This is a genomic window from Nocardia xishanensis NBRC 101358, from assembly GCF_001613365.1.
GTDB classification, from domain to species: Bacteria; Actinomycetota; Actinomycetes; order Mycobacteriales; family Mycobacteriaceae; genus Nocardia; species Nocardia xishanensis.
Genome location: NZ_BDCF01000045.1, coordinates 1 through 57,671, shown reverse-complemented (window position 1 = coordinate 57,671; position 57,671 = coordinate 1). Strand labels below are relative to the sequence as shown.

General features: G+C 68.9%; 44 protein-coding genes and 1 pseudogene (1 of these 45 running past the window's edge). 24 read left to right on the top strand and 21 right to left on the bottom strand.

All coding sequences use genetic code 11. The features are described from left to right. Positions 1 to 27 carry the 5' portion of an SDR family oxidoreductase gene (locus NX1_RS27110; RefSeq protein WP_068065090.1) on the bottom strand. The gene continues 687 nt to the left of window position 1, outside the view, so 27 of the gene's 714 nt are visible here — the first part of the coding sequence; it begins with the start codon at positions 25 to 27; its stop codon lies off the left edge, out of view. A gap of 109 nt (positions 28 to 136) precedes the next feature. On the opposite strand from NX1_RS27110, the gene NX1_RS27105 reads away from it, so the two are divergent. Then, on the top strand, positions 137 to 964 hold the full coding sequence (locus NX1_RS27105) for a helix-turn-helix domain-containing protein (protein WP_068065143.1): 828 nt from the start codon (positions 137 to 139) through the stop codon (positions 962 to 964). Between the two features lie 183 nt (positions 965 to 1,147). Here the strand turns inward: NX1_RS27105 and NX1_RS27100 are convergent, their stop codons facing one another. Next, positions 1,148 to 1,750 carry a DUF6892 domain-containing protein gene (locus NX1_RS27100; RefSeq protein ID WP_068065087.1) on the bottom strand — a complete coding sequence of 201 codons (603 nt, stop codon included), beginning with the start codon at positions 1,748 to 1,750 and terminating at the stop codon, positions 1,148 to 1,150. Between the two features lie 51 nt (positions 1,751 to 1,801). Further along, positions 1,802 to 2,449, bottom strand: a complete 648-nt coding sequence (locus NX1_RS27095; protein WP_068065083.1) for a nitroreductase family protein — start codon at positions 2,447 to 2,449, stop codon at positions 1,802 to 1,804. A gap of 78 nt (positions 2,450 to 2,527) precedes the next feature. Between NX1_RS27095 and NX1_RS27090 the strand changes: the two genes are divergently transcribed. The 6 genes from NX1_RS27090 (at position 2,528) to NX1_RS27065 (ending at position 6,574) form a co-directional block, all read left to right on the top strand. Then, entirely contained in the window at positions 2,528 to 2,911 is a 384-nt protein-coding gene (locus NX1_RS27090; protein ID WP_373864918.1) for a winged helix-turn-helix transcriptional regulator, read from the top strand. Between the two features lie 259 nt (positions 2,912 to 3,170). Beyond that, positions 3,171 to 3,569: a TOBE domain-containing protein gene (locus NX1_RS27085; RefSeq protein ID WP_068065129.1), complete on the top strand. Its 399-nt coding sequence runs from the start codon at positions 3,171 to 3,173 to the stop codon at positions 3,567 to 3,569. Positions 3,570 to 3,580: 11 nt separating this feature from the next. Further along, positions 3,581 to 4,351 carry a molybdate ABC transporter substrate-binding protein gene (modA, locus tag NX1_RS27080; protein ID WP_068065080.1) on the top strand — a complete coding sequence of 257 codons (771 nt, stop codon included), beginning with the start codon at positions 3,581 to 3,583 and terminating at the stop codon, positions 4,349 to 4,351. After that, positions 4,348 to 5,160: a molybdate ABC transporter permease subunit gene (modB, locus tag NX1_RS27075; protein ID WP_169812296.1), complete on the top strand. Its 813-nt coding sequence runs from the start codon at positions 4,348 to 4,350 to the stop codon at positions 5,158 to 5,160. Before modA ends, modB begins: the two co-directional genes overlap by 4 nt. After that, positions 5,157 to 6,206: an ABC transporter ATP-binding protein gene (locus NX1_RS27070; protein ID WP_068065079.1), complete on the top strand. Its 1,050-nt coding sequence runs from the start codon at positions 5,157 to 5,159 to the stop codon at positions 6,204 to 6,206. Before modB ends, NX1_RS27070 begins: the two co-directional genes overlap by 4 nt. A gap of 158 nt (positions 6,207 to 6,364) precedes the next feature. Beyond that, positions 6,365 to 6,574: a TOBE domain-containing protein gene (locus NX1_RS27065; RefSeq protein WP_218024187.1), complete on the top strand. Its 210-nt coding sequence runs from the start codon at positions 6,365 to 6,367 to the stop codon at positions 6,572 to 6,574. Positions 6,575 to 6,714: 140 nt separating this feature from the next. Here NX1_RS27065 and NX1_RS27060 read toward each other — a convergent pair whose 3' ends face one another. Next, complete coding sequence (locus tag NX1_RS27060) at positions 6,715 to 7,704, bottom strand: EamA family transporter (protein ID WP_068065078.1); 990 nt, start codon at positions 7,702 to 7,704, stop codon at positions 6,715 to 6,717. 142 nt (positions 7,705 to 7,846) lie between these two features. On the opposite strand from NX1_RS27060, the gene NX1_RS27055 reads away from it, so the two are divergent. Beyond that, on the top strand, positions 7,847 to 8,626 hold the full coding sequence (locus tag NX1_RS27055; protein WP_068065117.1) for an enoyl-CoA hydratase-related protein: 780 nt from the start codon (positions 7,847 to 7,849) through the stop codon (positions 8,624 to 8,626). Here NX1_RS27055 and NX1_RS27050 read toward each other — a convergent pair. Together NX1_RS27050 and NX1_RS27045 are read right to left on the bottom strand one after the other, a co-directional pair. Then, positions 8,623 to 9,603, bottom strand: coding sequence for an NADPH:quinone reductase (locus NX1_RS27050; RefSeq protein WP_068065076.1), 981 nt, complete (start codon positions 9,601 to 9,603; stop codon positions 8,623 to 8,625). The two genes, NX1_RS27055 and NX1_RS27050, sit on opposite strands and share 4 nt — an antisense overlap. A 111-nt stretch (positions 9,604 to 9,714) precedes the next feature. Continuing rightward, positions 9,715 to 10,617, bottom strand: coding sequence for a LysR family transcriptional regulator (locus NX1_RS27045; RefSeq protein ID WP_068065073.1), 903 nt, complete (start codon positions 10,615 to 10,617; stop codon positions 9,715 to 9,717). 134 nt (positions 10,618 to 10,751) lie between these two features. Here NX1_RS27045 and NX1_RS27040 point away from each other — a divergent pair, with 134 nt between their 5' ends. Beyond that, complete coding sequence (locus tag NX1_RS27040; protein ID WP_084501794.1) at positions 10,752 to 12,167, top strand: MFS transporter; 1,416 nt, start codon at positions 10,752 to 10,754, stop codon at positions 12,165 to 12,167. 110 nt (positions 12,168 to 12,277) lie between these two features. Here the strand turns inward: NX1_RS27040 and NX1_RS27035 are convergent, their stop codons facing one another. Continuing rightward, complete coding sequence (locus tag NX1_RS27035) at positions 12,278 to 13,204, bottom strand: class I SAM-dependent methyltransferase (protein WP_245668696.1); 927 nt, start codon at positions 13,202 to 13,204, stop codon at positions 12,278 to 12,280. Between the two features lie 146 nt (positions 13,205 to 13,350). On the opposite strand from NX1_RS27035, the gene NX1_RS27030 reads away from it, so the two are divergent. Further along, a complete protein-coding gene (locus NX1_RS27030) occupies positions 13,351 to 14,004 on the top strand; it encodes a YcnI family copper-binding membrane protein (protein WP_068065072.1) in 654 nt (217 codons plus the stop codon). A gap of 40 nt (positions 14,005 to 14,044) precedes the next feature. Here NX1_RS27030 and NX1_RS27025 read toward each other — a convergent pair whose 3' ends face one another. The 3 genes from NX1_RS27025 to NX1_RS38170 form a co-directional block, all read right to left on the bottom strand. Further along, entirely contained in the window at positions 14,045 to 14,275 is a 231-nt protein-coding gene (locus tag NX1_RS27025; RefSeq protein ID WP_068065068.1) for a DUF3263 domain-containing protein, read from the bottom strand. A gap of 69 nt (positions 14,276 to 14,344) precedes the next feature. Beyond that, positions 14,345 to 15,382, bottom strand: coding sequence for a phosphotransferase family protein (locus tag NX1_RS27020; RefSeq protein ID WP_068065065.1), 1,038 nt, complete (start codon positions 15,380 to 15,382; stop codon positions 14,345 to 14,347). Then, the gene (locus tag NX1_RS38170) at positions 15,375 to 15,791 is read right to left on the bottom strand and encodes an AMP-binding protein (protein ID WP_068065063.1); all 417 of its coding nucleotides are present in this window, start codon (positions 15,789 to 15,791) and stop codon (positions 15,375 to 15,377) included. Before NX1_RS38170 ends, NX1_RS27020 begins: the two co-directional genes overlap by 8 nt. Positions 15,792 to 16,395: 604 nt before the next feature. Here NX1_RS38170 and NX1_RS27010 point away from each other — a divergent pair. Together NX1_RS27010 and NX1_RS27005 are read left to right on the top strand one after the other, a co-directional pair. Continuing rightward, positions 16,396 to 17,433: an amidohydrolase family protein gene (locus NX1_RS27010; RefSeq protein WP_068065058.1), complete on the top strand. Its 1,038-nt coding sequence runs from the start codon at positions 16,396 to 16,398 to the stop codon at positions 17,431 to 17,433. A 305-nt stretch (positions 17,434 to 17,738) separates the two neighbouring features. Beyond that, positions 17,739 to 18,113, top strand: a complete 375-nt coding sequence (locus tag NX1_RS27005; protein WP_068065055.1) for a hypothetical protein — start codon at positions 17,739 to 17,741, stop codon at positions 18,111 to 18,113. A gap of 389 nt (positions 18,114 to 18,502) precedes the next feature. On the opposite strand, the gene NX1_RS27000 is transcribed toward NX1_RS27005, so the two are convergent. Beyond that, positions 18,503 to 34,870, bottom strand: coding sequence for a non-ribosomal peptide synthetase (locus NX1_RS27000; protein WP_068065052.1), 16,368 nt, complete (start codon positions 34,868 to 34,870; stop codon positions 18,503 to 18,505). Positions 34,871 to 35,300: 430 nt separating this feature from the next. Beyond that, positions 35,301 to 36,038: a glutamine amidotransferase gene (locus NX1_RS26995; RefSeq protein WP_068065043.1), complete on the bottom strand. Its 738-nt coding sequence runs from the start codon at positions 36,036 to 36,038 to the stop codon at positions 35,301 to 35,303. A gap of 194 nt (positions 36,039 to 36,232) precedes the next feature. Between NX1_RS26995 and NX1_RS26990 the strand changes: the two genes are divergently transcribed. Both NX1_RS26990 and NX1_RS26980 read left to right on the top strand, forming a co-directional pair. After that, the gene (locus tag NX1_RS26990; protein ID WP_157120103.1) at positions 36,233 to 36,439 is read left to right on the top strand and encodes a hypothetical protein; all 207 of its coding nucleotides are present in this window, start codon (positions 36,233 to 36,235) and stop codon (positions 36,437 to 36,439) included. Between the two features lie 438 nt (positions 36,440 to 36,877). Next, positions 36,878 to 38,440: an ATP-binding protein gene (locus NX1_RS26980; protein ID WP_245668695.1), complete on the top strand. Its 1,563-nt coding sequence runs from the start codon at positions 36,878 to 36,880 to the stop codon at positions 38,438 to 38,440. 70 nt (positions 38,441 to 38,510) lie between these two features. On the opposite strand, the gene NX1_RS36570 is transcribed toward NX1_RS26980, so the two are convergent. Then, positions 38,511 to 38,672, bottom strand: a complete 162-nt coding sequence (locus NX1_RS36570; protein WP_157120101.1) for a hypothetical protein — start codon at positions 38,670 to 38,672, stop codon at positions 38,511 to 38,513. A 95-nt stretch (positions 38,673 to 38,767) separates the two neighbouring features. Here NX1_RS36570 and NX1_RS26975 point away from each other — a divergent pair, with 95 nt between their 5' ends. Together NX1_RS26975 and NX1_RS26970 are read left to right on the top strand one after the other, a co-directional pair. After that, positions 38,768 to 40,813, top strand: a complete 2,046-nt coding sequence (locus NX1_RS26975; protein WP_068065030.1) for a M3 family metallopeptidase — start codon at positions 38,768 to 38,770, stop codon at positions 40,811 to 40,813. 223 nt (positions 40,814 to 41,036) lie between these two features. Next, the gene (locus NX1_RS26970; protein WP_157120099.1) at positions 41,037 to 41,804 is read left to right on the top strand and encodes a GNAT family N-acetyltransferase; all 768 of its coding nucleotides are present in this window, start codon (positions 41,037 to 41,039) and stop codon (positions 41,802 to 41,804) included. 15 nt (positions 41,805 to 41,819) lie between these two features. Here the strand turns inward: NX1_RS26970 and NX1_RS26965 are convergent, their stop codons facing one another. The 3 genes from NX1_RS26965 to NX1_RS37495 all read right to left on the bottom strand — a co-directional run bounded on the left by NX1_RS26965 (position 41,820) and on the right by NX1_RS37495 (position 43,440). Next, a complete protein-coding gene (locus NX1_RS26965) occupies positions 41,820 to 42,023 on the bottom strand; it encodes a hypothetical protein (protein WP_157120097.1) in 204 nt (67 codons plus the stop codon). 139 nt (positions 42,024 to 42,162) lie between these two features. Next, positions 42,163 to 42,651, bottom strand: a complete 489-nt coding sequence (locus NX1_RS37040; protein WP_169812295.1) for a hypothetical protein — start codon at positions 42,649 to 42,651, stop codon at positions 42,163 to 42,165. Between the two features lie 138 nt (positions 42,652 to 42,789). Continuing rightward, complete coding sequence (locus NX1_RS37495; protein WP_068065018.1) at positions 42,790 to 43,440, bottom strand: MCE family protein; 651 nt, start codon at positions 43,438 to 43,440, stop codon at positions 42,790 to 42,792. A gap of 603 nt (positions 43,441 to 44,043) precedes the next feature. Between NX1_RS37495 and NX1_RS26950 the strand changes: the two genes are divergently transcribed. From NX1_RS26950 to NX1_RS26940, 3 genes are all read left to right on the top strand, one after another. Beyond that, positions 44,044 to 44,475, top strand: a complete 432-nt coding sequence (locus tag NX1_RS26950) for a GAF domain-containing protein (RefSeq protein WP_084501792.1) — start codon at positions 44,044 to 44,046, stop codon at positions 44,473 to 44,475. A 195-nt stretch (positions 44,476 to 44,670) separates the two neighbouring features. After that, positions 44,671 to 47,484 carry a LuxR C-terminal-related transcriptional regulator gene (locus NX1_RS26945; protein WP_084501791.1) on the top strand — a complete coding sequence of 938 codons (2,814 nt, stop codon included), beginning with the start codon at positions 44,671 to 44,673 and terminating at the stop codon, positions 47,482 to 47,484. A 103-nt stretch (positions 47,485 to 47,587) separates the two neighbouring features. Then, positions 47,588 to 47,800 carry a DUF8691 family protein gene (locus tag NX1_RS26940; RefSeq protein WP_068065007.1) on the top strand — a complete coding sequence of 71 codons (213 nt, stop codon included), beginning with the start codon at positions 47,588 to 47,590 and terminating at the stop codon, positions 47,798 to 47,800. A 6-nt stretch (positions 47,801 to 47,806) separates the two neighbouring features. On the opposite strand, the gene NX1_RS26935 is transcribed toward NX1_RS26940, so the two are convergent. Further along, a complete protein-coding gene (locus NX1_RS26935) occupies positions 47,807 to 48,850 on the bottom strand; it encodes a crotonase/enoyl-CoA hydratase family protein (RefSeq protein WP_068065004.1) in 1,044 nt (347 codons plus the stop codon). A gap of 35 nt (positions 48,851 to 48,885) precedes the next feature. After that, a complete protein-coding gene (locus tag NX1_RS26930; RefSeq protein ID WP_068065000.1) occupies positions 48,886 to 50,514 on the bottom strand; it encodes an acyl-CoA dehydrogenase family protein in 1,629 nt (542 codons plus the stop codon). A gap of 159 nt (positions 50,515 to 50,673) precedes the next feature. Here NX1_RS26930 and NX1_RS26925 point away from each other — a divergent pair, with 159 nt between their 5' ends. After that, the gene (locus NX1_RS26925) at positions 50,674 to 51,429 is read left to right on the top strand and encodes a PaaX family transcriptional regulator C-terminal domain-containing protein (protein ID WP_068064994.1); all 756 of its coding nucleotides are present in this window, start codon (positions 50,674 to 50,676) and stop codon (positions 51,427 to 51,429) included. Between the two features lie 166 nt (positions 51,430 to 51,595). After that, a complete protein-coding gene (locus tag NX1_RS26920) occupies positions 51,596 to 52,318 on the top strand; it encodes a Mut7-C RNAse domain-containing protein (RefSeq protein WP_068064991.1) in 723 nt (240 codons plus the stop codon). 7 nt (positions 52,319 to 52,325) lie between these two features. Here the strand turns inward: NX1_RS26920 and NX1_RS26915 are convergent, their stop codons facing one another. After that, a complete protein-coding gene (locus tag NX1_RS26915; protein WP_068064984.1) occupies positions 52,326 to 53,039 on the bottom strand; it encodes a TetR/AcrR family transcriptional regulator in 714 nt (237 codons plus the stop codon). A gap of 131 nt (positions 53,040 to 53,170) precedes the next feature. Here NX1_RS26915 and NX1_RS26910 point away from each other — a divergent pair, with 131 nt between their 5' ends. After that, positions 53,171 to 54,316 carry an acyl-CoA dehydrogenase family protein gene (locus tag NX1_RS26910; protein WP_068064982.1) on the top strand — a complete coding sequence of 382 codons (1,146 nt, stop codon included), beginning with the start codon at positions 53,171 to 53,173 and terminating at the stop codon, positions 54,314 to 54,316. A gap of 197 nt (positions 54,317 to 54,513) precedes the next feature. Here the strand turns inward: NX1_RS26910 and NX1_RS26905 are convergent, their stop codons facing one another. Together NX1_RS26905 and NX1_RS26900 are read right to left on the bottom strand one after the other, a co-directional pair. Next, positions 54,514 to 55,146, bottom strand: a complete 633-nt coding sequence (locus NX1_RS26905) for a class I SAM-dependent methyltransferase (RefSeq protein WP_444980711.1) — start codon at positions 55,144 to 55,146, stop codon at positions 54,514 to 54,516. Positions 55,147 to 55,262: 116 nt separating this feature from the next. Next, positions 55,263 to 55,532, bottom strand: coding sequence for a DUF2277 domain-containing protein (locus NX1_RS26900; protein WP_068064976.1), 270 nt, complete (start codon positions 55,530 to 55,532; stop codon positions 55,263 to 55,265). Positions 55,533 to 55,627: 95 nt separating this feature from the next. Here NX1_RS26900 and NX1_RS26895 point away from each other — a divergent pair, with 95 nt between their 5' ends. After that, entirely contained in the window at positions 55,628 to 57,103 is a 1,476-nt protein-coding gene (locus NX1_RS26895) for a metallophosphoesterase (protein ID WP_068064970.1), read from the top strand. A gap of 115 nt (positions 57,104 to 57,218) precedes the next feature. After that, positions 57,219 to 57,671 (top strand): annotated as a pseudogene (locus tag NX1_RS26890) (RsbRD N-terminal domain-containing protein); the annotation flags it as partial.

The following is a 57,671-nucleotide window of genomic DNA, read 5'->3' as shown; positions in this document are numbered from 1 at the left end:
GCCACCGATGATCATTACCTCAGTCATGGCTCCAAACTGCGCCCTCGCCGAAGGTCGTTGAAGGCCGCGCGGTTCCTGGGTGTGACACGGCCACCCAGAGTCGCTCGGCCGCTGGCACACTCGACGAGTGAACGCGATGGCCGAGTTTCTCCGGATCCGGCGCGGGTCGATCGGCCCCGCCGAAGTGGGCCTGCCGATCGGACCGGGCATCAGACGAGCTCCAGGGCTGCGGCGCGAGGAGCTGGCCGCGTTGGCGGGCGTGAGCGTGGACTACTACACGCGCATCGAGCAGGGCCGGGAAACCGCGCCCAGTGACGCGGTGCTCGGCGCGTTGGCCAGGGCCTTGCGACTGACCGATGACGAGCACGCCCACCTGCTCGCCCTCGCCGATCGCGCCGCCGGTCGTTCGCTACGGCGGCGCCCCGCCGATCCCCAACCGATCCGCCCAGGCCTGCGATTGCTGCTGGAATCGGTCCGGCCCAGCCCGGCGTACGTGCTCGACGAGGTCAACGACGTGCTGTCGGCCAACCCGGAGGGTCTGGCGCTGATGCCTGGACTCGGCGACTGGCCTCCCGCGGCGCGCAACACGATCCGCTACACCTTCCTGCACACGGCCGCCCGGACACTGTTCGCGGACTGGGACCGGGTGGCCCGCAACTGTGTCGCCCATCTGCACTCCGCCGAACCGGCTTCTCCGGGACCCGTCGCCGAGCTGGTCGACGAATTATCCGCCGCCAGTGGTGAATTCGCGGCGTTATGGCGAAGGCACGAGGTATTGGTCAAGCGCGGCGGCGAAACGGCATTCCGGCATCCGCTGATCGGCAAGGTCACGCTCGCCAACGAAGTACTCCACCACGCAGGCGGCGGTCAGCGAATGCTGGTCTACCAAGCCGCACCCGGCACAGCCGAACACGACGCCCTGGTATTGCTGGCCATGGCCACGCAGAACGCGGGTGCGTCATAGCGAAGACCCCGATGGCCACCGGACATCCGACGCATACATCCGGGACACTCGGCCCGGCCGTCGGCCCAGAAGAGTACGCCTTGTCAGCGCGGACGTCGTCCGGTCAAGTGCGTTGCGTGCCGCCCACAGCCCCGATCATCTGGGCCCGGCGGCCCTCGCGGCCCTCCGACCGACGGTGCGAAATCACCAGCCGTGCACCGATACCCCGCGCGCCCGCAGCGCACTCATGACGTCGAGCCACTCCTCGTTGCCTTCTGCCATGGCATTGTTGACGACCACGAGCTCGGTCAGGGCGGGCAGAGTGGCGATGACATCGAGGCCGGAATGCCGCTGGGCCGCATCCACTCTCAGGTGCCGCAGCTCGGTCAGCTCGGCGAGCGGGGCAAGACTGCATGCTTCGACCATCGAGTTGAGGTCGAGATCGACGAGCCCCGTGCACTGGCCGATCCCGTCCAGACTCGCGATCGAGAAGTGCCGACCGAAGTGCCACCATCCGGGGTAGAGCGTGTAGATCTCACGATCGCCGTCCAGGCACAGGTCGGCGACCTGCGCTACGTCTTCCGAGGTCAGCGGGAGCGTGAGCAGGAACCCCTCCAGCTCGGGCAAGTGGTCGATACCGAGGCGCTGGAGCAGGTCGTCCCAGCCCGGGCCGCCGGCCGACGCCCGGTAGGCGGTGTAGTCCTCGCGCAGCGAGGACAGCCAGTAGTAGTCGTCGACGCGCTCGGTGTACACCTCATCGAGCAGCGCAAGCCGAAGGTTGCGGTCAGCCAGTTCGATACTCGCCACAGGCCAAGCGTATTGCCCTGGAGCGATCTCACGTCGGTCCCGGTCCGCGACTCACGCTCCCTGATAGCGCCCATGGAAGACGTTGTGGCCCAATGCCCGCCGCCCGGGGTGAATCCGTTCCTCGGCGGCGTAGCCGACGGACACCAGCAAGGCGATGGCGAGGTCGGCGCGATCCTCGATCCCGATCGTCTTCTTCACCTTCTCCTCGTCCCAGCCGTTCATGGCTGAGGTGGCCAGCCCGAGTTCAGTGGCGGCCAGCATGGCGTAGGTCGCGGCGATCATGGCGTCCTTCACCGCGTATTCGCGCTCCAGACCGCGTTCGGCCAGCCCCTGCTGGAATTCGACCGATGCGGCGGCGAATCCGGTGATGAACTCGTCGCTCCACGCCCCGTTGCGGCGCGCCTGTTCGTAGACATCGGACCTGTCCGTCCGCCACACGTGCGGCTCGGCGACGAACACGAGCACGACCGGCGCCTCCTGTGGCTGCGGCTGACCGCCGGTGGCCCAGGTCAGGCCCTCCAGCCCCGCCGTATCGGAGACCACGACGATGGACCGGTCCTGCAGGTTCCAGCTCGACGGCGCTTGCATCGCCAAGTCGAGGAGAGTGTCGAGATGGGCGGCGGGCACCGGATCGGGCAGGTAGTGGCGGACGGTGCGGCGGGTGCGGATCGCGTCGGCGACCGAAAGTTTTGTGATCATGTTACTAACTATCGAAGAGTGACTCTCCATTGGAAAGAAGACACTAATTAGTGCGTTACTCTCCTTGATGTGACGATCGTGGAATCCTCGGGTCTGCCCGCCGACGCGTACTCCGCCAAATGCCCCACGCGGCAGGTCCTCGACCACATCGCGGGCAAGTGGACGGTGCTGGTGATCGACTCCCTCCTCCAAGAGGGCACCATGCGCTACACCGACCTGTCGCGCCGCATCGGCGGCGTCTCCCAGAAGATGCTCACGCAAACCCTGCGCAGCCTGGAAAGCGACGGATTCCTCACCCGCACAGTGCATCCCACGATTCCCCCGCGCGTGGAATACGAACTCACCGACCTCGGCCGCAGCCTTGCCGAGCCCGTCACCGCCCTGCGCCAGTGGGCCGAGCGGCACATCAACGACATCGAACGGGCCCGCCACGCGATCGCGCAGCAGTCCGCAACGGAGTGAGATCACATCGACGCGCGACCCGGGACAGCCACCGGTCGCCCCGCCGCACCGCCCACGAACAGCCCACGTGAGCATGCCGTGACTGCTGCGCAATTACGGTGAAAGACGCTGGACATATCCGCATACAAGGATCTATCCGCCTGACGGATCAGAATTCGCGCAGATTGGACGTGATCGAACCGGCGGGTACGAGCAATGAGACGGTTTCGCGGATCGATATCGGTATCGCATCCGTGAATGCGGAAATAGGATGTTTCCTGTGTCGAATCTACGGATCAGCGAAGTGGCCGCGCTCCTGGGTGTCAGCGATGACACCGTGCGCCGATGGATCGATCAGGGCCGCCTGAACGCGATCCAGCTGGACAACGGTCGCAAAGGCGTCAGCGGTCGCGAGCTGGCCGAATTCCTCAGCACCAGCGCCGAGGCGCCCGCCCCTGGCGTGACCATCGCCGCGTCGGCCCGCAACAGGATGCGCGGAATCGTCACCCGGGTGGTGAAGGACACCGTGATGGCACAGGTGGAGATGCAGGCCGGACCGTTCCGGCTGGTGTCGCTGCTGAGCCGGGAATCGGTGGACGAGCTCGGGTTGGAAGTCGGCAGCGTCGCTGTCGCATCGGTGAAGTCCACGCACGTCGTGGTGGAGATACCGGAAAGTTGACGAGGATGAGAATGATTCGCGGATCGGCTGTCGGCGCGGTGGCCGCGGTGAGCGTCGCGGCGTGTGGTTCGGGCGTCACGGCCGAACCCACTGGAAACAAAAACATTTCGGGGACGGTGACCGTCTTCGCCGCGGCGTCACTGACGGAGACGTTCACCGAACTCGGTAAGCAGTTCGAGGCCGCCAATCCTGGTGTCAAGGTGGTCTACAGCTTCGGCGCGAGTTCCGCACTGGCCGAACAGATCAACCAAGGCGCTCCGGCCGACGTCTTCGCGTCGGCGGCGCCCAAGAACATGCAGCAGGTCCGCGACAAGGGCGAAGTCACCGTCGAACCAATCACTTTCGTGCGCAATCGGCTCGAAATCGCGGTCCCGAAAGGCAATCCGGGACATATCACCGGACTGGCCGATTTCGGCAAGACCGAACCCAAGCTCGCGTTGTGCGCCGAGCAGGTGCCGTGTGGCGCCGCGGCCAAGACGGTGTTCGAGGCCGCGGGCATCAGCCCGCAACCGGATACCCGGGAGCAGGACGTGAAGGCGGTGCTGACCAAGGTCACCCTCGGAGAGGTCGACGCCGCACTGGTGTATCGCACGGACGTCGAGGCGGCCGGGGACAAGGTCGAGGGCATCGACTTCCCCGAGTCGGCCAAGGCGGTCAACGACTACCCGGTCGCACCGCTCGCGCACGCCCCGAATGCCGCGGCCGCGGCGGCGTTCGTCGCATTCGTCACCTCCGACAAGGCCGAGCAAATCTTCGACGCGGCGGGATTCGACACCCCGTGATCGCCCCCTCGCGGCGGCGGGCGGCGCGCGGGCGGCGACCGGTCGCACTGGTGCTGCCCGCCGTCTGCGGGCTGGCGTTCCTGGTCGTTCCGCTGATCGGACTACTGGTCCGCGCACCGTGGGCGACCATGCCGAGCCGGCTCTTCAGCGCCGAAGTCGGTCAGGCGCTGCGGCTTTCGCTGGTGTGCGCGTCCGCGGCCACGGTGATCTGCCTGGTGTTCGGCATTCCGCTGGCGTGGCTGCTGGCACGCGCGGAACTGCCGGGGCGCGGGATCATCCGCGCGCTTGTCACCGTGCCATTGGTGCTGCCGCCCGTGGTCGGTGGCGTCGCGTTGCTGCTGGTGCTGGGGCGACGCGGGCTGATCGGCCGCTATCTCTACGAATGGTTCGGCGTCTCGTTGCCGTTCACCACCGCGGGAGTGATCGTCGCCGAAGCGTTCGTGGCCATGCCCTTCCTGGTGATCTCGGTCGAGGGCGCGTTGCGGGCGGCCGATCCGCGCTATGAGGAGGCTGCCGCCACTCTCGGCGCCACCGGCTGGTACACCTTCCGCCGCGTCACCCTCCCCTCGGTGCTGCCGGGAGTGGTCGCGGGCGCGGTGTTGTGCTGGGCGCGCGCACTCGGCGAATTCGGCGCGACGATCACCTTCGCGGGAAACTTCCCCGGCCGCACCACCACCATGCCGTTGGCGGTGTACCTCGCGCTCGAGACCGATCCGGATGCCGCGATCGTGCTCAGCTTGGTGCTGCTGGCGGTCTCGGTCGCCGTGCTCGTCGCGTTGCGGGAACGCTGGATCCGGGGCGCGGTATGACACTGACTGCCGAATTGAAGGTCAGCAGAGGGTCTTTCGACCTCGAGCTGCCGTTGCGCGTCGAACGAGGTGAGGTTGTCGCGCTGCTGGGGCCCAACGGGGCCGGTAAGACCACGGCGCTGCGGGCGCTGGCTGGATTGATCGCGCTCACCGACGGGAGAATCCGGCTCGACGACCGCACCTGGGACGCACCGCCGTCGGTGTTCGTGCCCGCCGAACGCCGCGAGGTCGGCGTGGTCTTCCAGGACTACCTGCTGTTCGGGCATCTCTCGGCGCTCGACAACATCGCCTTCGGACTCAGAGCCCGGGGGATGCGCCGCGCGGCCGCACGGGAGTGCGCCGAACGATGGCTCGCCCGTGTGGGTTTGACCGACTGCGGGCAGCGCAGGCCGCGCGCGCTCTCGGGCGGTCAGGCCCAGCGGGTGGCGCTGGCGAGGGCGCTGGTGACCGAACCGCAGCTGCTGCTGCTCGACGAACCGTTGGCCGCCCTCGATGCCGGCACCAGACTCCACGTGCGCTCGGACCTGGCCCATCATCTGCGCGACTACCCTGGGCACACCGTGCTCGTCACCCACGACCCGCTCGACGCCATGGTCTTGGCCGATCGGCTGGTCATCCTCGAAGACGGCGCGATCGTGCAGCACGGCCCGCCCGCGGAGGTCGCCGCCCGACCGCGCTCGGATTACGTCGCCCACTTGATGGGGCTCAACCTCTATCGCGGCGCCGCCCGCGGCACTCGCGTCGAGCTCGACGGCGGCGGAACACTCACCATCGCCGAACCCGCCGCCGGGCCCGTCTATGTGGCGTTCGCACCCCATGCGGTCGGACTGCATCCGGACCAGCCGATGGGCAGCCCGCGCAACAGCTGGCCGGTCACGATCACCGGCATCGAGCAACACGCGCACACCACCCGCGTCCGGCTCGACGGCACACCACAGGTGCTCGCCGACATCACACCCGCGACGGTCGCGCAGCTGGGTCTGCGCCCCGGACAGCAACTCTGGGCCGCGGTCAAGGCCACCGAAACGCAGTCCTATCCGGCGTGAGGACCGCCGCACCGGCCACGGCAAACGCGCCTTGTCGCGCTCGAAGACGCCAACGCGTACATCAACCGATAAACGGTACGTGCGCGACGTCTACTGAACTCGCCGCACCGTTTCGGCGCTACGGGCCAGTCGTGGCGGCCGGGCGTATCGTCGGCGCCATGCGACTGAGCACCCGAAACCAGCTCGACGGAACAGTGGTCTCGGTAACCCGGGGCGAAGCCATGGCCGTGGTCCGCGTGCGCCTCACCGGCGGCGACGAGATCACCTCCTCGATCACCCGCGACGCCGCCGACGATCTCGGCCTCGCCGAAGGGACCGACGTCAAAGTCCTGATCAAATCCACCGAGGTCACCCTCGGCGTCGGATGAACCGCACATGTCGGTTCATTCCCACTCAGGCTGTCCGGCACCACACGGCATCTCCGCGGGCAGGTCGCAACACTGCGCCGACTGCCGCCGGGTCGACCTCGCACCGCCGTTCACACGTCGAGGCCCAGTCGTGTCGAGATTCAACTGTTCCTGTTCCCACCGGAAAGCCGTGTCGGCGGCGACTTCTCCATTCGCGCCGCGGCTTCCGGCCCGGGCAATTGCACCAGCACCGCGCCGGTGAGCAGTATCGCTGCCCCGGCCAGTTGCGCTGGCCCGAGCGTCTGGCCGAGCAGCAGCCAGGCCAGCACGGCCGCGACCACCGGTTCCACCATCGCCAGCACGCTCGCCATGGCCGAGGGCAGGTCACGCAGCGCACGCAGCCCGGCCAGATAGGGCAGGACGGTGCCGAAGACTGCCAGCACCAGCAGCGCCAGCCACACCGGGACCCGTAGACCGCCGAGTACCGCGGGGGCGGTGAGCAGGCCGGAAGACAATGTCCATGGCGGAGCGACCACGATCATCACAATCGCGCCGATCGCCAACCCGGCCGCCGTCAGCCCGAACGAGTCGTGCCTGCTCGCGCCGTGCTCGCCGAGCAGGAAGTATCCGGCCGAGCAGATCGCCGAGCTCAACCCGGCGGCGATGCCGAGCGGGTCCAGGTGGCCGCCCTGCCAGATCTCCGCGACCAGAGTCGATCCGGTCACGGCCAGCCCGAGACCCAGCCACCCCAGCCCCGGCAGCCGGGTGCGCCGAATTACCCTCACCCACAAGGTGACCAGCGCGGGCGCCACGTTGACCAGCACCATCGCCACCCCGACCGGAACCCGCGACACGGCCACGAAGAAGAACAGCTGCACCCCGGCGACACCGAGCAGGCCGTAGCCGAGCAGCAACCCGATGTCGCCGCGGCCGAAGCGCAGGGCCCGAGGCCGCAGCACCGCGACCACCGGCACCAGCAGCACCGCGGCCAACGCGATCCGCACCGAGGTCACCGCTGCCGCGGACCAACCCGCCGCCATCACCGCAGCGGCCAGCGAACCGCAACTCGCGAACAGCACCCACGAAGTCAGGCTCAGACCCGTCGCCCCGGTCCGATTCGGCGAACGCGCAGACTGCTCCAGTACCGCCACGCCAGGCAGTGTGCCCGAGGGATCACCGTCGTGACCAAAGGTGTTCCGACGGCCGGGCCGGGGGAACTCGGCCGGCAGGGCTCAGCCGAGGGATCGTTCCCGAGGTGTCGTGTCGTCGCCCGCGGAGATCTACGGTGGACATATGACCGCCTTGGAATATCGGCATGTGCTGGTCGCACGGGACGGCGACACGGTGCGCATCACCATGAACCGCCCGGATCGGCGCAATGCGCTGTCGGGCGAGCACCTGGCCGAGCTGCTCGCCTCGTTCCGTGCCGCAGGCGAGACCGACGCCACCGGGGTCGTGCTCGGGGCACACGGTCCGGTGTTCTCCGCGGGACATGATTTCGCCGACGTCGCCGCGCGCGATCTGCTCGGCGTGCGGGACTTGCTCACGCTGTGCACCGAGCTGATGTCGACCATCCAGTCGGTGCCGCAGGTGGTGATCGCCCGGGTGCACGGTCTGGCCACGGCCGCGGGCTGCCAGCTGGTGGCTTCGTGCGATCTTGCCGTCGCCGCCGAATCGGCTGGTTTCGCACTTCCCGGCGGCAAGGGTGGGTGGTTCTGTCACACTCCTGCGGTGCCGGTGGCGCGCGCTGTCGGCCGAAAGCGTCTGATGGAGCTGGCCCTCACCGGCGACCCCATCGATGCCCGCACCGCGGAAGAGTGGGGCCTGATCAACCGGGCCGTGCCGGACGCCGAGCTGGACACCGCCGTGGACGAATTGCTCGCCCGCGCTACGCGAGGCAGCCGAGCCAACAAGGCGCTCGGCAAACGCACTCTCTACGCCCAGCTCGACCGACCGGAAGCAGACGCCTACACCCTCGCCTTGGAAGTCATGGCCGCCGCCGCGCAACTTCCCGGCGCCCGCGAAGGGATGGCAGCCTTCTTGGAGAAGCGCCCACCCGTCTGGCCCGATTAGGCGCCGTCTCGGATTGCCAACACGAGACGCGTGCCGTGCAGCCGCTCCGTCTCGATTCTGCGATGCGCCTCGGCAACGGCGGAGAGCGGAAGAATTTCGACCGCTCGGGGCCGCAGCGCCCGGTCCAGTAGCAGCCGATTGACCACCGCCGCGGCGTCGCGCAATTGCGCGGTGGTCGCGCGGGAGATCACGAAACCGCGAATCGAACCGTCCTTCAGATACAGCGCGCCCGTGGACAATTCGCTTCGCGAACCGGTGCCCGAGAGAATCACGATCCTGCCTCGGACCGCGAGCATCTCCACGGCGTCCACCATGTTGTTCCGGCCCGAGGTGTCGATATAGAGGTCGACGCCGTTCGCGGCAATCCCGCGTACCTCTCCGACGATGTTCTGCGTGCGATAGTCGATGGTGTGCGCGGCGCCCATGCGCCGGCAGTAATCGTGGTCGTCGGGGTGAGCGGCCGCGATGGCCGTACCCCCGGCGCGGGCGATCATGGCGACGAGAGCGGAGCCGACATTGCCCGCCGCGCCCGCGATCAGCGCCGTGTCGCCGGACCGGAGGTCCCCGTGGGTGAACGCGGCGAGATACGCGGTGGCCGCCGGATGGACGAGGGCCACCGCTTCCGTGGGCGACACCCCGTCGGGCAGATGGTAGAGGCGATCGACGGGAACGGCAGCGACTTCGGAGGCCGCTCCCTGCCGCCCGTCGTGCCCGAGGCTGTTACACCAAACCTGATCGCCCGGCGAGAATTCCGGCGAACGGGATTCGGCGACCTTTCCGACCAGGTCGCGGCCGATCACGAACGGAAACTCCATCGCGGTCGGATACCGCCCGGAGCGCACGAAGGTGTCGACAGGATCCACCGCCGTGGCCATGACCTCGACCAACACGTCGTCGGGTCCGCACACCGGCGGCGGCAACTCGCCGTAGACAATCGCGTCCGACGGCCCGAGTCGTTCGATATAGGCAGCTCGCACGCGAATCCTCCGATGTTTCCATTCGAGTGGGCGAGCGGAGCGGGTTCAGTCTGTCACGCCGTTCCCGGACCAGCAATGATCCAGCATCCTGCCGGGAATCGCGCGCGGCGGTCAGTCTTCGTTGTCGAAGTGACATACCGCCGATACGCGGTCGCGCAGCCACCGGTGCGCGGGGTCCGCGTCCAGCCGGACGTGCCACAGCAGCGAGATCGTGACTTCGGGTGCGGGGAAAGGCAACTCGAAGGAGAACAGTCCCTGGCGCAGGTTCGCCGTGTGGCGCCGCGGGACAGTGGCGACGAGATCGGTGGCTCGTGCCAGCGCCACCGCAGCACCGAAGCCGTCCACGACCGTCACGATGTCGCGGTGGTGGCCGGTCGGTTGCAGTGCCTCGTCCACCAGTCCCGCGGGCAGTCCGCGACGCGAGACGTGCACGTGCCGCGCCGCGGCGTATCGCTCGGCGCTCATCTCGCCGGTGCCGAGGGGATGTCCGTCGCGGACCACGCCGATGAAGCGGTCGGTGAACAGTGGTTTGCTGAGCACGTCCGGCGGCAGCGCGTCCTCGATGACGCCGGTTTCCAGGTCGACGACGCCCTCGCGCAGCGGACCGGTGTCCTTCTTGGTCTTCTGCAGGAACCGCAATCGCACGCCCGGCGCCGCGGCGGCGACCTCGGCGACCAGCGCCGGCCCGAATCGCTCCACGAACCCGTCGCTGCTGCGCAGCGCGAAAGTCCTTCGCAGCGTTGCCAAATCGAGTTTCTCGACCGGCCGCAACACCGCTTCGGCCTCGTGGACGAGCCCGCGCACGCGTTCGCGCAACTCGACGGCGCGTGGCGTCGGAACCAGGCCTCGTCCGGCGCGGACGAGCAACGGGTCACCGGTGGCGCGTCGCAGCCGCGCGAGCGCGCGACTCATCGCGGACGGACTGAGCGCGAGCCGTTCGCCGGCCCGCGTCACGCTGCCCTCCTCCAGCAGGACATCCAGGGTGACGAGCAAGTTCAGGTCGGGCCGCGCCATGCGGACAGGATCGCACAGCGGCCGAGCACACATGGCGTGCAGTGCACAATTACCTTTACTTGTTTGCGTCTTCCGCCAGGTCGGAACGGAATTTACGTTCGATGCACACCGTCGAGGCCAGGAGGAAGACCTTCATGTCCAGATCAGCGACGCATCCCGTCGTCGAGTACGAGTCCAGCCGTCGTTCACCGGCCTTGGTGCTCACCGCGCTCTCACTCTCCATGCTGTTGCCTTCGCTGAGCATCAGCATCGCCAACGTGGGCCTGCCGTCGATGGCGGCGGCGCTGGGCGCGTCTTTCCCCGAGGTGCAGTGGATCGTGATCGCCTACTTGCTGGCCATCACGACGCTGATCGTCGGGGTCGGCCGGCTGGGCGACCTGGTCGGCCGGCATCGCCTCCTGGTGATCGGCATCGCCGTGTTCACCGTCGCGACGCTGCTGTGCGGTCTCGCCCCGAATCTGTTCCTCCTGATCGCCGCGCGGGCGCTGCAAGGGGTCGGCGCCGCCTGCATGGTGGCGCTGACGATGGCGTCCGTAGGCTCGGTCGTGCCCGAACACCGCACGGGTAGCGCGATGGGGTTGCTGGGCACGATGTCAGCCGTCGGAACGGCGCTCGGCCCTTCGCTCGGCGGTGTACTGATCGGGATTTTCGGTTGGCGGGCAATCTTTTTGGCTGTGGTGCCGATCGGCGTGCTGGCGTTGGCGCTTACCCTCCGGATATCGGCCGACACCGCGGCCGGGTCGACGGTACGGCGTTTCGACACGCTGGGCACGGCGCTGCTGGCCGTGACACTGGGCGCTTACGCGCTCGCCATGACCGTCGGCTCCTTCGGGCGGCTCACCCTTGGTTTGCTCGGCATCGCCGGTGTGGGCTTGGCGCTGTTCGCTTTCGCCGAGAGCAAGGTCGCGTTCCCGCTGGTGACCCTCGGCATGTTGCGCGATCCGGTACTCGCCGTTGGGCTGACGACGAGCACCGTGGTCTCGGCCGTCATGATGACGACCCTCGTCGTCGGCCCGTTTCACCTGGCAGGGGCAATGGGTCTCGGGCCTGCCGCGGTGGGGCTGGTCATGTCGGCTGGCCCTGCGGTATCTGCGCTCACCGGTGTCCCGGCGGGCCGCGTCACCGATCGCTTCGGTTCGGGAACCACGGTGATCGTCGGACTCGTCGGCATCATCGGCGGCGCGCTGACCCTGTCGGTGATGCCCGTAGCGGCGGGCGTCCTCGGCTACGTCCTGCCGTTGGTCCTTTGCACGGCAAGCTACGCGACATTCCAAGCGGCCAACAACACCGCCGTCATGAAAGACGTTGCCGCGCAACAACGTGGATTGATCTCCGGGATGTTGAACCTGTCCCGGAACCTGGGTCTGATGACCGGTGCGTCGGTCATGGGCGCGGTCTTCGCACAGGCCGCCGGAACGGCGGACGTCACCACGGGCACACCGGCCGAAATAGCGCGGGGAACGCATTGGACCTTCGCGGCCGCCGCCCTGCTGGTTGGCATCGGTCTGGCATTGGTGCTGGGATTGCGGCGCGGACGCGGCGACAAGTAGGTCGACATGTCGGAATGGTCAGGTACCCGGTCGGTGCGGGCGGCAGCGTTACATCGAGCGCAGAGCCGACCCGCTGTTCCGGCGACGGCGCGGATTTCACATGTCGGTCGTCACCGGACCGCGACGACCATCGCGTCGTTGATCGACCGCCACGCCACGCCCGTCTCCAGGAAACCGGCTTCCTTCAATCGCAGGCAGTGCCATCCGATCGGATGTTCGTCGCCGCCGCCGTGCCGGTCGAAAATCGCTCGGCTGCCCGCGTGTTCCTCGGCGAAGCCGGGGTCGCCGGCTACCGTCGCCCACCACTGTTCCCAGTCCAGCGCGCCTGTGACACGGGCCCGCTCCTGGTGTGCCTTCTGGATGACCTCGTCGATGGCGTTGAGAATCGGCGTCTCCGGGTCGGGCATGTGATCGGCGTTGAGGAACACTCCGCCCGGTCGAACCAGTTTCGCCAGATCGGCGTACAGCCGCATCACCGCTTCGCTCTTCATCCAGTGCAGCGATGTCGCGGTGAGCACGGCATCGAACGGCTCGATCGGCAACGATTCCATCCATCCGGGATCGGAGAGGTCGGCCGTCACGAAGGTGATCCGCGAATCCCCCTGGAACGATCCCCGAGCGATCGCCAGCATCGTCGGATCCATGTCGACGGCGACCGACCTCGCTCGCGGCATTCGCTCGAGCAGCCGACGGCTGATGGTGCCCGTCCCGCACGCCAGATCCAGCACGTGAGGCGTCGGCCCGACCGCGGCCGCCACCACATCCATCATCACCCGGAACCGCTCCTCGCGTTCGGGGAGGTACAGCTCCTGCTGCCGGTCCCAACTGTGCTGCCACGACTCCCAGTCCACAACGCCTCCGTTTCCAGAAAAAACGTGTAGGTCTGCCGAACGAATGGAACGCACGAACGCGGACGCGGCCGCCGAATTGCGACGATCTCCCTGCCAGGGCAGCGATGCGGATCTCGGCTGGGACAGTACACAGGTTTCGGCCGGATCGAGGCCATCACAGCGACCGCCCGCGAGTCCGCGCCGCACACGCGGAAACGCCGTTGCGCGCGGAAAAGACTTGTGCCCTCGCCGGTATATGGACGCGATATTCGCAGGTAGAGCGCCACGATGGCTTATCGTCGATGCGCATCGGTTGTGTTCGTTTCCTCGTATACGAAGGAGAGGTCTGATCGATGAGCGGTTCGACGTTCACACGCAGCGCGGTGGTGGCCGCGGCGGCCGCGCTCGCCGTCGCCGGGGCGACCGGCACGGCGTTCGCCCATGTCACGGTGTCGGCGTCGGACGCCTCGAAGGGTGGATCGGCGGTCCTGGTGTTCCGGGTGCCGAACGAATCGGCCAGCGGCAGCCCGACCGTCGGGTTGGGAGTGGAGATCTCCGGTGTCACGACGGTCGACACCGAGACGGTGCCGGGATGGAAGGCCGTGGTGAACAAGGACTCCGGCAGCGGCGTCACCACCGTCACCTGGACCGCCGATCCGGGCACCGGCATCGCGGCGGGGCAGTTCGAGCAATTCTCGATCCTGGCCAACGGCCTGCCCGACAAGGACGAACTGATCATGCCCGCGACACAGACCTACGCCGACGGGCAGGTCGTGCGCTGGGATCAGAATCCAGGGGACGGCGAGCCGGAGTACCCGGCGCCGTCGGTGACGCTGCGTGACGGGCAGTCGGCAGGAGCGCACGACCACGGCGATATCCAGGCGACCGCCTCGGAGACCGAATCATCGAAGGACACGACCGCGCGCTGGCTCGGCGCGCTCGGCCTCGCGCTCGGCGCGCTGGCCGTCCTCGCGGTGATCGGTATCGGGGTGCGCGGCAGGCACTGATCGGCCGCGGCGGACGCCCGGTCGCGGGCCGTCCTGTCGATCAGGCCCGGCCCGCCGCGGGTCGGCTCAACCGATCGACGCACTGCTCGCGCAGTTTGGCGATGGTCGCATTGCCGAGTGCGCGTGCCGCGGGGGAAGCGAGCAGGTGAATCAGACGTCTGTGGAACTCTCCCGGGGTGAGACCGAATCGGAGGTAGGCCTCTTCGTCGTTGCCGCCGTAGGGAGCCCATTCGGTGGCGAATTCCAGGAGGTCGTTCTCGTAAACACTCATTGCTGTCGGCCTTCGGGGGGAGGGTGCGGGAACTGCCAGATGGCGTGCCGCGGTCGCGAAGACATTGTCCTAAATCCCTGCGGTATCGGCGATTTCACGCGCTTTGTGGACCAGGGCGTCGATCCGGTCGACGGTGGGTGTACCCGCGGCGGCCTTGTTCTGCGGCTGGTCCATCGCCCTGCGCATGACACCCTCGGCGATGATCGCCAGCTTCCACAGCCCGAGTGCGTGCCAGTACTGCAAAGCCGCCGCGTCGCGACCGGTCTCGGCCAGGTAGAGCCGCGCCATCTCGGCGCGATCGGGAAACCCGTGCAGCGTCGACGGCGCGAAATCGCCGCCTGTCGCCTCACCGGGCTCCGGCCAGTAGGTCAGCACGCTGCCCATGTCCGCGAGCGGATCGCCCAGCGTGGACAGTTCCCAATCCAATACCGCCGCAACGTCGCCCGTCTCCCGGGAGAAGATCAGGTTGCGCAGGTGGAAGTCGCCGTGCACCAGGCTGACTTCGCGTTGTTCCGGGATGGCGGCCGAGAGGCGACGGGTGAGGTCGTCCAGTTCGGGTAGCTCTCTGGTCTTGGACACGGCCCACTGCCCCGCCCACCGCCTGAGCTGGCGCTGCGCGTAGGGCTTGTGGCTCGCCAACCCGTCCAGACCCACTTTCTCGAGGTCGACGGCGTGGACCTTCGCCTGGGTGCGCGGCAGGGTCAGCGCGATCTGCCGCCGCTGCGGCGGTGTCAGCGCCGCGGCGGCGTCCATCGTGTCGACGATCGGGCCGTCGACGAACTCCATCAACACCAACGGCACGTCGGAGAACGCGGGATCCGTTGTGACGCCGAGAATTCGAGGGACGGGCACATCGGTATCCGCCAGCGCCGCGATGATACGGGCCTCGCGCACCACGTCGTGGGCCGAAGCAAGCAGATGACCCAGCGGTGGACGCCGCAGCACCCAGGCCATGTCCTCGGCGTCGGTGACGCGGTAGGTGAGGTTCGACTGTCCGAGGCCGATCCGTTGAAAACGCAGTGGCGCAGCGTATTCGATGCCGAGTTCGGCGAACCACCTTGACACGGCCTCGGCGTCGATGCCGACGACTTCCCCGGCTTCAGGCATGGGCGTTGCCGCCCGCCGCCGAGATCGCCTGCGTCGCGGCCAGACCGATGCCGCGTGAGGCGTCGGTGACGATCGCGGTCCGTGCCAGCACCGTGAACCGGAAGGCGAGCACCCAGTTCGTGCCCGCCGGATACCGCAGGGCCACGCGATTCCTGTGCTCGGCTCCGAGCGCCCGCAGTCCACCGGCCACCCGCGACGCGCGCTCCCACAGCAGCGCGTAGGTCAGCCGATCGCCGCCGATCTGGGCGACCGCCTCGGTCTCGGGTCGCGCGGCGACGTGCGCGCGCAGCATGGTCGGCAGCGTCGCGGGCAGGCCCGCGTAGTGCGTGACGCCGTTGGCGTCGCGCGTCGAACCCCATTGGTCGAAGGGATTGCGCGAGCGGGTGATTTCGAGGACGGCACCGGTCATTGGACAGCCTCCGGACGGCGGCGCGAAGTGGCTGCGAGCATCGTGATGGTCTTTCCTCTGTGAAACCTCGGTCGAGCAGCTCGACCGCACATCATCGCTGATACGCGGAATTCGGTTGGGCGCGAAGCCATCCCGGGCCACCACACAGCGTTGCGCGATAACGCGAGTTCGAATCGCGTTCGAGTTTACGAGCGCTTAGTAAGCCTGTCAACAGCTGAACCCGATCAGGCCCGCCGCAACTGCGGGCGTACGACTCGGCACAGATACGCGACATATGCGCTGGTCAGGTGACCAGAAATGGATGGTCGCCATACCTCACGCGCAGCGCACCGCCAAGTCGGCCGTCCAGCTCGACCCGCCAGGCGAGTCCTCCATCCGTCACACACCGGAGCGTGGCGCGCCACCACGAGATGCTGATTATTTCATCATCATCCTAGAATTCCATCTTTATTGATGATATCGTCACAATGAGCGGCGATGTGACCTGAACCATGTCAGCCGACCGCACCCTCGACGTTCCCGGCCGAGGGCCGGGCGCCTGTGCGTCGCGACTCGCACGTATCCCACGTCGCCCCGCTCACAGGCCGCGCAGGAAGGAACCGACGTGTCGAGCAACCGCATCGACGTGCATCAACACTTGATCCCGCCCGTCTACCTCGACGCGCTGCGAGCGCACGGCATCGACGCGCCCGGCGGCCGCGAGCTGCCCGAATGGACACCGGAGGGGGCGCTCGGGTTGATGGCGGAGGCGGGTATCGCGTCCGCGATCCTCTCGGTGTCGACTCCCGGCACCGCGTTCCTGGCCGAAAGCGCCGAGGCCGGGGAGCTCGCCCGGGCGGTCAACGACTACGCCGCCAAGCTCGCCGCCGAGCATCCCGATCGCTTCGGCTTCTTCGCCACGCTGCCGATGCCCGATGTGGCCGCGGCCGCGGCCGAAGCGCGGCGGGCCCTGGACGACCTGGCAGCCGATGGTGTCGTTCTTCTGGGCAACTCGCGGGGGACCTATCTCGGAGCCGAGGGACAGGACGACCTGTTCCGCGTTCTCGACGACCGCTCGGCGGTGGTCCTCGTCCATCCCGCCGACCTGCCCGCCGAGACGGTGCCCGGTATCCCGCCCTTCGCCGCGGACTTCCTGCTCGACACGACGCGCGCGGCATATCTGTTGGTACGCAATGGAATCCGTCGCCACTACCCCAACATTCGCTTCATCCTCGGCCACGCGGGCGGCTTCGTCCCGTACGCCGCCCACCGCATGGCGTTGAGCATCGTCAACCAGACCGGAGCCAGCCCCGTCGACGTCCTCGACGACTTCGCGAGCTTCTACTTCGACACCGCGCTGTCGGCGAGCGCCGCCGCACTGCCGAGCTTGCTCGCCTTCGCCGAACCCGGGCACGTGCTGTACGGCAGCGATTGGCCGTTCGCCCCCGAACCGGCGGTGCACTACTTCAACGCCGGGCTCCACGAATACCCGCACCTCGACGAGTCCGCCCGCCGCGGCATCGAGCGCACGAACGCCGCCGCGCTGTTTCCCCGGTTCGGGACTGCGGCGCCGTTGCCGGAAGCGCCCTTGCTCGCCAGGGCTCGGCGACGTCTGAAGCAACGCGCGTTCCGCGCCGTCGCTCGAGCCACGACCAAGCGCTGAGCCCTTCCGGTGCGTGATCTCGGCTGGTCCACGGCCGCAGCGAGAAACGCGCGAACGTCGGGGACGGCGACCGGGACGATGCTGTCGAGGTAGCTAGGCAGGCCCTCGGCGCCGAGCCCGATGTAGTCGCTCGCGACCACCGCGGAGCCGTCGGCCGGCAGATCGGCGAGATAGGCCGACTCCGGGGTGGGTCGTCCCGAGACGGTCGGCGCGCACTGGTCACCGCATTGCAAGAACTTCTTCAGCGTTTGCTCGGGGCAGACCTCTAATGTCGGTGGCGCCGAAACAATCTGGGGAGGTCCATCGTGAAGAAGCTGCTGTGCGTGCTGGCCGTGTTCACCGCTGTCATGGTCGCGGTCGCCGGTGCGGCGCAGGCGAAGACGTACCGGGTGAAAGGCAAGTGCAAGGGCGACCTCGCGGGGTACGGGTGGTTCGAGGCCGACACCGATCTCGAAGTCGAGTTCGCCGACGGCGATATCGACCGCGAGTACCGCTACTTCTACTTCTACGGATTCCTCGACGATGTGGACAGCAAGTCGCCCCGGGTCACCTGGGACGATCAGCACGTCGTCTACCGCGAGGGCCACTACGACGTCGCGGTCCCCTATATCTCGGGCGCGGGCCTGTGGTTCAAGGACAACACCAAGAAGAACCGCTGGACAAAGCTCTGCGACTACTGAGTGCGGGACTGTCAGCGCGCTGTCAGCGGCGGCGGTCATTGTCGTTCTCGTCAGCCGGAAACAACGACTCCGGCGCTAACACGAGGAGAAGAACGATGTCGCACAACACCCTCTCGGACCTGGTCGGCGCTCGCATGGAGGCCGTCGGCGCGAAGGCGGATCAGCGGATGGTCGCCGCGGAAGCGGCGCAGGCGCGGTCCGGTCTACGGATCGGGGAGGCCGAGGGTTTCGTCCGGCCGACCAAGCAGGAGATCGCGCAGGCGCTGGGCCGAGGCGCGGGCGCAAGGCAAGCAGCTGGCCGACGACGTGCGGGCGCGCGGCGCGGCGCTGAAGGCCGGGCGATAGACCGTGGGCGGCGGGATCGGCAGCCCTGCCGATCCCGCCGATCGTCACAACCAGGCGCGCAGCGCGTCCGCGATCCGTCGCAGCGCCGTGTCGGCGGTCATGCGCCAGTGGGTGGCGTCCACCGCGTGGTTGTGCACGGCGCCGGTGATCGCCGCGGTCCAGGTCGCGGCGCCGTCCGAGCCGGTCGGATCGTCCTGGGCTGCGGTGAAATACACCAAGTCGCCGTCGAACGGCCGCGGGCGGTAGGCCGCGGCGAGGACCGCCGACACACCCGCCGCGTCCACGACCCGTTCGATCCGCGCGGTTCCGAAGGAGGCGAACGGTTCGGGGAGCGCGCTCAACCGCTCGGCCAACCCGGGTAGGTCCACCGTGTCGTCCAGGTCGAGTTCCACGGCTCGATCACCGAGCAGCCCGCCGAGCAATTCCGGCAGCGGCACCGCGTCGGAGCGGTCCGATTCCGTGCGCAGGTGGCTGTCCAGCATGCCCAGCAGCGCCACCCGCTCGCCCTGGTCCCTGAGCTGGACGGCCATGGCGTGCGCCAGCACGCCGCCGAGCGACCAGCCGAGCAGGTGATACGGACCTTCCGGTTGCACGGCGCGAATCTGCTCGACGTAGAGCCGTGCCCAGTCCTCGATCGAATCCGGCAGCGGGTCAGCGGAACTCAGGGCGGGCGACTGGAGGCCGTAGAGGGGACGGTCCGCGTCGAGGTGCGCGGCGAGCCCCGCGAACGACCAGGCGATGCCGCCGATCGGATGGACGCAGAACAGCGGCTCTGCGGTCCCCGACGCTCGCAACGGCAGCAGCACATCGAAGGCAGTGCTGTCGGCGCCGCCCGCGCGCAGCTCCGCGACGATGCCCGCCGGAGTGGGTGCGGTGAACACCCACATCACCGGGACCGTCGTGCCGAGGGCCTCCCCCAGCCGGGCGGTCAGCGCGGTCGCGATCAGCGAGTTGCCGCCGAGCTCGAAGAAGTTGTCGTCCAGTCCGATTCGATCGCGGCACAGTACGGCGGCGAACGCCTCGCAGACGGTGGTCTCGAGCGCCGTCGACGGCGCGCGATAGGCGCGGGCGGCGAATTCCGGTGCGGGCAGCGCCGCGCGGTCGAGTTTGCCCACCGAGGTCAACGGCACGTCGTCGAGGACGACGATCGCCGTCGGCACCATGTGCGCGGGCAGTATTCGCGCCGCCCATTCGGTCAGCCGATCCGCATCGATGTCCCGGCCGGGGGCGGCCACCACGTACGAAACCAGAACCGTTGCTCCCGCGGGATTCTCCCGGCCGACGGTGACCGCGAAGTCCACGTCCGCGTGCTCGGTGAGCACCGCGTCGATCTCCCCGAGCTCGATGCGGAAACCGCGGATCTTCACCTGGAAATCGGTGCGGCCCCGATACTCCAACTCCCCCATCGCATTCCACGCGACGAGGTCGCCGGTGCGATACATCCGCGCACCCGGTTCGAAGGGGTTCGCGACGAATCGCTCCGCCGTCAGATCCACCCGGCCGAAGTATCCGCGGGCCAACTGCGCACCCGCCACATAGAGCTCGCCCGGCACACCGACCGGCACCGGTCGCAACCGCGAATCCAGCACGTACACCTGGCTGTTCCAGACCGGGGCGCCGATCGGCACGGCCGTCTCGTCGGCAGGCCGCACCGCGTGGCTGGTGATCGACACCGCCGCCTCGGTCGGGCCGTACACGTTGAACAGCGCGGCTTCCGGCGCGGCCGCCGCGAACCGGCGCGCCAGTGCGGCGGGCAAGGTCTCGCCGATGGCCAGCACCCGGCGCAGCGAATCCGGCAACCGGCCGGTCAGCAGGGCGTCCAGCATGGAGGGCACCGTGTGCAGCGTGGTCACGCCCTCGCGCGCCACGAGTCCGTTCAGGTGCGCCGGATCCCGATGACCATCGGGTGCGGCGATCACCAATCGACCGCCGCACGTCGCCGCCGACCAGAACTCCCACACCGAAAGGTCGAACGTCGCCGCCGTCTTCAACAGCACCGCGTCGTCGGCGGCCAAACCGAATTCGGCTGCCTTCCAACGCAACTGATTGACGATCGCACCGTGGGACACCGCGACGCCCTTCGGACGCCCAGTGGAACCAGATGTGAAGATCACATACGCCGCGTGCTCGGCGCGCAAGGGCGCGACGCGGTCCGCGTCCGTGATCGTCGAAGCGTCCATCGCCGACAGATCCACTCGATCCAGCCGCACAACCGGCGCGACGGACGTGGCGAAATCCGCGTCGGCATCGGTCAGCACGCAGATCGGGGCCGCCGTCGCCAGGATGTACTCCGACCGCCGCGCGGGCTGATCCGGGTCCACCGGCACATACGCGCCGCCCGCCTTGCTCACCGCGTACATCGCGACGACCAGGTCCATCGAACGCCGGATGGCGAGCGCCACCTGCGACTCCGGGCCGACACCCAGCGAAATCAGATGCCGGGCAAGCTGATTGACGCGTGCGTCCAGTTCCGCGTAGCTCGAACGCGCACCGTCGGCGGTGATCAGCGCCACCGCGTCCGGGGCGGCGGCGACGGCCGCGTCCAGCAGGGACGGCAATGTGGCGCTCGTGTCCACCGGATGGGTGGTGTCGTTCCAAGCCGTGAGAATCCGAGAACGCTCCGTGGCCGCGAGCAGATCGATCGCACCGACCGGCGCCGTAGCGTCCGCGACCACCGCGTCCAGCAGCCGGACGAACCGGTCGGCGAAACCCCGCACCGTCGACTCGTCGAACAGGTCCGTGGCGTAGGTGAAGAAGCCACCGATCCCGGTCGGCGCGCCCTGTTCGTCGTAGCCGTCCGCCACGATGACGTGCAGATCGAACTGCGACAGCCGCCGATCCGTTTCCCACGCGGCGACCGTCAACCCGGACAGTTCCATGCGGACCTCGGCCAGATTCTGGAACGACAGACCCACCTGGAACAGCGGATGGCGGGCGGTTGACCGCGCCGGATTCAACACCTCGACCAGCCGCTCGAACGGCACGTCGGCGTGCGCGAAGGCCTGGAGGTCGGTGTCACGCTGGCGCTCGAGCAATTCCGTGAAGCTCGCGTCCGGATCCACCCGGGTGCGAAAGACAAGCGTGTTGACGAACATGCCGATCAGATCGTCGAGCGCCGCTTCGCCGCGACCCGCCACCGGCGTGCCGATCGCGATGTCGTCGGTGCCCGACAGCCGGGCCAGCAGCACCGCCAGCGCGGTGTGCACGACCATGAACAGCGTCGCGCCCCGCGCCCGTGCCAGCTCCGCGAGCGCCGCATGGGTTTCCGGCTCGATGCGCAGCGGCACCTGTCCGCCCGCGTAGGACTGCACCGCGGGTCGCGGCCGATCCCTCGGCAGCTCCAGCTGATCCGGCAGGTCGGCGAGCGCCTGCCGCCAGTAGGCGATCTGCTCGGCCGCGGGCGACCCAGGCTCGTCCTCGCGGCCCAGCAACGCGCGCTGCCACAGCGCGTAGTCCACGTACTGCACCGCAAGCGGCGCCCACTGCGGCGCCTGCCCCAGCGCACGGGCCGCGTAGGCGGCGGCCAGATCGCGAGTCAGCGGGCCGCCCGAGTAACCGTCGCCGGAGATGTGGTGGACGACCATGGCCAAGACGAATTCGCGGTCACCGGCTTGGAAGAGCACGGCGCGCACGGGCACTTCGACGGTGACATCGAAGACCGTCGAAAGCAGCTTCGCCACAGCCGTTTCCACATCGGCCACGGGCCGTACCCGCAGTATCGGCGCATCGGGATGTTCAGGCGGCAGCACGACCTGCACCGGTCCGTCTTGCCGCTGCGGATACACCGTGCGCAGGATCTCGTGCCGGGCGACGAGATCGGTGAACGCCCATCGCAGCGCGTCGATGTCGAGTTCGCCGGTCAAGCGAATCGCGACCGGAATGTTGTAGGCGGCCGACCCGGTGTCGAACCGGTTGAGGAACCACATCCGCTGCTGCGCGGGCGACAGCGGAATGCGTTCCGGCCGTTGGCCCGCCACCAGGACCGGACGACCTCCGGCGCCGGTCAGCTTCGCCACCTCGCGCGCACAACCGGCGACGGTCGGTGCGGCGAACAGCAGGCGCACCGGAACCCTGGCGTCCACCGCGGCGCCGAGGCGCGCGGTCACCCTGGTGGCGAGCAGCGAGTTGCCGCCCTGCTGGAAGAAGTCGTCGTCCGCGCCGATCCGGTCGACGCCGAGCACCTCGGCGAAGACCGAGGCGACCGTCCGTTCCAGGACCGTGGCCGGCTCCCGGTAGGCACGGGCCGCGAACTCCGGTTCCGGAAGTGCGTTTCGGTCGAGCTTGCCGACCGCGGTCCGTGGCACCTCGTCGAGCACGACGACCGCCGCGGGCACCATGTGCGAAGGCAGCGTCCGCGCGGCCCATCCCGTCAGCCGGTCGGCATCGAGATCGCGGCCCGTCACGTACGAAACCAGCACCGTTGCTCCGCTGGGATTCTCGCGTCCCATGGTGACCGAGTACTCGACGCCCGGGTACCCGGCGAGGACCGCGTCGATCTCGCCGAGTTCGATGCGGAAGCCACGAATCTTCACCTGGAAGTCGGTGCGGCCGAGGCATTCCAGCTCCCAGCCGCCGGCTTCGGCGGCGGGCACCCATCGGACCAGGTCACCCGTCCGGTACATCCGCTCGCCGGACAGCCACGGATGCGCGACGAAGCGCTCCGCCGTCGCACCGGCGCGTCCGCGATAGCCGCGCGCGAGCGCCGGTCCCGCCAGATACAGCTCGCCCGCGACGCCGGCGGGCACCGGATGCAGTCGCTCGTCGAGCACCATCGCCCCGATGCCAGGGACCGGGCGGCCGATCGTGACGCGTTGTCCCGCGGCCAGAGTCGTGTAGGTAGCGCCGATCGTCACCTCGGTCGGACCGTAGCCGTTGATGAAGCGGCGGCCCGGCTGCCACTTGGCCACCAACTCGGGGGTGGTGGCCTCGCCACCGGCGGACACCACGGCCAAGTCGTCCAAACCGACCGGGTCGACGGTGCCGAGCAGTGTCGGCGTGATGATCGTGTGCGTCACCCGCTCGGCGCGCAGCAGCTCGTGCAGTTCGGCGCCGCCGACGGTGTCCGGCGGCGCGATCACCAGTGTGGCGCCGCTGTAGAACGCGCTGGACAGCTCCTCCACCGACTGGTCGAAACTCGGCGAACAGACATGCAGCATCCGGTGTTCCGGTGCCAGCCCAAGCATGTCGACCGTGTGGCCGACCAGTCCGCCGAGCCCGACGTGAGTGACGGCGACGCCCTTGGGCAGACCTGTCGATCCCGACGTGTAGATCACATACGCCGGATGCGACATACGCAACGGCTCACGCCGATCCGTGTCTGTCACGGCCGCAGCCGATTCCGCGGCGCAGCGAGCGAGCACGGCGGGATCGTCGAGTACGAGCCAGTCCACCGCGCCGGACAGTCCGGCCACCTCGTCCGCGACGGTGATGCCCACCGCCGCACCGGAATCGGCGACCATGTAGCGCACCCGCTCCGCCGGATAGGTCGGATCGACCGGCAGGTACGCACCACCGGCCTTGGCGACCGCCCACACCGCGACGACCATCTCATAGGAACGCCGTATCGCCAATGCCACCACGGTTTCCGGCGCGACACCGCGCTCGATCAGGACGCGCGCCAACCGCGAGGACGACTCGTCGAGTTCACCGTAGGTGTAGGCCCGCCCCGCGTCGCGCACGGCGATCCGGTCCCGCCCGAAGCGGACACCGCGGACCAGCAGATCCGGCAGCGTGCCGACAGCGGCCGGGCAACCGCCGCCCATCCGGGTCAACCGCTCGTACTCGTCCGCGGCAAGCATCGGCAGGTCGCCGACCGGCAGGTCGGGCCGTTCCGCGAGCGCCGTCAGCACTCGGACGAACCGCTGCGCGAACGCGTCCGCCTCGAAGTCACCGAAACGCTCACGGGTATAGCACATCTCACCGAAGAGTTCGGTGGGACCGTCGGTGAGCGAGATGGCGAGATCTCCCACCGCTTCCGCGGGTCCGTGGAACGACAACGCCACCTGGAACAGCGGATGCCGGGCCTGCGACCGCCGCACGCCGAGCAGATCGACCAGCTCGTCGAACGGAATGCCGGAATGCGCGAAGCCTTCCAGCTCGACCCGGTGCGCTTCGGGCAGAAGATCGACGAAACGCGCGCGCCGATCCACCTTGGTGCGCAAAACCACCTCGGCGCACCGGCCGTCGCGCACGGGCGATCCGATCGCGACGTCATCGACGCCGGACAGCCGTGTCAGCAGCACGGCCAGTGCCGTACGCACGACCGCCGACCAGGTCACACCCTCCGCGTCCGCGAGCAGGCGCAGACCGCGGTGCGTCTCGTCGGGCACCGAGAAGTCCACTCGCCCACGGTCGTTCGCACCCGGCGCGGTGCGCGACCCACTCGCGGGCAGCTCGAGTTCGGGCAAGCCAGCCAACGCGGTGCGCCAGTACCTGGACCGGGTGATCGCGTCGTCCGACTCGACGTCGAGCAGCAGCGCGGTCTCGGCGGCGCGGCGCTCGGGTGCGTCGACCAGATCGCCGAGCACCCGGCGCAGCCGGTCGGCCACGGCCTGCGCCGTCGTGTCGGCGACGACGTCGCGCCGGTACTTCAGTTGCACCAGTGTGCGGCTGCCGAGGAAGACCAGCACGGTGATCGGATAGTGGGTGTAGTCGGCTCCGCTCAGCCCGTCCACCCGCACTCCGTCGAGTGCGCCGCTCGCCTGCCGCAGGCCCTCGACGTCGACCGGGTACGACTCGAAGACCAGCATCGTGTCGAACAGTTCGCCCTGCCCCGCGACGCGCTGGATGGCGCCGAGCCCGAGGTGGTGGTGATCCAGCAGCGACACCTGCTCGGCCTGCACCCCGTCGATCAGGGAACGGATGGTCGTGCCCTGATCGAACCGGACACGGACCGGGATCGCGTCGACGAACAGGCCGATCATCTCGCCGATGCCGTCGAGCTCGGCGGGCCTGCCGGAGATGGTCGCGCCGAAGACGACATCGTCGCGTCCGGTGCCTGCCGCGACGACCAGGCCCCACGCGGCCTGCATCACCGTGTTGGCGGTGACCTCGGCCGCAGCCGCGTATGCGGTCAGCTCGGCGGTCTGCGCGGTGGACAGCTCGAATTCGCACAGACCGAATCCGTCGCCCGAGGCCGCGGGCCAGGTCAGCTCGGGGGCGAGCATCGTCGCCGTCGCGCCCGCGAGCATCTCCGACCAGGCCCGCTCCGCGGCCGCGCGATCCTGCTGCGACAGCCACCGCAGGTAGTCGCGGTAGGGGCGGACCTGCGGTAGCGGCGACGCGTCGCCGCCGGTCGCGTACAGGACGAGCAGCTCCTTCATCAGCAGCGGCATCGACCAGCCATCGAGCAGGATGTGGTGGCCGGTCAGAACCAGGTGGCTGCGGCCGGAATCGGTGGTGTACACCGTGAATCGCAGCAGCGGCGCGATGGCCGGATCGAATTCGGTGCGCTGTTCGGCGGCCAGCAGGCGGGGCAGGTCCGCATCGGCGACGCCGTCGATGATGCGCCACGGCATCTCGATGCCGTCCACCACCAGCTGCACCGGCGTCCCGTCGGCCGTGGCGACGAAGGCCGAGCGCAGGTTGGCGTGCCGGTCCAGGATGGTCTGGGCCACCCCGCGCAGCCGGTCGGTATCCAGCTCGCCCGTCAGCTCGGCCGCCAATTGGATGATGTAGGCGTCGACCGACCCGGCGAGCAGTTCGATGAGCACCAGCAGAGAGGATTGCAGCGGCGAGAGCGGCAGCACATCCGACAGGCCGGGATACGTCCGCCGCCAACGGTCCAGTTCGTCCTGGGAGACCCGTACCAGCGGCACATCCGAGGGCGTGAGGCCACCAGCGGCCGGGTGCCATACGTGCTCGGCGACCGCGGCCAGCGCGGCGGTCCAGTCGTCGGCGAGTTCTCGCACCGCCGCCTCGTCGAGGATTCCGCTCGCGTAGCGGAAGCTCGCCTCCATCAGCGGACCGGTCGCGGTGTCGGCGACTATCGCGTTGATATCGATCACCGCCCCCGCGGGCAGCGCGGGATCGTATTCGATCTCGATCTCGCCGAGATCGGCTGTCGGCAACCAGCTTCCGTCGGTCTGGTCGGCGGCGCCGCCCGCCGAGGCGCGGCCGAGATAGTTGAAGCCGATCTGCCCGATGTCGCCGGTGAGGCGTCCGGCGGTGCCGGGATCGAGATGGCGCAGCATGCCGAAGCCGATGCCCTTGTCCGGCACCGCGAGAAGTTGTTCCTTGACCGTCTTCATTACGGCGGCGAGCACCGCGCCGTCGGCGAGCGCCTGCGCGGTATCGATGCCGGACAGGTCGATGGCGACCGGGTAGATGCTGGTGAACCAGCCGAGGGTGCGCGTGAGATCGGCTCCGGGAACGACGGTTTCCTCGCGTCCGTGGCCTTCGAGCCGGATTCGGGTCGTCGGGGCGTCGACACCGCGCCGTGCCCGCCAAGCGCGCACGGCCAGCGCCAGCGCGGCGAGCAGCCCGTCGTTGACGCCGCCGCGATACAGCGCGGGAAGCGTGGTCAGCATGGCCTCGGTGACCTCGACCGGCACACGCACGGTGATCGATCGCAGGGTCGGCTCGGTGTCGATCGCGCAGTCGACGGTGCGCGCACCGAGCAGCGGATCCGGTGTGGCCAGCACCCGCTGCCAGTAATCCGCCTCGCCTGCCCGGCCCGCGGCCGCCTCGGTCAAGCCGTGCGCCCAGCGCCGGAACGAGGTACCGACGGCGGGCAACTCGATCCGCTGCCCCGCCGCGCGCTGCGCCCAGGCCAGCACCAGGTCGGGAATCAGGATGCGCCATGACACCCCGTCGATGACGTAGTGGTGTGCCGCGACGGCGAGCGCGTCCCGCGCGCCCGTCCTGCGCACCCAGGCGAAGGCGATCATCCTGGCGGCGGCCGGATCAAGGGCGGCCAGCGCCGAAGCCATTGCCGCACTGCCCGTTCGGGTCAACTCGGAGTCGGCCACGGCGGTCGCGTCGATCTCGATCACCAGCTCGTCGGCGTCGACCGCGTCGCGCGTCAGCGTTTCGAAACGCCATCGGCCGTCGTCCCGCCATACGCGGGAACGCAGCACCTCGTGCCGGTCGAGTACCGCCGCGATCGTCTCGACGAGACCGGCACGGTCGATGCCATCGGGCAGCGCGAGCACCATGGTCTGCGCGAAGCGATCGCAGGAACCGTTGGCGAGGAATTCGGCGAGCACCGGCGTCAGCGGCACCTCCCCGACACCGCCGCCGGGCAATTCCGCCAGCACCGTCGGCGGCGCGTCCGCGCCGACCGTCGCGACGCGCGCCAGTCCCGCCACCGTCTTGTGTTCGAACACGTCGCGCGCGGTGAAGACGATTCCGGCCGTCTTCGCCAGCGACACCAGCTGGATCGACATGATGCTGTCGCCGCCGACCGCGAAGAACGAGTCGTTCACCCCGACCGACGGCACACCGAGCACCTGCGCGAACAGCTCGGCGAGGCGCGATTCGATCGGACCGAGCGGCGCGCGAGCCGGCGCCATCTCGAAGACCGGCTCCGGCAACGCCTTTCGATCCAGCTTGCCGTTGGTGGTCAACGGGAGTTCGTCGAGGACGACGATCGCCGATGGCACCATGTGCGACGGAAGAATCTTCGCGGCGTGCTCGGTGAGCAGCGCCGGATCCACCGCGCGTCCCGGCGCGGCGAGCACGTACGACACCAGCGCCGTCGATCCCGACGCCATCGTCCGTCCGATCGTGACCACGAAGTCGACGTCGTCGTGTCCGGCGAGGACCGCGTCGATCTCGCCCAGCTCGATGCGGAAGCCGCGCACCTTGACCTGCGTATCGGCACGTCCCACATAGTCGAGATCCCAAGGCGCCGAGCGCGATCCCGCGTCCACGCAGGCGGATGCCGGACGCAGGCGCACCACGTCGCCGGTGCGGTACATTCGCGCGCCGGGTCCGCCCCACGGGTTGGGGAGGAAACGCTCGGCGGTCAAGCCGGCCCGGTTGCGGTAGCCGCGTGCCAGCGCGCCGCCCGCGAGATACAGCTCGCCCGCCACACCCGGCGGCACCGGGTTCAGCCGCGCGTCCAAGACCAACGCTGACATGCCGTGTACCGGCTTACCGATCGTAATGCGCTGTCCGGCGGACAATTCCGCGAACGACGTGACGATGGTCGCCTCGGTCGGGCCGTACGCGTTGAGGTAGCGCCGGCCCGGCTGCCACTTCGCCAGTAGCTCCGGCGTCGTCACGTCTCCGCCGACGGCCACCACCGCGAGCGCGTCCAGCCCGGCCGGGTCGACCGTGCCGAGGACCGCCGGGGTGATGATCGTGTGCGTGACCGCCTCGTCGCGCAACAGGTCGCCGAGTTCGGCCCCGCCGGCCACACCGGGCGGCACGACGACCAACGTCGCGCCCACGGAGAACGCGCACAGCCACTCGAGCACCGAAGGGTCGAAGCTCGGCGAGCAGATTTGCAGGAACCGGTGATGCGGCTCCAGCCGATACTGTTTCACCGTTCCGTCCAGGATGCCGCCCAGGCCTGCGTGGGTCACGGTGACGCCCTTGGGCACACCCGTCGAACCGGATGTGTAGATGACGTAGGCCGGGTGTCGCATGCGCAGCGGCGCAAGGCGATCCGCGTCCGTCACGGGGGCGGGCGACTGGGCGGCGCATTCCCGCTCGGTCGCCGGGTCGTCGAGCACCAGCCAGCCCACGTCGCCGGGCAGCCGATCCGCGTATTCGGCGCTGGTGATGCCGAGCACCGCGCCGGAGTCGGACACCATGTGCCGCATTCGTTCCACGGGGAGGACCGGGTCGATCGGCACGTGCGCGCCACCGGCTTTGGTTACGGCCAGCACCGCGGCCGCCAGGTCGGCGGAGCGCGGCAGGGCGACGGCGACCGATCGCTCGGGACCGACACCGCGATGGATCAGGACACGCGCCAATCGCGAAGTGCGCTCGTCGAGTTCGCCGTAGCCGATCGAACGGTTCCGGTCACGCACCGCGACGCGGTCGCGGCCAAGTGCGACGCCTCTGGTCAACAGGTCGGGCAGGAGGCCGGTGGCCATGACTGCGTCGTCGGCGACGCGGGTCAGCAGCGCTCGCTCCTCCGTATCGAGCAGCGGGAGGTCGCCGACGGGAATCTCCGGGCGGTGCACGGCGGCCGCGAGCAACCGGAGGAAGCGCTCGGCGAAGACCTGGACGGTGTTCTGATCGAACAGCGCTTGCGAGAAGGTGAAATTCGCGGCGATACCTGTCGCGTGCTCTCGAATGTGCAGGGACAGGTCTTGTCGGGAGGAAGGTGCCGCGCCGGAGGGCTCGACCGCGAAGGGAGCACGTTCCCCCGCCGAGAACATCGTTCGCACCAGAGGGAGACGTTCGGTCGGACGGTCCAGTAGCGCCGATAGACCGTCGAAAGGCAGGTCGGATCGCGAGAAGGCTTGTAGCGCGACGTCTTTCGCCTGGGATAGCAAGGCGCCGAAGGATAGGTCACCCCGCACCCGGGTGCGCAGAACAACAGTGTTGCCCGATCCGTCGGAGACCGGAGTGCCGATCGCGATGTCGCCGGCGCCCGATAGTCGGGCCAGCAGGACCGCGAATGCCGCGTGGACGACGGTGAACACGGTCACGTCCGCCGTCCGCGCGAGCTGCTGTAGTCGCCGGTGCAGATCGGCATCGATCTCGAAGTCGATGTGGCCGTCCGCGGTGACGGATGCCGCGGATCTCGGGCGATCGACGGGTAGGTTCAGCTCGTCCGGCAGCCCGGCGAGCGCCTCGCGCCAGTACCGCGTCTGCGCGACGATATCGTTGCGATCGTCCAGCAGCGCCAGCGTTTCGGTCGCCGTGCGTTCCGGCGCCGCGACGAATTCGCCGATCAGGGCACGCAGCCGGTCCGCAAGGGCGTGCCCGGTCGCGTCGGTGATGACGTCGCGCCGGTGCTGCACTTGCAACCGCAGCTCGGCGCCCATGTCGACCTGGACGGCCACCGGATAGTGGGTGAAGTTGACCGCTTGCAGGTCGACGATCTCCAGGCCGTCGATCTTCCCGTAGGCCTGCCGCAGGCCGTCGGCGTCCACGGGATACGACTCGTAGGCCAGCAGCGAATCGAACAGCTCGCCCGCACCGGCCGCACGCTGGATGTCGGCCAGCCCGACGTGATGACCGTCGAGCAACGAAACCTGTTCGGACTGAAGGCGAGTCAGCAGCTGCCGCAGCGAGTCGCCTTCCTCGAAGCGGACCCGGACCGGGACGGTGTTCGCGAAGAGACCGACCATGTCGTCGACGCCGTCGAGCTGTGGCGGCCTGCCGGACACCACCGCGCCGAAGACCACATCGTCACGTCCGGCGCAGGCCGCGAGCACCAGGCCCCACGCCGCCTGCACCACGGTGTTCACGGTGACCCCCGCCGCCGCGGCGAACGCCGACAGGGCCGCGGTCTCGTCCCGCGACAGGTCGGCGGCGCACACGCCGTAGCCCTCGGCGGTGTGGACGGGCGGCGCGACGACGGCGGCGAGCCTGGTGGGCGTCAGCCCCTCCAGCGCCCGGCTCCACGTGCGCAGCGCGGCTTCCCGGTCGTAGTGCGCCAGCCACGCGAGATAGTCGCGATACGGCCGCATCCCCGGCAGCGGCGACGAAATGCCGTCCGCGGCATAGGAAATCAGCAGATCCTTCATGAGCAGCGGCATCGACCAGCCGTCGAGCAGGATGTGATGCGCGGTCAGCACCAGGTGGGTGCGCCCGAAAGCGCCTCGGTACACCGTGAATCGCACCAGCGGCGCCACCGCCGGATCGAATCCGAGGCCCTGCTCGGCGGCGAAGAACACCGCAGGATCGGTGTCCGGCGTGTCGACGACCCGCCACGGCACCTCCAGTCGCTCGCAGACGAACTGGACCGGGTCACCCGCGGCCGACGAGCCGAACGCGGACCGCAGGATGGGGTGTCGATCCAGCACGGCTTGCGCCGCACGCCGGAGGCGATCGAGATCGATGTCGCCGGACAGTTCCACCGCCAGCTGGAGCAGATAGGGGTCAGCGGTCGCCGACATCTGGGTGAGGAAAAGCAGTCCGAGCTGTAGCGGCGAGAGCGGCAGCACGTCGACCAGTCCCGGCCGTTCCGCCCGCCAGATGTCGAGCTCCGCCTGGGTGACCCGCACCAGCGGGACGTCGGCCGGGGTCAAGCCGCCCGCGGACGAATCGCGCAGGTGCCCGGCGAGGACGGTGAGTGCGGCCACCCAACGTTCGGCCAGCTCGCGGACGGCGTCCGCGTCGAGAATCTCGGACGCGTAGGCGAAGGACGCGGTCAGCTGCGCGCCCGCGTCGGTGTCGGTGACGAGCGCGTTGATGTCAACCACCGCGGCGGCGGGCATTGCCGCGTCCTGCGCGGCGTCCGGAGCGCCCCAGTCGTCGGTCGGCAGCCAGCTCCCGCCGGTCAGCGCCTCCGGGACGTCACCCGTGGAGATCTTGCCGAGATAGTTGAAGCCGATCTGGCCGAGCGCACCCTCGAGTCCGGCCGCGGTGTCGGGGTTCAGGTACCGAAGCATGCCGAAGCCGATGCCCTTGTCCGGCACCGTGATCAGCTGCTCCTTCACCGCCTTGAGCAGCGCCGCGGTCGCCGCGCCGCCGCGCCAGGCCGCCTCGGGATCGATGCCGGACAGGTCGAGCGCCACCGGGTACATGGTGGTGAACCAGCCGACGGTGCGGGTCAGGTCGGCGCCCGCGACGGTGGCCTCCTCGCGGCCGTGGCCTTCGAGCCGCACCCTGGTCGCGGCGGCGTCGACGCCCCTGTTCGCGCGCCAGGCGCGCGTCGCCAACGCCAACGCCGCGAGTAGGCCGTCGTTGACCCCGGCCCGGTACACCGTCGGCAGTTCGGTCAACACCGCGTGAGTGACACCGGCGGGCACGGTAATGGTGAAGCGCCGCACTGTGTCCGACGTGTCGTGGGCCGGATCCAGCGCACGCGCGCCGAGCGGCGGATCGTCGACGGCGAGAGTTCGCTGCCAGTAGGACAATTCGCCGGTGCGATCCGTGGCCGCCTCGACCAGACCGTACGCCCAACGCCGGAACGACGTGCCGACGGCGGGCAGGGTGATCCGGTGGCCGCCATCGCGTTGCGCCCACGCCGCCACCAGATCGGCGATCAGGATTCGCCACGACACGCCGTCGATCACATAGTGATGCGCGGCGACGATCAGTGCGTCCCGGCCGTCCGGGCGGGACAGCCAGGTGCAGGCGATCATCCGCGCGGCCGCCGGATCGAGCGTGTCCAGAGCGGAATCCATTGCGGCGCTCGCGATTTCGGACAACTCTTCGAGGCCGAGTCCCGCGGGCACATCGACGCAGGTGATCAGCGCGTCCGCGTCCACCGCACCCACGGGGAGGGTACGCAGCCGCCATTGCCCGTCGACGGGCCGGAGCTGAGCGCGCAGGATGTCGTGGTGGTCGAGCACCGCGGCGAGCGTGGCCACCAGGCCCGCGCGGTCGATGCGCTCGGGGAGCGCGAGCACCATGTGCTGGGTGAATCGGCCGAACGACCTGCCACCGGCCAAGTAGGCGGCCAGCACCGGCGTCAACGGGATCTCGCCGACCCCGCCGCCCGGCAACTCGGCGAGCTTCGGCACGGACTCGGCGCCGACCACCGCGACGCGCGCCAGCCCGGCGACGGTGCGGTGCTCGAACACGTCTTGCGGGGTGAAGGAGATACCCGCCGCCCTGGCTCGCGACACCAGCTGAATGGACAGAATGCTGTCGCCGCCCGCGGCGAAGAACGAATCCTCCGCCCCGACTCGCCGCACGCCGAGCACCTGCGCGAACAGTTCTGCGATCCGGGATTCGACCTCCCCCTGCGGGGCACGCGACACCGCCGCCTCGAACACCGGCTCCGGCAACGCCTGCCGATCCAGTTTTCCGTTGGCGGTCAAAGGGATCGCGTCGAGCGCCACGAACGCGGAGGGCACCATGTGGCCGGGCAGCGACGCGCCGGCGAAACGGGACAGTTCGCCGGTGTCCAGCGAAACACCTTCCCTGGCAAGGACATAGGAGACCAGCACCGTGGCGCCCGATGGCGCGACCTTGCCCAGCGTCGCGGCGTAGTCGACATCGGGGTGCGCGGTGAGCGCGGCGTCGATCTCCCCGAGTTCGATGCGGAAGCCGCGGATCTTCACCTGGAAATCGGTGCGGCCGAGGTATTCGAAGTCGCCGTCCGCGGTGCGGCGCACCAGGTCGCCGGTGCGGTACATGCGCGCGCCGGCTTCCCCGCCGAACGGGCTGGCCACGAACCGTTCCGCCGTGAGTGCCGCGCGCCCGAGGTAGCCCTGCGCCAGCGCGGGGCCGGACAGATACAGCTCGCCGGTCACTTCGGGCGGCACCGGACGCAACCGCGCGTCCAGCACCACCGCGCCGACGCCGGGCATGGCGGCGCCGATGGTGATCGGATGGCCGGGCTCCAGTTGGGTGCTGCCGGTCGCGAGGATGGTGGCCTCGGTAGGACCGTAGCCGTTGTAGAACGACCGGCCGGAGGCCGCCCACCGTTCGACCAGCGCGGGACCGAACGCGTCACCGGCGACGACCACCACGCGCAGCGCGTCGAGCCCGGCCGGATCGACCGACTCCAGCGCGGCGGGCGTGATCAGCAGGTGGGTGACGCGCTCGCGGCGGAGCAGGTCGGCGAGATCGGCGCCGCCGAACACCGTCGGCGGCGACACCACCAGCGTCGCGCCCGCGCCGAAGGCGAGCAGCAGCTCGAGCACCGAGACGTCGAAGTTCGGCGAGCACACGTGCAGGACCCGGGCAGCGGCGTCCACCGCGTAGCGCTCCCGGACGGCGGTGACGAGACTCGCGAGACCGGCGTGCGTCACGACGACGCCCTTCGGGCGACCGGTCGAACCGGAGGTGTAGATGACGTAGGCCGGATGCTGTTCGGTCAGCACCCTGACCCGATCGACGTAGGAGATCGGGTGCGCGGCCCGCGCCGCGATCCGCTCCCGGTGCCGGGGATCGTCGAGCTCGAGCCATTCGACGCCGTCACCGAGCAGCGGGCGGTGCGTGGTGGCGGTGAGACCGAGCACGGCGCGCGAGTCGGCGACGACGTAGGCGATGCGTTCCGCGGGCAGGGCGGGGTCGACCGGCACGTAGGCCGCCCCGGTCTTGGCGATAGCCCAGACGGCGAGCACCGACTCGATCGAACGGGTGAATCCGACGGCGACGACGTCACCCGGGCCGATGTCACGGTCGATCAGGTCACGCGCCAGCCGCGACGAGGCTTGGTCCAGCTCGGTGTAGGTGAGTTCGCGCCGATCGCCCGGTTCGCCGGTCGGATCATAGGAGATCGCTATCGAATCGGCCGCCGACTCGACAGCGGCGGTCAGCAGTTGGACGAAGAGCGGATTACTCGACCTGCGACGAATTCGACCCCGAACAGCACGACGAACTCCATCCATCCGAGTACTACATCCCTCTCGCGTCCTGCCCACGGGTTTCGTCGAGACCCACGAACCCGGCCGGATCCGGTCCGCCCTCGAGCGGGCCGGTGTCGAACAAAGCAAGAAGGAATCGATTGTCGGGGCAATTTCGGCCCCTATCAGACCACAGGTCGCGCCGTAGTGACGTGTCAGCGACATATGCCCAGGCAGGGACCTGCCTCAACGATTGCCAGATCTTAGCCACATGACAGCGTGACCCAGACACCCGGCCCGCGCCCGCCGGTCGGCGGAGTGGCGGTCGGGACGCGGTCGCGCCGCCGAGACGTCACGCCGATTTCGCCGGTGACGCACGGCACAAACCGTTGCGGGATCACTCGGAGGTAGCTTCGGACGGCTCGGGGCGATTCGGGTGCGGACCGCCGTCTTCACGCGCCGGGCCGTGCCCCGGCTAGTCGCCGCGGTATCGGACGACGAACCGGCGCAGTATTTCGGGTGGCACCGTGATTGATTCGCGGTGACCGAGTTCTGTGAGGTAGTCCGCTTCCTCGGGGGCGAAGTACCCGGCGTGGCGATACGCCTCGATGCGGATAGCGAGGCCGTTGCCATCCAGCTCGGGGTGGAACTGGGTCGCGTAGACGTGTTGCCCGGTCCGGATCATCTGCACCGGGCAGCTGGAGGAGCCCGCCAGCAGGGTCGCGCCGGGGGGCACGTCCTGGCAGGCCTCCTTGTGGCCGACGAAGGCGCGGAACGAACGCGGGAGATCGTGCAGCAGCGGGTCGTCATCGGCGCGCTCGGTGAACTCGATGGTCTGCGCGCCCGCTGTCTCGCCGTACCGGTCACCACCGACCTTCCCGCCGAGCGTGTCGGCGAGAATGCCGAGCCCGTAGCAGGCGCCCAGATACGGGAAGTCGCGGCCGACGATCTCGATCATCAGCTTCTTCAGCCGGGGCTCGAAGCGCTTCTGATAGTCGTACTTGTCGTCGTCGGGGCTGCTGACGTTGCTCGGTCCGCCACCGACGATGACCGCCGAATAGTCGTCGAGCTCGATATGCGGGAACTCCTCGTCCATCTGCACCCGCACCACATCGCAGGCGTCGAGCTCGCCTGCGCGCAGGATCGCGCTGTACTCGTCGTCCGCCGCGGCGCGCTCGGGCCGCAACTGCAAGAGCAAGCAGGGCTTGGCCATATACCGATTGTGCAAGATCCCCGGCCGGGAAAGTCGATAATGCCAGGTCGTTGGGCGTTCACGCAGGGCGATGACGCGCGGATACGCCGACCCCAGTTTCGGTGGCGCACGTTTCGTCGTCTGTCCGCGACCTCGTCGCGGTCGATAGCGTCTGCGGTAGCGGCCACCCCTTGCCGCCCGAAAGGAATCTCTCGATGCGCAGGTACCTTCGCGCCGGCATGTTCACCGGCGCCATCCTGCTGGCTCCCTTGGCCACCGCCGTGCCCGCGTCGGCCATCCCGCTGGAGCCCGCCGAGCCGGCTCAGCAGTCGGAGCGGGTCGCCAATCCGGGCTGCCCCGGCGGCGCTCCGCACTGGGACTGCCTGCTGCTCTCGCTGTCGGCGAGCGGTTCCGGCAAGTAGGAATCTCGGACGATACGTGCCGGATGACGAAACCCCTTCCCCGCGAGCGGAAGGGTTTTCGTTCTCAGAGGGCCTCCGCGCACTCCGAACCGGTCGCGACGTAGGTCACATCCCGCTACTCTTTCACTCACTCTGAAACGTACTGGTCTCAGATGTGGGCCCTGCCCGCGGATGCCGAAGAAGCTACGGACTTTTCGCTCGGCGTAGACGACCGCCTGCTCCATGGAAGTGGGCATCCACAACATCACCATCGCCATCAGCGTCCTCCACAGCACCGAAACGGCCGTCCCCGCCGCCGTTTACGACGTCCTGATGGTCCCCTCGCCACCGCCGTCGGCTGGCTCCTCACCCGCCGCCAACCCCGCCCCGCCCTCGCCGAAACCGGCTGAGGGGCAATGGCGCCGAGACCTCATCGACCCGCACCGAAATCGCTGACGCGTGAACGATTCACTGACCGCTGCCACCCCGCACTGGCCATCCGGGATCTTCGGCAAGTCGGTGGCGTCATGCCAGGAGCGGCCCGCGACGTATTCCTCCGGTCGCCGCACGTCACTCCTGCGGTACCCGCCCGTGTCGATCTCGACTTCCCGCGCCCGAGAGCGATCGGCAGATCGACGGCATACTGACCGGCAGATCATCGACATGCGCTTCGGCAGATCGACGGCGAACTCCTGCGCAAAACGACGCTCAACCCCTCGGCAGATCGACGGCCTGCCTGTCGGCAGATCGACGACCGATCCGTATGATCACGGAATGCGACAAGCCGTCGACTACCTGCCGAGACGAGCCGCCGAGTTAGTGCTGGAAGCGCTCACGGACACCCGCGTCGTCATCATCAACGGCGCACGTCAAACGGGCAAAAGCACCCTCGCCGAACGATGCCTGGCCGATCGCCCGGACGCCGTCAAAAGGTATCTCGACGACCCCCGAACCCGAGCGTCGGCCACTGCCGACCCGGTCGCCTTTCTCGATGCTCCTGGCACCATGCTGATCGATGAAGTACAGCGTGTACCAGAACTGTGGCTGGCGATCAAGCATGCGGTTGATCGGGACCCTCGCCCCGGCCGATTCCTGTTGACTGGTTCGGCACGACTCCTCGGACTCAGCGAACTTCCGGACGCCCTGCCCGGACGCTCCGAAACAGTCGAGCTTTTCCCGCTGTCACAGGGCGAGATTCTCGGCGCCTCGGACGGCTTCATCGATGCGGCATTTGCCGAAGGCAGTAGCCTACGAGTCGAGCCATCCGACGTCCGCCGCAAGGACTATTTCGATCTTGCATCCCGCGGCGGCTATCCCGAAGCGCTGCGCCGCCCCGCACCCCGGCGCCGCGCGCAGTTCTTCAAGTCCTATCTCGATGACATCATGAGCCGAGACATCCACCAAGTGGCCGATATTCAGCGCCGCTCGGATATGCGGCGCCTGATCGCAGCTCTGGCCGCGCAGAGCGGCGGATTGTTGAACTACAGTCGCCTGGCTTCGGACCTGGGCATGCCAGTCACGACAACGCGCGAGTACGTGGCTCTGCTGGAGGTCGTCTACCTGGTCCGAATAATCCCTGCGTGGTCGGCGAATGCTACCGCGCGAGCGACCGCCACAGCCAAACTCGTTTTCAACGATTCCGGACTTGCCGCCCATCTACTCGCCGGAGTCACGAACGACGCTGCCACAGGGGGTCTCATCGAAACATTCGTGCTCGGCGAGCTCACCCGTCAGCTCACCTGGAGCCAGACCATGGCTCGACTTCATCACTATCGAGACCGAGACGGTTACGAAGTCGATGCTGTTCTCGAGGACGATGCCGGCCGGATCGTCGCGATCGAAGTCAAAGCAGCCGAGACAATTCGAACCGACGACTTCCGAAGCCTACGCATGCTGCAACGTCGTTTGGGCGATCGTTTTCACGCCGGCTTCATCCTCTATTGCGGTGACCAGCAGCTTCCATTCGGCGACGGCTTGTCCTGCCTCCCGATCAGCGCATTGTGGACCACCATTCGAACATGAGGCCGAGGTCACGCCTGGTCGGACAACGCGAAGTGCTACGACGCAACTCGACTGCAGGGCGGCGTGAAACTCACTCGCTCGGCTGGTCCTCCGCGCGCGCCGGGCGGGACAACCGCACCACGCCCGCGTCCAGATCCACATCGACGCGCGGCTCATACCCCTGCCCATCGCTGTCCCCACTGCCCTCGTCGGTCAGCTTCTTACCCGGGAACAGCTCACCGATGACACCCACGCCTCCACGATAGCCCCGCACCCTCGGCCTGGTGTTCGGTCGGAGGTGCGGGAAACCCTTGTTCGGGGTGTGGCGGCCGGGCATAGAGTTCATTCATGACGAGCAACCCGTTCTTCGAGCGCAGTGCGCTGCCCTACGAGCTGCCGCCGTTCGCGGAGATTCGCGACGAGCATTATCTGCCCGCGTTCGAGCGGGGGATGGCGGAGCAGCTGGCCGAGATCGGGGCGATCACGGCAGGGGGCGGCGCGCCGACGTTCGCCGATACCGTTGTGGCGCTGGAGCGTTCGGGTGCGCTGCTGACGCGGGTGCTGAATGTGTTCTTCAATGTGGTGAGTTCGGATTCGAGCGAGCGGATCGAGGCGATCGAGGCGGAGATCTCGCCGCGGCTGGCCGCGCACCGGGACGCGGTGTATCTCGATCCGAAGCTGTTCGCCAGGATCGACTCGCTGCATCAGCGGCGCGCCGAGCTCGGGCTCGATGCCGAGGAGGCGCGGCTGCTGGAGCAGTACCACATCCGGTTCGTCCGGGCGGGCGCGCGGCTGGATGCCGGTGGGCAAGCCGGGTTGCGCGAGCTCAACGCCGAATTGGCCGCGGCGGCAACCGAGTTCGGTCAGAATCTGCTCGCGGCGACGAACGCGGCGACGCTCGTGGTCGAACACGAGGATGAGCTGTCCGGCCTCGGGTCGTCCGCGGTGACCGCCGCGGCCGAGAACGCCCGCGCGCTGGGCAGGGATGGCGCGTGGGCGCTGCGCCTCCAGAACGTCTCGAATCAGCCCGTGCTCGCCGAGCTCGCCGACCGCGACGTGCGACGCCGTATGCTGGCGGCCTCGCTCGGGCGCGGGTTCGGCGCGGATGGCCGCAACGCAGCCCTCGCCGTTCGCATCGCCGCCTTGCGGGCCGAGCGGGCAGCGCTGCTCGGCTATCCGGACCACGCGGCGTACGCGGTGGAGGACCAGACCGCGAAGACGGCGGCCGCGGTGGAGGACATGCTCGGCAGGCTGGTGGCACCGGCGGTCGCCAACGCCGAACGAGAGGCGGCGGAACTCGCCGCGGCCATGCGCGCGGACGACGCGGAGGCCGAGCTGTGCGCATGGGATTGGCAGTTCTGGTCGGAAAAGCTCAAGGCGGAACGGTTTTCGCTGGACACAGAGGCGCTGCGCCCCTACTTCGAACTCGAGCGGGTGCTGCGCGACGGTGTGTTCTTCGCCGCCGAGCAGGTCTACGGGATCACTTTCGCGGAGCGCGACGACTTGGTGGGCTATCACCCGCAGGTCCGCGTCTTCGAGGTGTTCGACGCCGACGGCAGCGCGCTCGGACTCTTCCTCGGCGATTTCTTCGCCAGGCCGTCCAAGCGCGGCGGAGCGTGGATGAACGAACTGGTCAGCCAGTCCCGGCTGCTCGGCACCCGGCCGGTGGTGGTCAACAACCTGAACATCGCGAAGCCGCCCGCCGGTGCGCCCGCCCTGCTCACCTGGGACAACGTCCGGACGCTCTTCCACGAGTTCGGCCACGCCCTGCACGGCCTGTTTTCGGACGTCCGATTCCCCTTCTTCGCGGGGACCGAGGTGCCGCGCGACTTCGTCGAATTCCCTTCGCAGGTCAACGAGATGTGGATGAGCAGGCCGGAGGTGCTGGCCAACTACGCCAAGCACGTCGAAACGGGCGCGCCGATGCCCGCCGAGCTGGTCGAGCGGATGGCTGCGGCCGAGCGCTTCGGCGAGGGTTTCCGCACCGTCGAGTATCTGGCCGCGGCGCTGCTCGACTGGGCGTGGCATCGCGTCCCCGGCCCCGACGCACTGGCCGACGTGGACGCCGAGGCGTTCGAGGAGCAGGCGCTGGAGAAGGCGGGCGTGGCCATGGCGACGATCCCGCCGCGCTACCGGACCGGATACTTCGCCCACATCTTCTCCGGCGGTTACGCGGCGGGCTATTACTCCTACATCTGGAGCGAGGTGCTGGACGCGGATACCGTGCGGTGGTTCGAGGACGGCGCAGCGCCCGTCCGCGAGAAGGGCGAGATCTTCCGGCGTGAACTGCTCTCCCGTGGCGGCTCGGTGGATCCGCTCGCGGCCTTCGAGTCCTTCCGCGGACGGGCCCCCGAGATCGAACCGCTGCTGGACCGCAGGGGGCTGGTGAGCTGACTCGCCGGTGCCGCGAGAGGCGAATGCCCTTCCCGGGCGGCACGATTCTGGGTGCACAACTGTACACTGAGTGACGCCAATCGGCGCTGCGGCGAACCGTGACGCACGCGGCGGTTCTCGCCGCGCCCGCGAACACGGGGCAACGCGCTCGGCGGATGCGAGTTCGCCAGGGTGACCACGGTGCCGCAGGCCGGTCCCAGGGTAGCTGTAAGGGGTTGTGCACATGGGTTCACCAGGGCGAGTGATGATCTCGTACGCGTCGGCGGCGGAGATCGAGGGCAACTACCGGCGGTGGTGCGCCATGGCCGGCGTCGGCGAGACGCCGCTCGGCGGCTACGGCCGGGAACTCGCGCAGGCGCAGCGGCGCGGTCTGCTCGCCTCCGGCATGGCGCCCTCGGCCGTCCGCGCGATCTCGGCGGCCGCGAGCCGAGGCGGGCTGGCGGGCGCGGTCGCCGCGCGCAGCCTGGTCCTGGTCGCCCAGCACGAGCGCGAGGTCATCGGCGGCCTCTACGCCGGGCCGGAAGCCTTTGTGGTGCAACGCCTGCAACCTTGGGGAACCGCCGCGCAGGCACGCGCTCTCGTCGGTCTCATGAAGGTGGGCGTGCTCGCGGTGGAGCCGGAGTTCCGCAACGCGGGCGTCGGCGCGAAGCTGCTGCGCTGCGCCGCCGACCGTGCCGCCACCGGACGCGTCCGGCTGATGTACGGCTCCTGCACTCCCGGAGCCGATCTCGACGGCTTCTGCGCCGATCGCGGCGTCCGCGTGTTCGGGCCAGGCGAGGGCATCGACCTCTCCCCCGTCGTCGGCGTTCCCGCGGAACTGGATCCGGCGAAGGGCGAACGGCTCGCCGCCGTCGCGATCGGCGACGGCCCGCCCCTCGTGTTGTCCAAGGGCGCGAGCGACAACAGCGCGCCCGCCGAGGACGGGCCGCCTTCGACGAACGGCTCACGCCGCCGCGCGGCCACCGGAAACCGCGCGCGCCGCCGGTCGTAGCGGCGCGGGGCCGATTCAGAAGTCGCCGACGCCGATGTGAATGCCTTCGGCCACGCGGAAGAGATCCACCACCGCGAGTATCTCTTCCAGGGTGGTCTCGGGGAGACCCTCGACGGTCTGGGCGAACCGGCGCAAGGCGCGATCGGTGAACCTCGCGACGACTCCGGCATCGCCGCTTGTGCCGAGCCGGTCGCCGTCCGGACAGGGATGTGCGAGCATGTCCACTCCATTCCGCCAGCGACGTTGCCGTGCAGTAGCTATCAACCGATGCTGCCGAGTATCGAGCGACGAAGCCGCGATGTCACTGGGCAATCGGACGAAAGAAAGACGGAAAGTTGGTCACCTGAAACAATACCCTTCATCGGGGCGGACGGGGCGCCACCCGTCGTGCTGCGATGATCGACTCCCGTTGTGGCGCAGGTTTTTTCGGGCGCGGCGCCAATGTCATCGTAGTCAGCGGTGCGGGGCCGCTCCACCCGCAGGTGAGATCGCAGGTCGCGAGCGTGGCCACGGCATGCTTACCGTCGGCGAAGACCGTGGTGACCAGATACGCGCGTGCGGGATAGTGGCAGCGCGGGCACCGGCCGAAATAGTCGAGGATCTCCAGGCTTTGCGAGGCCAGGACGGCGGGCCCTGCGGTCATCACCGTGACGCCTTTGCGCAGTCGCGACAACGTCAGCAGGCCGAGGCCGCCCGAAAGGACGCTGGTCAGCAGGAGGACCAGCGCGCAGACGAGCATGGCCGGCCGGCGCGGCAGCCACTGCCCGAGCCCTCCACGCTGAAGCCGACGAAGAGATATCCGGCGCTGAGCACCGCGACGGTGGCGAAGCCGAGCGGCCAGCTTCATTTTGTCGATCAGGTCGGCGCGGATCCGCCGCCAGCGGCCGCGCAGGCGATGGCGGGCGGGTGCGCTCGCTCGGATCAGCTGCGCCGCAATGTGATTCGCGAGACGGACGCACCTGGGCGAGCTCGGGTGCGGACTCGTTCACCGCGGCGGCGGCCGCGCCGAGATCGCCGAGCAGGTCGCCGATTCCGGGGGTCGCGCGCACCCGGGTTGGCCCACTGGTCGAGACGTTCGATGGTCGAGTCCGGCGCGCGCCGCGGGATCCATTGCGTCGGCGAGGGTGCCGAGCACCCGGCCGAGCTTGGCCGGCTGGATTCTGTCCAGCACCGTGCGCAGGGTGGTCAGCGTCGTCCGCAACTGGGTGGTCGCGGCGCTGGCGTCCTGGCGGATGACGGCGCCCTGGCGCAGGCCGCGCGGGGCGGCGTCGTTGTCGACCAGTTCGATCGCGGTGACTCCGAAGATGTTGGCGGGCAGGACGCGCGCCGTCATTGATTCCGGAATCGACGGTGCCACATAGTGTTTCAGATCGAGGAAGACGTTCTGGCGCTCCCCTTTGGCAGCAAATGGCGACTTCCGCGACGCTCCGACGAGCATGCCGCGGAATTTCACATCGGCGCGCTCGGGCAGGCCGCCGCCGACGACCAGCGAGCCGTTACCCCAGGTGACGTCGGCGATCAGGCGCAGCAGCTCCTTGCGGTTCCGCAGCACGAACGGGATCGCCGCCGACGCCCGGCCGAACACGAGACCTTGGTGACCGAGGCGCACGACGATTCCGGCCGGGACGCTGGCCACACGCGCAGCCGCCACAGCGGCCGGACCGGTTGCGGTATGTGTTGTAGGTCTGGGTGACGATGATGTTGGCCGCGAACAGGTCGGTGGCAACCGCGAAGCACGCGAACTCACTGATGTACGAGCCAGGTGTCCCAGTCTGTATGGAGACCTTGAACAAAGCGTCATTCTTCGCGAGGAACGCCGCCTTCTCACTTCCATTCATGCATAGTGACTCAGACAGATCGCGGGACAAAGTGACCGTGCGGCAAACCGAAACATGGTCGTGCCAGTCGATTGGATTCGACTGCCGAAACCCGGACCCGAACCGACCACCCGGTGTTAATGTGGTGGCCGTCACATCGCGGCAAGGTGGCATGTGACCCGCGTGAAGGTGAACGGTTCTCTCCGGAAGCACTGGGCGGCGGTTCGAGAGACCCAGGCGCGCAACCGTTCACGCCACCACCGGTCACAACCGGGGTGGCAGGAGCCCGTTCGGGGGACGGGCGAGGCGAAGCTGCCGATACGGCAGCTCCAAGGTGGTAGCAAGTCGGCGCGTCCGGAGACACCAGCAGGTCGGCCCATATGGTCCTGCCGCCGGTGCGCGCCGTGGAGTGAGGTGTCCGAATGCTCGATACCCGACCTATTACGACGAACTTCCCCGGTTCGGTCAGCCTTTTCCCGAACAAGCAATCGGCGATACCAGCGCAAGCCGCCGCGAACATAGCGCGCCTGCTGCCCGATCATCCCATGGTCGGCATCACGGCCTGGGGCCTCGACGGCCTCGAAGTCGTCGGCTGGTCGAGCAGGCAGGCCGCGCGACTCGAGCAAGCCATCACCGACTTCCCGGATTCGCCTGGCATGGACGTCATCCGGACTCGCAGGAGGATTCTGATCACCGATCTGGCCGAGGAGGCGCGCTGGCGCGAGTACTGCGCCCACCTGCGCGAATTCGACGTACGGTCGCTGTACTGTCATCCGCTCGTCTCCGACGGGCAAGTCCTCGGACTGTTGAGCCTGTATTCCCACCGCACGAACGCTTTCCGCGCGCAGGGGTGACGCGGACGCGGGGAGGGGCGCACACCCCTCCCCGCGCCGCAGCTTCGTCGAGACTCTTACCCTCCAGAGCCGGTGACGAGTTCGACGATACTCACGACGACTCCGAGCACCGTGGTGACCAGATCGAGCACGGCTGAACCGAGTGACATCGTGTCTCCTTTCTGTTTTCCGTCGGTACAACCGGACAAGCCTCGCATGCCGGTCGGTCATATCGATCCGATGACACGCCAGTGCATGCTCCGATCCGGGACGCACGAATTCGGATGCGCCGTCGGCCATTCCCTTGGGGACACCTTTAGTATGAAAACCGAAATACAGAGATTCCTGAGCCAGGCGCGAAAAATGTTGTCGGCAGTCGGTCCAGGAGGAACGGTGACCATCTCGCACGGCCCCGCTCTACGTTCGATCTCCGCTGACGACAGCGGAACTCCCTCGGAAATGCCGACGTTTTCCTCGGCGCCGATTGCCAGATCGACGCTGATCGACCGACTCGACGCCTTCCTCGCGGGCGACCAGCAGCGGGTGCTGGTGGTTTGCGCGCCCGCGGGAAGCGGCAAGACCGTACTGCTCGCCGATTGGGCGAGCCGGCTCATGTCGCGGGAGTTCCGGCGCCCGACGCTGGGGTGGGTGTCGGTGGCCGAGCATTCCGAACCCGGCGCCGCGCTGTGGCAGACGCTGCGCGACCAACTGGACTTGCCGAAACCGCCGCCACGTCCGTCCGTGGATGCTCCCGGACTCGACGCGGCCCAGCTCGTCGAGGCGCTGACCGCGCGCGGAACACCGACCGTGATCGTCATCGATGACGCCCACTTGGTCACCGAGCCGCTCGCACTCGCCGGGCTGGAACACTTTCTGCTGCACGCGCCGCCGACGGTCACCACCGTGGTGTCCGGCCGCTTCGACCCGCCGCTGCGCTGGCATCTGCTCGGGCTGACCGAGCGTTCGGCCAGGTGGGGCGCGAACGACCTCGCGATGTCAGGTGCGGAGATCGCGGCGCTGTGCCGCGAACACCACTGCGAACTCGACCAGGACGAGCTCGCCACGGTCCTCGACCTGACCCACGGCTGGGCCGCGCTCGTCCGCATCGCCGCGATGTATCTGGCCGCCAACCCCGACCGGTCCGCGGCGCTGGCCGTGCTGGCCCGGCCGCCGCGCGCCGTCTCCGACTTCCTGGTCGGCGAACTGATCGGCGCTTTGCCGCTGAACGTGCGATTGTTCCTGACCTACACCAGCGTTCCCGATTCGTTCACCGAGCGGCTGGCCGACGACCTGATCGGCGGCGGGGCCGCGCTCACGCTGTACGAACTGGACCGGATGAACTTCCCGCTCACCTCGGTCGCGCGCGGCGACGACATCTGGTTCACGTTCCATCCGATGCTGCGGGCGTACTTCCTGGCCGAGGTGAACCGGCTCGGCGCGCGGGCCCGTTCCGAACTGCACCTGCGGACGGCGAACGCGCTGCGCGCCGCCGGGCTGCCGCTCCAGGCGCTGACACATATGCTCGCCAGCTCCGATCCGCGCCACCTGCGCGCTTTCCTCACCGAATGCGGGACCACGATGGTCCTCGACGGAGACGGCGCCGCGCTGTTCGGTGAATTGCAACGCGAGCGGCCCGGCCTGCTCGACGACCCGTTCGTTTGGCTGTTGCGCGTCCTCGACGCGCTCTTCCACGGCAGCGCCGCCGACGCGCTCGCCTACCTGGATGTCGCGGGCTCGCGCCGGGACCGGCCCTCGTTCGTGCCCGCGCCGTGGATCGACGCGCTGACCCTCGCCGCGACGGTGGATGCCGCCGCGGCCACCGGTTCCATCTCGGGCGATCTCGCGGTGGACGCCGCGCCGACCGGCAACCCCGATATCGATTGCTACCTCGCTATTCAGTCGGCCACCGCGATGGTGGTCGGCGGACGGCTCGACCGGGCCGAGGAGGTGCTGCTGCGCGGTCTCGCGCTGGCATTGCACGCCGGACATCCACGCCTGGCGCTGCGCGCGCTCACCCGGCTCACCTTCATCGCCTGCGGGCGCGAGGCCACCGACTCGATGCGGGACCGGGCGGCCAAGGCGCTCGTCGTCGCCGCCGAGCACGAACTGAACGACACCCCGGACGCGGCACAGGCGATGACGGCCGCCGGTCTTGCCGCCTACCTGCGCGGCGAGCAGCCCGATCCGCAGCACGTCTCGGCGGCGCTGACCCGCAACGCGGTGCAGGACGGATCGGCGAGCCCGCTGGCCGGGTGGCACGGCTACGTGATCGGGCAGCTATTGGCCGTCGAGCAGGCCGCCGACAAGCGCGCCGCCATCGACGACCTACGCCGCGGAACGCAGCTGCTGCTGGACAAGAACACCGTGCCCGGCGTGACCGCGAGCGTGATTCCGCACGTGGTCTGGGCCCTGCTGAGCGTGCACGAACCGTTGGCCGCGCAACTGCTCGCCGAGCGGGCCCAGCAGTTGCTCGGCGATCTGCCCGACGTCGTCGTTGCCAGAGCCGCGGTGGCGGAGACTGCCGAGCACAGCCAGGCCGCCCTCGCGCTGCTCGAGCCTTTACTCGAGGGCTCCGGCGCCACCATGCGGCCGTCCACCCGGGTCACCGGATGGTTGCTGTACTCGTCGGCCCACCACAGGGCGGGCAACGGCGCGAAGGCGCACAGCGGTCTGGAGAACGCGTTGCGGGACGCCGCCGCCGATCACCTGGTTCGTCCCTTCCTCGACGTTCCGAACGCGATAGAACTGCTCGATGTATACGCGGGCCGATTCGGTCGCCTCGACGCGTTCGGCGATTGTGTGCGGCAGAATCGCAGCGCCGCGCGGAACTCGACGCACCCGGCGCTGACCGAGGCCGAGATGACCGTGCTCAAACACCTTCCCTCGGGCCGGACCGCACAGCAGATCGCGGCCGATCTCGGTGTCTCGATCAATACCGTGAAAACGCATCTGCGTTCGATCTATGCGAAATTCGGCGCGAATTCCCGCGTCGCCGCTCTCGACCGTGCCCGGCGCAGCGGCGTGCTCTGAGCGCGCGACCGCGTCCGCCGGCAATCTCATCCTCGGCGTGTGAGGCGAGTCACGCGCGCCGCGCGGCAGACTCGACCATCGCGCAGTCACAGGGAGGAGAGCCATGCCGGTCCCGACCAGGTACCAGTTCATCATCGACGGCGAACTGTCCGACCGCGCCGTGGCCGCCTTCCCCGACCTCGATGTCGCGCCGTCCAGCAGCGGCACCACCTCGTTGTTCGGGCCGGTGGCCGATCCGACGGCGATGCGAGCCATCCTGGCCATGATCGACAACCTCGGCCTCACCCTGCTGGAGATGCGCCAGCTGCCGGACTGAGACCCGTCAGCGCTCGGCGTCCTCCTCGCCGGATGCCCGGAACTGCGCGCGCTTCCAGTCGCCGTAGGGCTCGTCGCGTTCGCGCACGGCCTCGCGGAATCCGACGGTCGCCGAGCGCAACTGGAAGGCGTAGCCCTCGCGGGTGTGCCGGGAGATGCCGTCGAAAACGGTGCTGACCATGCCCGAATTGGCCACGCCTTGGGCGAGCAGCGCGCTGTTGAGCGCGAGCTTGGCCATGATGAGCTGGTTGACCGGCATACGCGCGATGCGGGCGACCAGCGCATCGGTCCGCTCGTCGAGTTCGTCGGCCGGGCACGATTCGACGGCGAGACCCCATTCCGCGGCCTGCTTGCCGCTGATGCAGTCGCCGGTGAACAGCAGACGCTTGGCGAGCTGGTCACCGAGCCGGTGCGCCCACATGCCCGCCGCGGGGATGCCCCAGACACGGGTGGGCGGGTAGCCGATCTTGGTGTCGTCGGCGCAGATTATCTGGTCGGCGAACAGCGCGATGTCGGTGCCGCCCGCCACCGCGAAGCCGTGCAGTTTGGCCACGGTCGGCTTGTTCGCGTGCAGCAGGCTGGAAAAGCCGCGGTTGAAGCGGCTCATCATCTGGTAGTCGACCATCGGATCCCAGGTGGCCCATGGATTATGGTTGCGCGCCTGCACGGCCGGATCGAGGACGGTGCCGTCCACCGGCGCCGCGCCGCCGTCGGGCGTGAAGCCGTTCTCCGCGAAGATCGACAGGTCGTAGCCGCCGCAGAAACCTTTGCCGCGCCCGGACACCACGATCACGTGCACGCGCGGGTCGAGGTCTGCCCTTTCGACCGCCGCTGCGAGCTCGATCGGGGTGTCCGCGGTGATCGCGTTGCCGTGTTCGGGGCGGTCGAAGGTGATGCGCGCGACCCGATCGGTGACCTCGTAGGTCAGCGTCCGATACCTGATGTCGGACGGCGGCTGCTCCCGGTCGGCGAACAAGGAGTCCTTGCCTTCGGTCAGGCCTTCGTACCAGGCGGCCGGTCGAGTTCCTGCGTGGTCGGTGTAGTCGGGCAACGGGAATTCCCTTCGAGGAGCGGACGGGTGCGGTATCAGAACTTGGGCGTGACGCGTTCGATGATCGCCCCGGTGTCGAGGCCGTGGGGCAAGGTTCCGAATACGTCGCCGTGATCGCGGCCGAGCCTGCTGACGACGAATCCGTCGGCGACCGCGGGATGCCCGTAGCGCACCAGCAGCGAAGCCTGGAGCACCTGCGCCATCTCGCCGACGACGCGGCGGGCGCGGTACTGGATCGTGTCGAAATCGGTGAACCGGCCGCGCAGATCGTCGATCGCGGCATCGAGCCTGGCGTCCGCGCCGTGGGCCTGGTCGACCTCGTCGAAGAACACGCCGAGGGCCTCCGGCTGTTTGGCCAGCGCGCGCAGCGTGTCGAGGGCGGCGACATTGCCCGAGCCCTCCCACACCGACATCAGCGGCGCTTCCCGGTACAGCCGCGGCATCCGCGATTCCTCGACGTATCCGTTGCCGCCGAGGCATTCCAGCGCTTCGGCCGCGTGGATCGGCCCGCGCTTGCACACGTAGTACTTGCTGACCGCCAAGGCGATCCGGCGCAGCCGATCGGCGGTCTCGTCGCCGGACACGGCCCGGTCGGTCACCTCGGCGAGCCACAGTCCGACGGTGGTCGCGCCCTCGGCCTCCAGCGCGAGGTCGGCGAGGACGTTGCGCATCAACGGCTGGTCGATCAGCTGCGCGCCGAAAGCGCGGCGGTGGGTGGCGTGGTGCACGGCCATGACGACGCCCGCGCGCATCCCGGACGCCGAGCCGAGCGTGCAGTCGAGCCTGGTGAGGTTGACCATCTCGATGATCGTCGGTACGCCCCGGCCCTCGTCGCCGACCAGCCAGCCGACGGTGTCGTCGTACTCGACCTCGCTGCTCGCGTTGGAGTGGTTGCCGAGTTTGTCCTTGAGCCGCTGGAGGTTGAAGGTGTTGCGGGCGCCGTCGGGCAGTACGCGCGGGACGAAGAAACACGACAGTCCGCCGGGCGCCTGAGCCAGCACCAGGAAGAAGTCCGACATGGGCGCCGAGGTGAACCACTTGTGCCCGGTGATGCGGTACGTGCCGTCCGCACACGGCACGGCGGTCGTGGTGTTCGAGCGGACGTCCGAACCGCCCTGCTTCTCCGTCATCGACATGCCAGCGATCAGACCGCGTTTGGTCGAGGGCACCCGCAGGCCGGGATCGTATTCCTTGGCGACGAGCAGCGGTTCGTACTGTGCCGCGAGTTCGGCGTTGGCGCGCAGCGCAGGCACCACGGCGTAGGTCATCGAGATCGGACATCCGTGCCCGGCGTCGACCTGGCTCCACACGCTCATCTTCGCGGCGCGCACCAGGTGCGGGCTCGGACCGCTGTCGGCCCACGGCGCGCCGTGCAGGCCGAAGCCCACCGCGTACTCCATCAGCCGGTGATAGCTCGGGTCGTACTCGACCTCGTCGATCCGATGCCCGTAGCGGTCGTGCGTCCGCAGCACCGGCGGGTGCGCCTCCGCGAGATCGCCGAGCGCCTGCGCTTCGGCGCTGCCCGCGAGCCTGCCGACCGACCGCACGTCCTCGATGGCCCGCTCGGCCCCCGCCCTGCGCAGCGCCTCCAGAATCACCGGCTGCTCGGCCGCGTCGTAATCCACCAACGGCGGAACCTGATTCGTCACCACATGCGTCGCCATCGCAACCCGTCCTCCCACTCGAATATTACAACCCTGCGTCACGCGCCACGGATTTGCAATAGCGCGCCGCTGCCCCAGCCCTTCCACACGCGCCACAGGCGCTGGCCGCGCGAGGCCTGCACGAGATGTGCGGGAATCGCGGGTGGTTAGCATCGGTGCATGGATTCGCGTGGGACGCCGGTGCGCAAGCTCACCGCGCGGTCGGCGATCCTGAGCGCGCTGCTCGGCGCGCACCCCGCCGAGGCGCCGGTGAGCTGGATCGTGCGGGTGGCGGTCGGGCTCGGTCTCCAGGAGTCGGCGGTGCGCGCGGCGCTGACCAGGATGGTCGCGGGCGGCGATCTGGAGCGCCGCGACAGCGCCTACCGCCTCGCGCCCCGGCTGATCGAACGCCAGCACCGCCAGGACGAGGCCATGCACCCGCCAACCGGCGCATGGGACGGCACCTGGCAGCTGGCCATCGTCACCGTCGGGGCCGACGACTCCACCGACCGGGCGGCGTTCCGGGAAGTCTTGCGAGCCAAGAAGTTCGGCGAGTTGCGCGAGGGCGTGTGGACTCGCCCTGACAATCTCGGCACCGACTTCCCCGCCGCCGCGGCGCGCAGGCTGACGGTGTTCACCGGCCACCCTGGCGAACCGGACGGCGAACTGGCCGAACGACTTTTCCGGCCGGACGCCTGGGCCGAGAACGCCCGGCTACTGCTGTCGGCCATGGCGCAGGCCGAATTCATCGGCGACCGTTTCGAAGTCGCCGCCGCGACCGTGCGCCACATCCTCAACGACCCGATGCTGCCCACCGAGCTTCTGCCCCGGCAGTGGCCAGGCTATGAATTGCGGGCGTCCTATGTGGATTTCCGCGCGGAGTTCGCGGAGTTCGCCGAGGCGCTGATGGGCAGCACCGTGCCGCGGCAGCGCTGAGCGCCCGCACCGATCGGGCACCGCGCCGCCGCATCGACAGCGCCGCGCCGGACAGCAACAGGCATGCTCCGAGCGGGCACGGGCGCACAGGAAACGCCGACAACTCGCACCGTCCCGCTCACTCGCCAGAGCTGCCCAAGAAGGCGCGGCCTGGCATGCTTGACTGGTGGGTACCGGGGAGATCACGGTCGAGTTCGCGGCCGAGCTCGAGTTGTTCGTGGCCGCGGGGCTGCGCGGGGGTCCGTCGAACGTGCGCGTCGACGGGGTGTCGACCGTGGGGCACGTGGTGGAGTCGCTCGGGGCGCCGCTCACCGAGGTCGGGGCGCTGGTGGTGAACGAAGAGACGGTCGGACCCGCTTATGTACCCGTCCACGGGGATTCGCTCGCGGTGCGGGCGGTGGCCCGTCCGCAGCGGATGCCCGAGCCGGTGCGCTTCCTGCTCGACATCCACCTGGGCACCTTGGCGCGACGGCTGCGCCTGCTCGGCATCGACGCCGCGTACGAGAACCCGGACATCGGCGACGCCGCATTGGCCACGCGGTCGGCCGCGGAGAGTCGAATCCTGCTGTCCCGTGATCGCGGACTGCTACGGCGACGCGAAATCTACGCGGGCGCATACATTTACAGCCACAAGCCCGCCGAGCAACTCGACGACGTGCTCTCCCGTTTCGCGCCGGGCCTCGCCCCGTGGACGAGGTGCACCACCTGCAACGGCCTGTTGCGCGAGGCCGACAAGGCGGACATGCGCGGGCGGCTGCCCGATCAGACCGAACAGACATACGACACCTTCGCGCAGTGCGTCGACTGCGGCCAAACCTATTGGAAGGGCGCGCATCACGCGCGGCTGGACGCTATCGTCGCGCACGCGCGACGGAAGTTCGGATCCTGACCGCGCCTCACGTCGCGGCCGCGTCGCCGCGATAGTCCTCGCCCGCGATCAGCAGGTCGCGCAGCCGCGCCTCGGCATCGAGCTCGATGCCGAGCGCGCGCAGCCGGTGGTCGATCAGCAGCCACGCCTCGGCGGTGAGCTGATCCACCAGCTCCTCTCTCGTGCTCTCCCGATGCGTGAGCCACCAGCGCACGGAGGCGTCGATCAGCCCGAGCAGCGCGATGATGAGCCGCTCCGCCGCGGCCCGGTCCGAACCGAAGCGCGGAATGTATCGTGTTGCGGCGGTGAAGATCTCGGAGGCGAAGGCGCTGCCGCCGATGCGCGGCTCCTCGTTGCCGCTGCGGTAGTTGCGCTCGACGAGAAAGCGATACAGGTTCGGATGCTCCCCCGCCCAGGCGACATGCTCGGCGATGGGAGCGCGGATGACGTCGATCGGCGTGCCGTCGATGTCGAAGGTGGCGCGAATGCGGGTTGTGAGTTCCGCGTGCGCGTGCCGCGCGACCGCGCGGTCGAGTTCCTCTTTGCCCGCGATGTGCCGGTAGACGTGCGTGCGCACCAGTCCGGCGCGGTCCGCGATCTGCCCGATCGAGGCATCGGATCCGTGTTCCTCGATCGCCGCGACGGCCGCCGCCACCAGCGCGCGGCGGCGTTCGACGCCGCCAGGCCCGCGCGCGCCCGAGCGGCGGGTTTCGGCGGTGTCGGTCCAGCGCTGTCGTCCCACGCGGCTCACCGTATCCGATGTCCTCGGGTCTCGAAGTTCCGTCTTGTCCCAGCACAAGCGATGGTACACACTGTACCCGTAAATACTGGTCACAAGTATTGCCAGTAGTACGCCGAGCCTAAGGAGTCTCGATGGCCGCCTACCGGTCGTGTTGGATGAACGACGACCTGGACGCGCTGCGCGAACTCGCGCGCGCCTTCTTCGAGAAGGAGGTCGCGCCCAACGTCGACAAGTACATCGCCCAGCACCACGTCGACCGCGACCTGTGGCACAAGGCGGGCGAACTCGGCCTGCTCTGCCTGTCCATCCCGGAGGAGTACGGCGGTGGCGGCGGTACCTTCGCGCACGAGGCCGTGCTGATCGAGGAGCAGGCCAGGGTGGTGGACACCGCGTGGGGCCAGAGCCTGCACAACGGCATCGTGGCGCACTACCTGCTCGCCTACGGCACCGAGGAGCAGAAACAGCGCTGGCTGCCGAAGATGGCCAGCGGCGAGGTGGTCGGCGCGATCGCGATGACCGAGCCGGGTACCGGCTCCGATCTGCAGAGCGTCAAGACCAAGGCGGTCCGCGACGGCGACGAGTACGTCGTCAACGGTTCCAAGACCTTCATCACCAACGGCGCCCAGGCCGACCTGATCATCGTCGTGGTCAAGACCGACACGACCCAGGGCGCGGCGGGCATCAGCCTGGTGCTCGTCGAGGCGGACCGCCCCGGTTTCCGGCGCGGCCGGGTGCTGGACAAGATCGGCCAGAAGGGCCAGGACACCTCCGAGCTGTTCTTCGAGGACGTGCGCATCCCGGTGGCCAACCTGCTCGGCACGCAGGAGGGTCAGGGCTTCGTCCAGCTCATGCAGCAGCTGCCGCAGGAGCGCCTGATCATCGCGGTGGGCTCGGTGGCGGGCATGGAGACCGCACTCGACCACACGCTGCGCTACGTCAAGGAACGCGAGGCGTTCGGCCGCCCGGTCTTCGGCTTCCAGAACACCAAGTTCAAGCTGGCCGAGGTCGCCACCGAGGCGAAGATCGCCCGCGTCTTCACCGACGACTGCATCGCCAAGCACATCGCGGGCGAACTCGACATCCCGACCGTGGCGATGGCGAAGTGGTGGACCACCGAGCGCGCCATGTCGGTGGCCAGCGAATGCCTCCAGCTGCACGGCGGATACGGGTACATGACCGAATACCCGATCTCGCGCATGTGGGTCGACAACCGGGTGCAGATGATCTACGCGGGCACCAACGAGATCATGAAGGAGATCATCGCCAGGTCGCTGTGAGCGAAGCCCGGTGCGTCGCGATATGGGCTGCGGCGCACCGGCTTTCGATAGAGGCATCTCGGCGCGGACCGGCGGCCTGCACGGTGCCGCATGCCGCCACACGGGCGGCTGGTCGGCAACGCGAACTCGGTATCCGCGACGCTGCCCAGTGCGTGGACCAAGGTGTCGTAGCGCAGCGTCCGGGGGCCGTCGACCAGCTACTGCTCTCCGGGCACCCCGCACGCGGGCACCGCTCGGTGTTCGGCGGAGGGCTCTCGATCACCCGGCGCATCCGGTCGGCGAGCGGCGAGCCGCCAAGCATCGCGCTGCGATCCCGCCCCGAGTCGCTTGCCCCACGAGGAGCCCGTGTCCGCGATGTCGGCAGCCGTCGCTGACGTCACGCCGGTGATCGTGAGCCCTTGTGCCGCGAAAGGTTCCGCGAGACCGCGCAGATCGCGCTCGTCGATGGGCGACAGGCCGGAACTCCGGTCGTGCTCGGTCACCGAGACGAGGATCGAGAGTGACGCGCCCGGCTTCATGACCCGCGCGAGCCCCGCGAGTATCACCGGATCCGCGGTGAGGATGCCGCGCAGCAGCGAGCCCCACGGGAAATACACCGTGACGAGGTCGGCGACACCGTCCAGTTCCCGCGGCAGCCGCTCGGCGGCCGCCACCACGAACAGGGTGTTCGCGAGCTTGCCACGGGCGGCCTTGCGGGAGACCTCGGACATGCCCGCCGCATTGGCGTCCACGCCGATCACCAGCCGTTCAGGGGCGGCGATCGCCGCGGCGAGCACCGCGCGTCCGTCGCCCGTACCGAGGTCGATCTGCACCGCCGGATGACGGCCGATCAGCTCTCGGGCTTAACCGACGTCAACCTCGCGGACCTTCTTGCCGCTCACGATTCGCATGGGCGCGACAGTAGCGAGACGCGCCACCCGGGCGCATCCGATTTTTCGGCGGCTGCTCAGCCCCGCGCGGCGATCCTGGCCCGCACCTCGGGGCGGCGCAGCGGCGGCACCGTCTTCGGCGGCACCTTGCGGTCCGGCAGCTCGGCGAGCAGGCGGGTCGTCACCGCGGCGATGTCGGCCACCGCGGACTCCACCACCGGCCGCGTCGCCGCGGAGATACTGGACAGGCCCGCGACCTTGCGCACGTACTGCAGCGCCGCCGCCTCGATCTCCTCCGGTGTCGCCGCGGGCTCCAGCCCGCGCAGGGCAGTGATGTTTCGGCACATGCTTCGAGGCTACCGAGGGTGTCCGACATCGTCCCGGGCTCCGCGAGCCGGTCCGGCGTAAGGTCGGCACCGTCGGTACGGGAGAGGGCAGCGCGGTGATCGTTGTGGTGGTACTGGTCGGCTTCGGGGTGCTCGCGGTGTTCGGCGGGCTGCACTGGTATCTGTGGCGGCGCTTGGTGCGCGACACCACCGCACCGCGGACGGCGCCGCGCCGGAGCGGGACCGCGGTGCTGGTGGCGGGTCCGCTGCTGCTGCTCGGCGCGTCCGTGGGCGACTCGGCCGGACTGCCGTTCCCACTGGTGCGGGTCATCGCGTGGCCGGGTTACCTGTGGGGCGCGCTGGTGGTGTATCTCCTGCTCGCGCTGCTGGTCGGCGAGGCGCTGCGGCCGCTACTGCTGCGCTGGTGCGCACGCGAAAACGACATGGACGCACGCACTTCGATCGAGAAACACACGGAGTCCGCAAGCGAACCGCAGACTTCGGTCGAGCGTTGCGCGGCGCGCGTCGAGACACCCCCGATTCCGGCAACGAGCGATCTCGAATCGACCGAGGTAGCAACCTCTACGGCGCATGCGGTCCGGGAATCCACAGCGGCAAGCACTCCGGCACACCCGGTCCTGGAACCCACGGCGCCAAGCACTCCGGTGCGAGAGGGCCGGGAACTCACAGACGTCCCCAATACTCCGAAGGAAGCCGGAGAACACGCCGATCTCGAAGCGCAGTCGATTACCGCTACGCCGAAGCCGATCTCGCGACGAATCTTCGTATCCCGCGCGGTGGCCGGGACCGCCGCGCTCACCGCGGCGGCCACCGTCGGCGCGGGCACGTACGGAGTGCTGAACGGGCCGCAGGTGAAACGGCTGACCGTGCCCTTGGCAAAACTCCCCCGTTCGGCGCACGGTTTCCGGATCGCCGTGGTCAGCGACGTGCACCTGGGACCGATTCTGGGCAGGGGCTTCGCCGAGCGCGTCGTCCGCACCATCAACGACACCCAGCCCGATCTCATCGCGGTGGTCGGCGATCTCGTGGACGGCAGCGTCGATGACCTACGCCCGGCCGTGGAACCGCTGAGCAGGCTGCGCGCCAGGCACGGCGCGTACTTCGTCACCGGCAACCACGAATACTTCTCCGGCGCGGAGGAATGGATCGAGCACGTCCAGGATCTCGGATTGCGCCTGCTCGCCAACGATCGGACCGAGCTGCCCGGTTTCGATCTGGCGGGCGTGAACGACGTGCAGGGCGAACGCGTCGGGCAGGGACCCGATTTCGGCAAGGCGCTGGGTGATCGCGATCCGGCTCGCACCGCTGTTCTGCTGGCGCACCAGCCCATTCAGATCCACGACGCCGTGACGCACGGCGTCGACCTCCAGCTGTCGGGACACACGCACGGCGGCCAGCTCTGGCCGGGGAATCTTGTTGCCGCACTGGCGAATCCAACGGTCGCCGGGCTGGAGCGCTACGGCGACACCCAGCTGTACGTGACGCGCGGGGCCGGTGCGTGGGGCCCGCCCGTCCGGGTCGGCGCACCCTCCGACATCACCGTCGTGGAGCTGGCCGCGGCACGGGCTTGACACGCCGTCCGAAAGGATGGCGCGTCACCGGGAAACCCCGCGTACGAAACGGGTCGGGTATACGATTCCACGAGTACCCTGATGCCGCTCGGTGCGGAAATCGATGGAGGACCGTGTGTCCGAATTGTTCTACCCCGTCGCGACCGAAATCGGCGTGAACGGCGGCGGGGTAGGTCTGCTATCGGCACTGGTGCAACACCTCAGGCAGAATCGGACCGCCCTGCGCGAGGAATGGGCGCGACTCATCACCGAGGCGCAGCTGCTCACCGCCATGTCGGCCGAGGAGATGTTCTCCGAAGTCACCGCGGTCTACGACAACTACGTCGCGGTGCTGGAGACCGGTTCGGTCCAGGCGCTCCAGGACTACGCGCGCGACCTGTCCGAGCGCATCTTCCCCCGCGGCGTGGAGACGGACGAGGTGCTCGGCATCGTGCTCCTGCTGCGAGATGTGCTGGCCCGCTCGCTGTTCGAGAAGTACCAGTCCGATTTCGAGCTGCTGAACCAGGTTTTGGACGCCTACGAGCCCGCCGCGAACCGCATCGCGAGCACCGTGGCCATCTCCTTCGTG

Bases quoted from the DNA above. Each gene is read 5' to 3' on its own strand.
- NX1_RS27045 (WP_068065073.1), bottom strand. From the start codon at position 10,617: ATGGCGCGGCCCGACCTGAACTTGCTCGTCACCCTGGATGTCCTGCTG.
- NX1_RS26950 (WP_084501792.1), top strand. From the start codon at position 44,044: ATGCTCGATACCCGACCTATTACGACGAACTTCCCCGGTTCGGTCAGC.
- NX1_RS27055 (WP_068065117.1), top strand. From the start codon at position 7,847: ATGACCGCCTTGGAATATCGGCATGTGCTGGTCGCACGGGACGGCGAC.
- NX1_RS27025 (WP_068065068.1), bottom strand. From the start codon at position 14,275: ATGAGTGTTTACGAGAACGACCTCCTGGAATTCGCCACCGAATGGGCT.
- NX1_RS26970 (WP_157120099.1), top strand. From the start codon at position 41,037: ATGGGTTCACCAGGGCGAGTGATGATCTCGTACGCGTCGGCGGCGGAG.
- modA (WP_068065080.1), top strand. From the start codon at position 3,581: ATGATTCGCGGATCGGCTGTCGGCGCGGTGGCCGCGGTGAGCGTCGCG.
- NX1_RS27020 (WP_068065065.1), bottom strand. From the start codon at position 15,382: ATGCCTGAAGCCGGGGAAGTCGTCGGCATCGACGCCGAGGCCGTGTCA.
- NX1_RS27040 (WP_084501794.1), top strand. From the start codon at position 10,752: ATGTCCAGATCAGCGACGCATCCCGTCGTCGAGTACGAGTCCAGCCGT.
- NX1_RS26995 (WP_068065043.1), bottom strand. From the start codon at position 36,038: ATGGCCAAGCCCTGCTTGCTCTTGCAGTTGCGGCCCGAGCGCGCCGCG.
- NX1_RS26990 (WP_157120103.1), top strand. From the start codon at position 36,233: ATGCGCAGGTACCTTCGCGCCGGCATGTTCACCGGCGCCATCCTGCTG.
- NX1_RS37040 (WP_169812295.1), bottom strand. From the start codon at position 42,651: ATGAAGCTGGCCGCTCGGCTTCGCCACCGTCGCGGTGCTCAGCGCCGG.
- NX1_RS27105 (WP_068065143.1), top strand. From the start codon at position 137: ATGGCCGAGTTTCTCCGGATCCGGCGCGGGTCGATCGGCCCCGCCGAA.
- NX1_RS27095 (WP_068065083.1), bottom strand. From the start codon at position 2,449: ATGATCACAAAACTTTCGGTCGCCGACGCGATCCGCACCCGCCGCACC.
- NX1_RS26975 (WP_068065030.1), top strand. From the start codon at position 38,768: ATGACGAGCAACCCGTTCTTCGAGCGCAGTGCGCTGCCCTACGAGCTG.
- NX1_RS27030 (WP_068065072.1), top strand. From the start codon at position 13,351: ATGAGCGGTTCGACGTTCACACGCAGCGCGGTGGTGGCCGCGGCGGCC.
- NX1_RS26925 (WP_068064994.1), top strand. From the start codon at position 50,674: ATGGATTCGCGTGGGACGCCGGTGCGCAAGCTCACCGCGCGGTCGGCG.
- NX1_RS38170 (WP_068065063.1), bottom strand. From the start codon at position 15,791: ATGACCGGTGCCGTCCTCGAAATCACCCGCTCGCGCAATCCCTTCGAC.
- NX1_RS27070 (WP_068065079.1), top strand. From the start codon at position 5,157: ATGACACTGACTGCCGAATTGAAGGTCAGCAGAGGGTCTTTCGACCTC.
- NX1_RS27000 (WP_068065052.1), bottom strand. From the start codon at position 34,870: ATGGATGGAGTTCGTCGTGCTGTTCGGGGTCGAATTCGTCGCAGGTCG.
- NX1_RS26930 (WP_068065000.1), bottom strand. From the start codon at position 50,514: ATGGCGACGCATGTGGTGACGAATCAGGTTCCGCCGTTGGTGGATTAC.
- NX1_RS26900 (WP_068064976.1), bottom strand. From the start codon at position 55,532: ATGTGCCGAAACATCACTGCCCTGCGCGGGCTGGAGCCCGCGGCGACA.
- NX1_RS27065 (WP_218024187.1), top strand. From the start codon at position 6,365: ATGCGACTGAGCACCCGAAACCAGCTCGACGGAACAGTGGTCTCGGTA.
- NX1_RS26945 (WP_084501791.1), top strand. From the start codon at position 44,671: ATGCCGGTCGGTCATATCGATCCGATGACACGCCAGTGCATGCTCCGA.
- NX1_RS26940 (WP_068065007.1), top strand. From the start codon at position 47,588: ATGCCGGTCCCGACCAGGTACCAGTTCATCATCGACGGCGAACTGTCC.
- NX1_RS26910 (WP_068064982.1), top strand. From the start codon at position 53,171: ATGGCCGCCTACCGGTCGTGTTGGATGAACGACGACCTGGACGCGCTG.
- NX1_RS26965 (WP_157120097.1), bottom strand. From the start codon at position 42,023: ATGCTCGCACATCCCTGTCCGGACGGCGACCGGCTCGGCACAAGCGGC.